The 56469-nt window shown below is 70.2% G+C and carries 55 protein-coding genes and 1 pseudogene (2 of these 56 only partly in view); 41 read left to right on the top strand and 15 right to left on the bottom strand.

Annotated features, from left to right (window positions below):
- Window positions 1-1543: the 5' portion of an RNA degradosome polyphosphate kinase gene (locus tag G6N49_RS13735; protein WP_179967756.1), read on the bottom strand. Its footprint begins 629 nt before the window's first position; 1543 of the gene's 2172 nt are visible here — the first part of the coding sequence; it begins with the start codon at window positions 1541-1543; its stop codon lies beyond the left edge, outside the window.
- Window positions 1544-1596: 53 nt separating this feature from the next.
- On the bottom strand, window positions 1597-2253 hold the full coding sequence (cofC, locus tag G6N49_RS13730; RefSeq protein WP_011855309.1) for a 2-phospho-L-lactate guanylyltransferase: 657 nt from the start codon (window positions 2251-2253) through the stop codon (window positions 1597-1599).
- A 75-nt stretch (window positions 2254-2328) separates the two neighbouring features.
- Between cofC and G6N49_RS13725 the strand changes: the two genes are divergently transcribed.
- The 3 genes from G6N49_RS13725 to G6N49_RS13715 are packed head-to-tail and all read left to right on the top strand — an operon-like array spanning window position 2329 to window position 5598.
- Window positions 2329-3327, top strand: coding sequence for an NAD(P)H-dependent glycerol-3-phosphate dehydrogenase (locus G6N49_RS13725; protein WP_011559327.1), 999 nt, complete (start codon window positions 2329-2331; stop codon window positions 3325-3327).
- Window positions 3328-3332: 5 nt separating this feature from the next.
- On the top strand, window positions 3333-4436 hold the full coding sequence (locus G6N49_RS13720; RefSeq protein ID WP_011855310.1) for a cystathionine gamma-lyase: 1104 nt from the start codon (window positions 3333-3335) through the stop codon (window positions 4434-4436).
- A 46-nt stretch (window positions 4437-4482) separates the two neighbouring features.
- Window positions 4483-5598, top strand: a complete 1116-nt coding sequence (locus G6N49_RS13715; RefSeq protein ID WP_011855311.1) for a D-alanine--D-alanine ligase family protein — start codon at window positions 4483-4485, stop codon at window positions 5596-5598.
- A gap of 4 nt (window positions 5599-5602) precedes the next feature.
- Here the strand turns inward: G6N49_RS13715 and G6N49_RS13710 are convergent, their stop codons facing one another.
- The gene (locus G6N49_RS13710) at window positions 5603-6136 is read right to left on the bottom strand and encodes a DUF3515 domain-containing protein (protein ID WP_011768181.1); all 534 of its coding nucleotides are present in this window, start codon (window positions 6134-6136) and stop codon (window positions 5603-5605) included.
- 64 nt (window positions 6137-6200) lie between these two features.
- Entirely contained in the window at window positions 6201-6443 is a 243-nt protein-coding gene (locus G6N49_RS13705) for an Lrp/AsnC ligand binding domain-containing protein (protein WP_085975385.1), read from the bottom strand.
- A 99-nt stretch (window positions 6444-6542) separates the two neighbouring features.
- Here G6N49_RS13705 and G6N49_RS13700 point away from each other — a divergent pair, with 99 nt between their 5' ends.
- Together G6N49_RS13700 and G6N49_RS13695 are read left to right on the top strand one after the other, a co-directional pair.
- On the top strand, window positions 6543-7499 hold the full coding sequence (locus tag G6N49_RS13700) for a thiamine-phosphate kinase (RefSeq protein ID WP_011559332.1): 957 nt from the start codon (window positions 6543-6545) through the stop codon (window positions 7497-7499).
- 28 nt (window positions 7500-7527) lie between these two features.
- The gene (locus tag G6N49_RS13695) at window positions 7528-8211 is read left to right on the top strand and encodes a uracil-DNA glycosylase (protein ID WP_011559333.1); all 684 of its coding nucleotides are present in this window, start codon (window positions 7528-7530) and stop codon (window positions 8209-8211) included.
- 12 nt (window positions 8212-8223) lie between these two features.
- Here the strand turns inward: G6N49_RS13695 and G6N49_RS13690 are convergent, their stop codons facing one another.
- Both G6N49_RS13690 and rpmB read right to left on the bottom strand, forming a co-directional pair.
- Entirely contained in the window at window positions 8224-8592 is a 369-nt protein-coding gene (locus tag G6N49_RS13690; protein WP_049771547.1) for a hypothetical protein, read from the bottom strand.
- A gap of 45 nt (window positions 8593-8637) precedes the next feature.
- Window positions 8638-8832 (bottom strand): 50S ribosomal protein L28, encoded by a 195-nt coding sequence (gene rpmB, locus G6N49_RS13685; protein ID WP_011559334.1) that lies wholly within the window; start codon window positions 8830-8832, stop codon window positions 8638-8640.
- Window positions 8833-9055: 223 nt separating this feature from the next.
- Here rpmB and G6N49_RS13680 point away from each other — a divergent pair, with 223 nt between their 5' ends.
- From G6N49_RS13680 to G6N49_RS13670, 3 genes are read left to right on the top strand one after another with little or no spacing between them, the layout of a single operon-like run.
- Window positions 9056-10699 (top strand): fatty acid kinase ATP-binding subunit FakA, encoded by a 1644-nt coding sequence (locus G6N49_RS13680; protein WP_011855312.1) that lies wholly within the window; start codon window positions 9056-9058, stop codon window positions 10697-10699.
- Between the two features lies 1 nt (window position 10700).
- The gene (recG, locus tag G6N49_RS13675; protein ID WP_011855313.1) at window positions 10701-12926 is read left to right on the top strand and encodes an ATP-dependent DNA helicase RecG; all 2226 of its coding nucleotides are present in this window, start codon (window positions 10701-10703) and stop codon (window positions 12924-12926) included.
- Window positions 12923-13633, top strand: a complete 711-nt coding sequence (locus tag G6N49_RS13670; protein ID WP_011855314.1) for an HNH endonuclease family protein — start codon at window positions 12923-12925, stop codon at window positions 13631-13633. Before recG ends, G6N49_RS13670 begins: the two co-directional genes overlap by 4 nt.
- Window positions 13634-13701: 68 nt before the next feature.
- Here the strand turns inward: G6N49_RS13670 and G6N49_RS13665 are convergent, their stop codons facing one another.
- Window positions 13702-14553 carry an aldo/keto reductase gene (locus tag G6N49_RS13665; protein WP_011855315.1) on the bottom strand — a complete coding sequence of 284 codons (852 nt, stop codon included), beginning with the start codon at window positions 14551-14553 and terminating at the stop codon, window positions 13702-13704.
- A gap of 5 nt (window positions 14554-14558) precedes the next feature.
- The gene (locus G6N49_RS13660; protein ID WP_011855316.1) at window positions 14559-15389 is read right to left on the bottom strand and encodes an aldo/keto reductase; all 831 of its coding nucleotides are present in this window, start codon (window positions 15387-15389) and stop codon (window positions 14559-14561) included.
- Here G6N49_RS13660 and G6N49_RS13655 point away from each other — a divergent pair.
- The 14 genes from G6N49_RS13655 to smc all read left to right on the top strand — a co-directional run bounded on the left by G6N49_RS13655 (window position 15388) and on the right by smc (window position 30537).
- Complete coding sequence (locus G6N49_RS13655; RefSeq protein WP_041925023.1) at window positions 15388-16515, top strand: alpha/beta hydrolase; 1128 nt, start codon at window positions 15388-15390, stop codon at window positions 16513-16515. The genes G6N49_RS13660 and G6N49_RS13655 overlap by 2 nt on opposite strands.
- Window positions 16516-16539: 24 nt before the next feature.
- Window positions 16540-17298: a DsbA family protein gene (locus tag G6N49_RS13650; protein WP_011559341.1), complete on the top strand. Its 759-nt coding sequence runs from the start codon at window positions 16540-16542 to the stop codon at window positions 17296-17298.
- Window positions 17295-17951, top strand: coding sequence for a vitamin K epoxide reductase family protein (locus G6N49_RS13645; RefSeq protein ID WP_011855318.1), 657 nt, complete (start codon window positions 17295-17297; stop codon window positions 17949-17951). Before G6N49_RS13650 ends, G6N49_RS13645 begins: the two co-directional genes overlap by 4 nt.
- 34 nt (window positions 17952-17985) lie before the next feature.
- On the top strand, window positions 17986-21372 hold the full coding sequence (locus tag G6N49_RS13640; protein WP_011855319.1) for a pyruvate carboxylase: 3387 nt from the start codon (window positions 17986-17988) through the stop codon (window positions 21370-21372).
- Complete coding sequence (rsmD, locus tag G6N49_RS13635; protein ID WP_083044620.1) at window positions 21369-21941, top strand: 16S rRNA (guanine(966)-N(2))-methyltransferase RsmD; 573 nt, start codon at window positions 21369-21371, stop codon at window positions 21939-21941. Before G6N49_RS13640 ends, rsmD begins: the two co-directional genes overlap by 4 nt.
- A 32-nt stretch (window positions 21942-21973) precedes the next feature.
- A complete protein-coding gene (gene coaD, locus G6N49_RS13630; protein WP_011768183.1) occupies window positions 21974-22450 on the top strand; it encodes a pantetheine-phosphate adenylyltransferase in 477 nt (158 codons plus the stop codon).
- Window positions 22451-22531: 81 nt separating this feature from the next.
- Complete coding sequence (locus G6N49_RS13625) at window positions 22532-23098, top strand: hemerythrin domain-containing protein (RefSeq protein WP_011855321.1); 567 nt, start codon at window positions 22532-22534, stop codon at window positions 23096-23098.
- Between the two features lie 146 nt (window positions 23099-23244).
- Window positions 23245-23982, top strand: a complete 738-nt coding sequence (sepIVA, locus tag G6N49_RS13620; RefSeq protein ID WP_011559347.1) for a cell division protein SepIVA — start codon at window positions 23245-23247, stop codon at window positions 23980-23982.
- A gap of 56 nt (window positions 23983-24038) precedes the next feature.
- Entirely contained in the window at window positions 24039-24608 is a 570-nt protein-coding gene (locus G6N49_RS13615; protein ID WP_011559348.1) for a YceD family protein, read from the top strand.
- On the top strand, window positions 24605-25309 hold the full coding sequence (gene rnc, locus G6N49_RS13610; RefSeq protein WP_011559349.1) for a ribonuclease III: 705 nt from the start codon (window positions 24605-24607) through the stop codon (window positions 25307-25309). Before G6N49_RS13615 ends, rnc begins: the two co-directional genes overlap by 4 nt.
- A gap of 6 nt (window positions 25310-25315) precedes the next feature.
- Window positions 25316-26173: a bifunctional DNA-formamidopyrimidine glycosylase/DNA-(apurinic or apyrimidinic site) lyase gene (gene mutM / locus G6N49_RS13605; protein WP_083044619.1), complete on the top strand. Its 858-nt coding sequence runs from the start codon at window positions 25316-25318 to the stop codon at window positions 26171-26173.
- Window positions 26174-26249: 76 nt separating this feature from the next.
- Window positions 26250-26666, top strand: a complete 417-nt coding sequence (locus tag G6N49_RS13600) for an OsmC family protein (protein ID WP_083044617.1) — start codon at window positions 26250-26252, stop codon at window positions 26664-26666.
- A complete protein-coding gene (locus tag G6N49_RS13595; RefSeq protein ID WP_011559352.1) occupies window positions 26650-26934 on the top strand; it encodes an acylphosphatase in 285 nt (94 codons plus the stop codon). Before G6N49_RS13600 ends, G6N49_RS13595 begins: the two co-directional genes overlap by 17 nt.
- Window positions 26935-26949: 15 nt before the next feature.
- Window positions 26950-30537, top strand: a complete 3588-nt coding sequence (gene smc / locus G6N49_RS13590; RefSeq protein ID WP_083044616.1) for a chromosome segregation protein SMC — start codon at window positions 26950-26952, stop codon at window positions 30535-30537.
- 69 nt (window positions 30538-30606) lie between these two features.
- Here the strand turns inward: smc and fni are convergent, their stop codons facing one another.
- Window positions 30607-31614, bottom strand: coding sequence for a type 2 isopentenyl-diphosphate Delta-isomerase (fni, locus tag G6N49_RS13585; protein ID WP_179967840.1), 1008 nt, complete (start codon window positions 31612-31614; stop codon window positions 30607-30609).
- 79 nt (window positions 31615-31693) lie between these two features.
- Here fni and ftsY point away from each other — a divergent pair, with 79 nt between their 5' ends.
- The 6 genes from ftsY to G6N49_RS13555 all read left to right on the top strand — a co-directional run bounded on the left by ftsY (window position 31694) and on the right by G6N49_RS13555 (window position 40294).
- Window positions 31694-33094: a signal recognition particle-docking protein FtsY gene (gene ftsY / locus G6N49_RS13580; RefSeq protein WP_083044614.1), complete on the top strand. Its 1401-nt coding sequence runs from the start codon at window positions 31694-31696 to the stop codon at window positions 33092-33094.
- A gap of 174 nt (window positions 33095-33268) precedes the next feature.
- Entirely contained in the window at window positions 33269-34609 is a 1341-nt protein-coding gene (locus G6N49_RS13575; RefSeq protein ID WP_011559356.1) for an ammonium transporter, read from the top strand.
- A gap of 33 nt (window positions 34610-34642) precedes the next feature.
- The gene (locus G6N49_RS13570) at window positions 34643-34981 is read left to right on the top strand and encodes a P-II family nitrogen regulator (RefSeq protein ID WP_011559357.1); all 339 of its coding nucleotides are present in this window, start codon (window positions 34643-34645) and stop codon (window positions 34979-34981) included.
- 67 nt (window positions 34982-35048) lie between these two features.
- Window positions 35049-37562 carry a [protein-PII] uridylyltransferase gene (locus G6N49_RS13565; protein ID WP_011855327.1) on the top strand — a complete coding sequence of 838 codons (2514 nt, stop codon included), beginning with the start codon at window positions 35049-35051 and terminating at the stop codon, window positions 37560-37562.
- A gap of 63 nt (window positions 37563-37625) precedes the next feature.
- On the top strand, window positions 37626-39188 hold the full coding sequence (gene ffh, locus G6N49_RS13560) for a signal recognition particle protein (protein WP_011559359.1): 1563 nt from the start codon (window positions 37626-37628) through the stop codon (window positions 39186-39188).
- Complete coding sequence (locus tag G6N49_RS13555; protein ID WP_011855328.1) at window positions 39188-40294, top strand: amidohydrolase family protein; 1107 nt, start codon at window positions 39188-39190, stop codon at window positions 40292-40294. The genes ffh and G6N49_RS13555 overlap by 1 nt, the downstream gene beginning before the upstream one ends.
- Here the strand turns inward: G6N49_RS13555 and G6N49_RS13550 are convergent.
- On the bottom strand, window positions 40291-41085 hold the full coding sequence (locus tag G6N49_RS13550) for a D-alanyl-D-alanine carboxypeptidase family protein (RefSeq protein WP_011855329.1): 795 nt from the start codon (window positions 41083-41085) through the stop codon (window positions 40291-40293). The genes G6N49_RS13555 and G6N49_RS13550 overlap by 4 nt on opposite strands.
- Window positions 41086-41227: 142 nt before the next feature.
- On the bottom strand, window positions 41228-42103 hold the full coding sequence (locus G6N49_RS13545; protein WP_011855330.1) for a D-alanyl-D-alanine carboxypeptidase family protein: 876 nt from the start codon (window positions 42101-42103) through the stop codon (window positions 41228-41230).
- 32 nt (window positions 42104-42135) lie between these two features.
- On the opposite strand from G6N49_RS13545, the gene G6N49_RS13540 reads away from it, so the two are divergent.
- Window positions 42136-42546 carry a nuclear transport factor 2 family protein gene (locus G6N49_RS13540; protein ID WP_011855331.1) on the top strand — a complete coding sequence of 137 codons (411 nt, stop codon included), beginning with the start codon at window positions 42136-42138 and terminating at the stop codon, window positions 42544-42546.
- A gap of 99 nt (window positions 42547-42645) precedes the next feature.
- Here the strand turns inward: G6N49_RS13540 and G6N49_RS13535 are convergent, their stop codons facing one another.
- The gene (locus G6N49_RS13535) at window positions 42646-43284 is read right to left on the bottom strand and encodes a class I SAM-dependent methyltransferase (protein ID WP_011559364.1); all 639 of its coding nucleotides are present in this window, start codon (window positions 43282-43284) and stop codon (window positions 42646-42648) included.
- Between the two features lie 180 nt (window positions 43285-43464).
- Between G6N49_RS13535 and rpsP the strand changes: the two genes are divergently transcribed.
- From rpsP to trmD, 4 genes are read left to right on the top strand one after another with little or no spacing between them, the layout of a single operon-like run.
- Window positions 43465-43971: a 30S ribosomal protein S16 gene (gene rpsP, locus G6N49_RS13530; RefSeq protein ID WP_011768184.1), complete on the top strand. Its 507-nt coding sequence runs from the start codon at window positions 43465-43467 to the stop codon at window positions 43969-43971.
- Between the two features lie 8 nt (window positions 43972-43979).
- On the top strand, window positions 43980-44222 hold the full coding sequence (locus tag G6N49_RS13525) for an RNA-binding protein (RefSeq protein WP_005148848.1): 243 nt from the start codon (window positions 43980-43982) through the stop codon (window positions 44220-44222).
- A 16-nt stretch (window positions 44223-44238) separates the two neighbouring features.
- Window positions 44239-44760 carry a ribosome maturation factor RimM gene (gene rimM / locus G6N49_RS13520; RefSeq protein WP_011559366.1) on the top strand — a complete coding sequence of 174 codons (522 nt, stop codon included), beginning with the start codon at window positions 44239-44241 and terminating at the stop codon, window positions 44758-44760.
- Between the two features lie 14 nt (window positions 44761-44774).
- Window positions 44775-45458, top strand: coding sequence for a tRNA (guanosine(37)-N1)-methyltransferase TrmD (trmD, locus tag G6N49_RS13515; protein WP_011855332.1), 684 nt, complete (start codon window positions 44775-44777; stop codon window positions 45456-45458).
- On the opposite strand, the gene G6N49_RS13510 is transcribed toward trmD, so the two are convergent.
- A complete protein-coding gene (locus G6N49_RS13510; RefSeq protein WP_083044613.1) occupies window positions 45455-46381 on the bottom strand; it encodes a serine hydrolase in 927 nt (308 codons plus the stop codon). The two genes, trmD and G6N49_RS13510, sit on opposite strands and share 4 nt — an antisense overlap.
- Before the next feature lie 319 nt (window positions 46382-46700).
- On the opposite strand from G6N49_RS13510, the gene rplS reads away from it, so the two are divergent.
- From rplS to G6N49_RS13490, 4 genes are all read left to right on the top strand, one after another.
- Window positions 46701-47042: a 50S ribosomal protein L19 gene (rplS, locus tag G6N49_RS13505; RefSeq protein WP_011559369.1), complete on the top strand. Its 342-nt coding sequence runs from the start codon at window positions 46701-46703 to the stop codon at window positions 47040-47042.
- A gap of 51 nt (window positions 47043-47093) precedes the next feature.
- Window positions 47094-47948 carry a signal peptidase I gene (gene lepB, locus G6N49_RS13500; RefSeq protein ID WP_011559370.1) on the top strand — a complete coding sequence of 285 codons (855 nt, stop codon included), beginning with the start codon at window positions 47094-47096 and terminating at the stop codon, window positions 47946-47948.
- Between the two features lie 45 nt (window positions 47949-47993).
- Entirely contained in the window at window positions 47994-48713 is a 720-nt protein-coding gene (locus tag G6N49_RS13495) for a ribonuclease HII (RefSeq protein WP_011855333.1), read from the top strand.
- Window positions 48714-48788: 75 nt separating this feature from the next.
- The gene (locus tag G6N49_RS13490) at window positions 48789-49094 is read left to right on the top strand and encodes a DUF2469 domain-containing protein (protein ID WP_011559372.1); all 306 of its coding nucleotides are present in this window, start codon (window positions 48789-48791) and stop codon (window positions 49092-49094) included.
- A 3-nt stretch (window positions 49095-49097) separates the two neighbouring features.
- On the opposite strand, the gene G6N49_RS13485 is transcribed toward G6N49_RS13490, so the two are convergent.
- The gene (locus G6N49_RS13485; RefSeq protein WP_011855334.1) at window positions 49098-50255 is read right to left on the bottom strand and encodes a serine hydrolase domain-containing protein; all 1158 of its coding nucleotides are present in this window, start codon (window positions 50253-50255) and stop codon (window positions 49098-49100) included.
- Window positions 50256-50321: 66 nt separating this feature from the next.
- Here G6N49_RS13485 and G6N49_RS13480 point away from each other — a divergent pair, with 66 nt between their 5' ends.
- The 4 genes and pseudogenes from G6N49_RS13480 to G6N49_RS13465 all read left to right on the top strand — a co-directional run bounded on the left by G6N49_RS13480 (window position 50322) and on the right by G6N49_RS13465 (window position 55321).
- Complete coding sequence (locus tag G6N49_RS13480; protein ID WP_011855335.1) at window positions 50322-51095, top strand: HAD-IIA family hydrolase; 774 nt, start codon at window positions 50322-50324, stop codon at window positions 51093-51095.
- Between the two features lie 5 nt (window positions 51096-51100).
- Window positions 51101-53265: pseudogene (locus G6N49_RS13475) on the top strand (thiamine pyrophosphate-dependent enzyme).
- Between the two features lie 20 nt (window positions 53266-53285).
- Window positions 53286-54506 (top strand): CoA transferase, encoded by a 1221-nt coding sequence (locus tag G6N49_RS13470; RefSeq protein ID WP_011855337.1) that lies wholly within the window; start codon window positions 53286-53288, stop codon window positions 54504-54506.
- Window positions 54503-55321: an acyl-CoA thioesterase gene (locus G6N49_RS13465; RefSeq protein WP_011559377.1), complete on the top strand. Its 819-nt coding sequence runs from the start codon at window positions 54503-54505 to the stop codon at window positions 55319-55321. Before G6N49_RS13470 ends, G6N49_RS13465 begins: the two co-directional genes overlap by 4 nt.
- Here the strand turns inward: G6N49_RS13465 and G6N49_RS13460 are convergent.
- Window positions 55287-56469: the 3' end of an AMP-binding protein gene (locus G6N49_RS13460; protein ID WP_083044612.1), read on the bottom strand. Its footprint extends 1310 nt past the window's final position; only the last 1183 of its 2493 coding nucleotides appear in the window; its start codon lies off the right edge, out of view; the stop codon is at window positions 55287-55289. The genes G6N49_RS13465 and G6N49_RS13460 overlap by 35 nt on opposite strands.

Raw genomic sequence — 56469 nt, 5'->3', positions numbered from 1 at the left:
GCAACCCGACGTCCTCGTAGAGGCGGGCGGTCTTCGGGTTGTAGTTTCCGGTCCCGATGTGGCAGTAGCGCCGGATCATCGACCCTTCGCGGCGCACGACGAGTGCGGTCTTGCAGTGGGTCTTGAGCCCGATCAACCCGTACACGACGTGGACGCCGGCCTGCTCGAGTGCGCGGGCCCACTTGATGTTGGCCTGTTCGTCGAACCGCGCCTTGATCTCGACGAGCGCCACCACCTGCTTACCGGCCTCGGCGGCATCGATGAGCGCGTTGACGATCGGGGAGTCACCCGAGGTGCGGTACAGCGTCTGCTTGATGGCGAGCACGTTCGGGTCGGCCGCGGCCTGTTCGATGAACCGTTGCACCGTCGTGGAGAACGAGTCGTAGGGATGGTGCACCAGCACGTCGCCGTCGCGCAGCGTGGAGAAGATGCTCTTGGGGGTCTCCCGCTCACCGAAAGCCGGTGGGGTGGCGGGGACGAACGGCCGGTCCTTGAGCGCCGGACGGTCGACGGCGTAGATCTGCCACAGCGCGGACAGGTCGAGCAGGCCGGGCACCTCGACCACATCGCCGGGATCGACGTCGAGTTCGCGCAGCAGCAGTTCGAGCATGCTCTCGGTCATGTCGTCGGAGACCTCGAGGCGCACCGGCGAACCGAACCGCCTGCGGGCGAGTTCGCGCTCGAGTGCCTGCAGCAGATCCTCGTCGCGGTCCTCCTCGACCTCGAAATCCGCGTTGCGGGTGATCCGGAACGCGTGGTGCTCGACGATCTCGAGGCCGGGGAACAGCACGGGCAGGAACGCGGCGATCAACTCCTCCATCGGGAGGAACCGCACGACCTCGCCGGTCTGACCGCGCACCCCGAGCCGGACGAACCGGTCGACGTTGTCGGGCACCTTGATTCGCGCGAAGTGCTGTCCGCCGTCGTCGGGGTGGCGCACGGTGATCGCCAGGTTCAGCGACAGCCCGCTGACGAACGGGAACGGGTGGGCGGGGTCGACCGCCAGGGGGGTCAGGACGGGGAAGACCTGTTCGTGGAAGTACGTCGACAGCTGCGCGCGTTCGGCCTCGTCGAGTTCGGACCAGGTGACGATGACGATGCCCTCGTCGGCAAGGGCGGGGCGCACCGCGTCGAGGAACACCCGCGCGTGGCGTGAGGCGATCTGCTGGGTGCGTTCGCTGATCCGGCGCAACTGCTCGCGCGGCGACAGCCCGTCGGCCGACCGCACCGACAGCCCCATCTCGTCGCGGCGTTTGAGGCCGGCCACGCGCACCATGTAGAACTCGTCGAGGTTGGACGCGAAGATGGCGAGGAACTTCGCGCGTTCGAGAAGGGGCAGGCTCGGATCGGCGGCCAGCGCCAGCACCCGGGCATTGAAATCGAGCCAGCTGAGTTCGCGGTTGAGGTAGCGATCCTCGGGCAGGGCGTTGTCGATCGCGGGGGAGGTCGCCGCGGGCGGTGCCTCCGGGGTCGAATCTCCCGGCGTCCGCTCGGTGCTCTCGGCGGTGCCCTCCGCGCGGATCGCGGCCTCGGCTTCGGTCATGGCCCGATCCTCCCCCATGGCGGCGTCGTCCTGCCACCGCGTGTGCGAGATGTTCATCTTTCGGCGCCGACGGCACGCGCGGTCTGCGTGCCGACGCCGAGGCGGCGGGCCGCCAGCAGATCGTCGGGGGTGTCGATGTCGTAGCGCAGACCGGGCCACGAGCCGGTCAGCTCGACCGCACCCGAACGCCGGTGCCGCTCCGCGGAATCGGGACCGAACCGCGGGTCCAGCGGGACGCCGAACGCGAACAGTGCAGAGGTGCCGGTGCCGTGCCGGTCGCCGACGAAGCTGCGGGGCCGTGTCCGCGCGGCGGCGATCGCCTCACTCAACTCCTGTGCCTGCAGCGCGGGAAGATCGCCTTGCAGCGCAACGACATTCGGGACGGTCGCGCGCACAGCGGCCTCGGCGGCGCGCAGCGCGTTGTTGAGCGGGTCGGGGTGGCCGGCCGGCGTCGGATCGTCGAGCACCTGTGCGCCCAGCGCGCGGGCGGCCTCGGCCGCGGCGGGATCTGGGGTGACGACGGTGACCGACGCGACCGCGGCGGCCGCCGCGACGGTGTCGACGAGCATCGCCAGCACCACCGTCTCCCGGTCGTGCGGGGCGAAGATCGGCGCCAGCCTGGTCTTGGCGTCGGCGAGGCGTTTGACGGCGATGACCACCGCCACGCCGGTGCCGGACGGGGCGGCGCCGTTGCTTGTCGTGCCGCGCATGGCGCCATCCTGCCAGCACCGCGGATGTTCGGCCGACGCCGTCGGACCCCGCCGGCTGCGCGCTAGGGTGAACGCGTGGTGAAGGCGGCGGTGATGGGTTCCGGTGCGTGGGGCACGGCGCTGGCCAAAGTTCTCGCTGACGCGGGGAACTCGGTGACCCTGTGGGCGAGGCGACCCGAGGTCGCGGCGGAGATCAACGACACCCATCGCAACAGCGGCTACCTCGACGAGGTGGACCTGCCCAAGACGATCCACGCCACCGCCGACGCCGCCGAGGCGCTCGCCGGGGCGTGCACGGTGGTGTTCGCGGTGCCGGCGCAGAGCCTGCGGAGCAACCTCGAGCAGTGGAAGGGTCTGATCGCCGACGACGCCACGCTGGTGAGCCTGGCCAAGGGCATCGAACTGGACACGCTGATGCGGATGAGCCAGGTGATCGTCCAGGTCACCGGCGCGGACCCGGCGCGGGTCGCGGTGGTGACCGGACCGAATCTCGCCAGCGAGATCGCCGACGAACAGCCCGCCGCCACCGTCGTCGCGTGCAGTGACAGCGGGCGCGCCGTCGCCCTGCAACGCGCACTGGCCACGGGGTACCTGCGGCCCTACACCAACGCCGACGTGGTCGGCGCCGAGATCGGCGGTGCGTGCAAGAACGTGATCGCACTGGCATGCGGGATGGCCGTCGGCGTGGGGCTGGGGGAGAACACGGTCGCGGCGATCATCACCCGCGGGCTGGCCGAGATCATGCGGCTGGGCATCGCGCTGGGCGCCAAACCGGCGACGCTGGCCGGGCTGGCCGGCGTCGGTGACCTCGTCGCGACCTGCACCTCGGTGCAGTCGCGCAACCGGACCTTCGGTGAGCGGTTGGGCCGGGGCGGCACCATGGAGTCGGCACTGCGCGCCGCGGGCGGACACGTGGCAGAGGGCGTCACCTCCTGCCGGTCGGTGCTGGCGCTGGCCGCCAGCTACGACGTGGAGATGCCGCTCACCGACGCGGTGAACCGGGTCTGCCACAAGGGTCTTTCCGTCGACGAAGCCGTCGTGCTGCTGCTCGGCCGCAGCACCAAACCGGAATGACACCGATGGAAGGCGCGTACGGCGACTCCACTCGAAGCGTCAAAGCTGTTGGTGCCGAAGCCGTTGCCGGACAACCCGTGGCCACCCCGCCGGTCCCGGTCTCGGCCTACCACCTGTCACCGGACGAGGCACAGCCGCTGGACACCTACGGCCGCAGCTCCAATCCGACCTGGCGGCGGCTGGAGGCGGCGCTGGCCGAACTCGAAGGGGCCTCTGCCGCACTGGCCTTCGGATCGGGCATGGCGGCCATCACCTCCGCGCTTCGGGTGCTGACCGGTCCGGGCGAACGGCTCGTCGTGCCCGCGGACGGCTACTATCAGGTGCGCCGCTACGCCGCGGAATACCTTGCGCCGCAAGGTGTCACGGTGCTCGAAGTGGCGACCGCCGAGATGTGCGAGGCGGCGGCGGACGCCGATGTGGTGCTGGCGGAGACACCCGCGAACCCGGGGCTCGAGGTGGTGGATCTGCACCGGCTGGCGATGACGTGCCGGCGGCGCGGCGCCACCCTGATCGTCGACAACACCACCGCCACACCACTCGGCCAGCAGCCGCTGTCGCTGGGCGCCAACCTGGTGGTGGCCAGCGCCACCAAGGCACTCTCGGGACACAGCGATCTGATCGCCGGCTACGTCGCGGGCAGCCACCCCGAGATGATGGCCGCGCTGGAGACCGACCGTCTGCTGGCCGGCCCGATCCTCGGGCCGTTCGAGGCGTGGCTGGTGCTGCGCAGCCTCGGCAGCGCCGGGCTGCGGTTCGAACGGCAGTGTCAGAACGCGCTGGCCGTCGCGATGCTGCTGCGCAACCATCCCGCCGTGCGCGGCGTGCGCTATCCCGGACTGCCCGAGGATCCCGCGCACGAGGTGGCGGCGCGGCAGATGCGGCGGTTCGGCGGGCTGGTGTCGGTGGAACTGGCCGACGCGTCGGCCGTGCACGCGCTCGTCGAGCGCAGCGCCCTGCTGGTCGCCTCGACCAGCTTCGGCGGCATCCACACCTCCATCGACCGGCGGGCCCGCTGGGGCGACCCGGTGCCCGACGGCTTCGTCCGGCTGTCCATGGGTATCGAGGACACCGACGACCTGATCGCCGACCTCGGCGCCGCGCTCGGCTGATATCGAATCGTGCTCGGCGCGGCCGGGACGGTAGCCTCTGCAGACTGTGATCGCCCGCAACCAGCGCACCCGCGTTGCCGTCGTCTACGGCGGGCGCAGTTCCGAACACGCCATCTCCTGCGTTTCCGCAGGCAGCATCCTGCGCAACCTCGACCCCGAACGCTTCGACGTGGTCGCCGTCGGGATCACTCCCGACGGGTCCTGGGTGCTCACCGACGGCCGGCCGGAGACGCTGGCCATCACCGACGGCCGGCTCCCCGAGGTGAGCGCCGAGTCCGGTACCGCCCTGGCGCTGCCCGCCGACCCGGGCCGCCGCGGTGAGCTGGTGTCGCTGAGCCCGGCGCCGGCAGGGGAGGTGCTCGCCGCGGTCGACGTGGTGTTCCCGGTGCTGCACGGCCCCTACGGCGAGGACGGCACGATCCAGGGTCTGCTGGAACTGGCCGGGGTGCCCTACGTCGGGGCGGGCGTACTGGCCAGCGCCGCGGGCATGGACAAGGAGTTCACGAAGAAGCTGCTGGTCGCCGAGGGCCTGCCGGTCGGCGATCACGTGGTGCTGCGTCCCGGACGCGCGAACGTGACGCTCGACGAACGCGAACGCCTCGGCCTGCCGGTGTTCGTCAAACCCGCGCGCGGGGGCTCCTCGATCGGGGTCAGCCGGGTGTCGGACTGGGCGGAACTGCCCGCCGCGATCGAGGCGGCCCGCAGACACGATCCCAAGGTCATAGTCGAGGCCGGCATCGCGGGTCGCGAACTCGAATGCGGCGTGCTGGAGTATCCGGACGGCCGCGTCGACGCCAGCACCATCGGCGAGATCCGGGTGGCCGGGGTGCGGGGCCGCGAGGACGGTTTCTACGACTTCGCCACCAAGTACCTCGACGACGGCGCCGAACTCGACGTGCCCGCCAAGGTCGAGGACGACGTGGCCGACGAGATCCGCCGCCTCGCCATCCGGGCGTTTCGGGCGATCGACTGCCAGGGGCTGGCGCGGGTCGACTTCTTCCTCACCGACGACGGACCGGTGGTCAACGAGATCAACACCATGCCGGGTTTCACCACGATCTCGATGTATCCGCGGATGTGGGCGGCCAGCGGAGTGGACTATCCGACGCTGCTCGCGGCGATGGTCGACACAGCGGTGGCCCGCGGAACGGGTCTGCGCTAGCCGTCTAGCGTGGCGGCCCCGGGGTGATCGGCGTGGCCGGCATGGCGCCGGTCAGCACCCGGGAGATGAGCTGAATGGGTGTCGGGCCGGAATCCTGCGGCAGCGTGAGCGCCACGTACACCGGACGGTCCACGGCATACCAGGTGCTGCGGGTCTGCTGGCTCTCCGGCCTGCTGCCCGGCGCGGCCTCTTCGCCGACCCTGAACCACTGCACGGCGTCGACCACCTGGATCGGGACGCCGACGACGAAATCGACCGGACGGTCCAGGCCGCAGCGCAAGATGATCGCCTCGGTGTCGGGGCCCGCCTGCCAGGCCGCGGTGCCGACCGGCGTCGGTTCGGCCGTCGGCGCGCGGCGGAAATCCCCGAGCACCTCGGGCAGGGCGCCCATGAGGGCCTGGCATTCCGGGCTGTCGGCGCGCGGCGCGGGCACCGCCGCGATCGCCACCGGCCGCTGTTCGGGACGCCCTTGACGCACCGCGGCGATACCGAGCACCACCACGAGTGCTGCAACGGCCACCACGATCGCCGCGATCATCAGGGCGCGGGGTGGGCCGTCACGGGGTGCTCGTGGCGGATCTTCGGAGCTCACCCCGACAAGCCTATGGGTGCGCGCCGTTCGCGATCGGGCAGGTCAGTGTCCGGGTGATGCCGTCGACCCGCTGCACGCTCGGGACGACGCCCGAACGGAGCTCCTCGAGGTTGTCGGCGCCGACGCGGACCACGACGTCGTAGGGTCCGGTGACGTATTCCGCGGTCCGCACACCGGGCAGTTCGGCCAACCGTGCCGCGACGACTTCAGCGCGGCCGACCTCGGTCTGGATCAGCATGAAAGCCTCGACCACCCGTGTTCGCCTCCGTCCCGCCCCATAGACTCCGGGGACCAAACGTACCGCAGGTGGAGCCGGTGCTGCGCGTCGTGACGGCCGCCGGGTGGAGGTGACATGGCACCGTTGGACCCGACCGCGAGCATGGCGGACGTCGGTGAGTTCGCGGTGATCGACGCGCTGGTGCGGGGGCGGCGGCTGCCGCCGTCGGTCACGCTGGGACCCGGTGACGACGCCGCCCTGGTGTCGTTCGCCGACGGCCGGACGGTGGTCTCGACCGACATGTTGGTCGAGGACAGGCACTTTCGGCTCGACTGGTCGACACCGCACGACGTCGGGCGCAAGGCGATCGCGCAGAACGCCGCCGACGCCGAGGCGATGGGTGCCGCGGCGACCGCGTTCGTCGTCGCGTTCGGCGCGCCCGCGGACACCCCGGCCGCGTCGGCGCTGCGCCTGTCCGACGGTATGTGGGACGAGGCGGCCGCGATGGGTGCGGGCATCGCCGGTGGCGATCTGGTCCGCGCGCCGCAGTGGGTGATCTCGGTGACCGTGCTGGGCGACCTGGCCGGCCGGACACCGGTGCGAAGGGACGGCGCCCGCCCGGGCGATGTCGTCGCCGTCGCGGGGGAGCTCGGTCGATCGGCAGCCGGATACGGGTTGTGGCACAACGGAATCGAGGAGTTCGAAGAGTTGCGCCGCCGGCACCTGGTCCCGGCGCCGCCCTACGGTCAGGGCCGTGTCGCGGCCGACGCCGGTGCGACGGCGATGACCGACGTCTCCGACGGCCTGCTGGCCGATCTCGGGCACATCGCGGACGCATCGGGCTGCCGGATCGACGTGGACCGCGCGGCGTTGCGCGCCGACCACGACGCGGTGGTGGGGGCGGCGGCCGCCGTCGGCGCCGACCCGTGGGAGCTCGTACTCGCCGGCGGGGAGGACCATGCGCTGGCCGCGACCTTCCCGGGTGCGCCGCCGGACGGGTGGCGGACGATCGGACGGGTGCTCGCGGGCCCGGCCGACGTGCTGGTCGACGGGGACGCGTGGACCGGAAACCGGGGATGGCAGTCGTTCTGACGAACGCCGCACGCTAGGTTGGCTTTTCGTGACTGCACGTGCGCTCTCCGAACTCGTCGACCAGGGCTGGGCGCAGGCGCTCGAACCCGTGCGTGAGCAGGTGGCCCAGATGGGGGAGTTCCTGCGGGCCGAACTCGCCGCCGGTCACCGCTACCTGCCCGCGGGCGCGAACGTGCTGCGGGCCTTCTCGTTTCCGTTCGACCAGGTCCGCGTGCTGATCGTGGGTCAGGATCCGTATCCGACGCCCGGGCACGCCGTCGGCCTGAGCTTCTCGGTGGATCCGGAGGTCCGACCGCTGCCGCGCAGCCTGGCTAACATCTTCACCGAGTACACCGCCGACCTCGGCTACCCGCAACCGAGCAACGGCGACCTCAGTCCGTGGGCGCAGCGCGGTGTGCTGCTGCTCAACAGGGTGCTGACGGTGCGCCCCGGCACCCCCGCGTCACACCGCGGCAAGGGCTGGGAGGCGGTGACCGAATGCGCGATCCGGGCGCTCGTCGCCAGGGACACCCCGATGGTGGCCGTGCTGTGGGGCCGCGACGCCGCGACCCTCAAACCGATGCTGACGGGCAGCGCGTGCGTGGCGATCGAGTCACCGCACCCGTCGCCGCTGTCGGCGTCGCGCGGGTTCTTCGGGTCGCGTCCGTTCAGCCGGGCCAATGAGTTGCTGACCCAGATGGGCGCCGAACCGATCGACTGGCGGCTGCCCTGACCGGCGAACCGATCAGGGGATCGCGGGAATCGGCGGCGGTGCGGGGATCGCCGGCGGCGACGGGATGGCCGGCGGCGCGGGGATGGCAGGCGGCGAGGGGACCGCGGGCGGCGCCGGGATCTCGACGGTGCCGTCACCATCGGTGGCGGGCGGAACCTCCGGTGCCGAAGTGCCCGTCGCGGGCGGTGCCGTCTCGACCGAGGTGGTGACCGTCACCGACGTCGTCTCGGTCGTGGATGAGGTCGTGGACGAGGTGGTGGTGGACGACGAGGTCTCACCGCCGTCGCTGGAGTCGTCGCCGCATGCGGTGGCGAACCCACCGACGACGGCGAGCGCCGCGGTGGCGAACAGGACAGACCTACTCTTCTCGCGCAAGGACATGCCGCGGGGCTACCCGGACAGCGCCGGGCTCAACCGTGGGCCGGGTCAGCCGCGAGCGACCTTGCCCGCCTTGAGGCAGGAGGTGCAGACGTTGACGCGCTTCTTGTTGCCGCCCGGATGGGAGACGGCGCGCACGGTCTGGATGTTCGGATTCCACCGACGGCTGGTCCGGCGATGGGAGTGCGACACCGACTTGCCGAAGCCGGGGCCCTTTCCGCAGACATCGCACACGGCAGCCATATCTAGAACTCCTTGGATCAGTACGTGGGGGTTCGGGTCCCTGGGCCGCGGCGAGCGCGGATTGACCCGACAACCTGATCAGGATACCGGCCGGGTGGGTGATCGCCAAAACCGGCCGCGACGGCCTCCACAGGGACCGTCCACAGTCTGCCTCGGCGCGGCAGCGGTGTCCGGGGAGGTCGATAGGCTGGCGCGCACGACCGGGATGCGGGCAGGAGGTGAGATGGCGGCTGGGCGACTCGACGCGACGGTTCTGCGCGACTGGGCCCACTCGGCGGTCGAGGACCTGATATCGCACACCGACGAGATCAACGGCCTCAACGTCTTCCCGGTCCCCGATGCCGATACCGGTACGAACATGCTGTTCACCATGCGTTCGGCCTGGTCACGGGCCCAGGACTGCGCCGGTGACGTCGCCGAGGTGTCCGCCGCGCTCGCCGCGGGTGCGCTGCACGGGGCCCGCGGCAACTCCGGTGTCATCCTGTCGCAGATCCTGCGCGGTTTCGCCGAGGTCACCGCAGGCGCCGCGGCCCGCAGGGGCGGGACGCTGCCCGAGGTCGACGGTGCACTGTTCGCCGCCGCCCTGCGTCACGCCGTCGACCTCGTCGAGGCCGCGCTGGACACCCAACCGGGCACCATCGTGTCGGTGCTGGGGGCCGCGGCCCACGCCGCCGACGCCCAGGCTTCGGGCACCGCGGCGTCCGGGTTACCCGGGGTCGTGGTCGCGGCGGCCGACGCCGCGGCCATCGCCCTGGACGAGACACCCGGGCAATTGGACGTCCTCGCCGACGCCGGAGTCGTCGACGCCGGCGGGCGCGGGCTGCTCGTCCTGCTCGACGCCCTGACCCGCACCCTGGGCGGCCATGCCGCTCGGCGCCCGAGCTACCGGCCGGCGGCGCCACCCGCCCGCAGGGCCGCAGGTGCCGCCCCGCAGTTCGAGGTCATGTACCTGCTCGGGGGGTGCGACGCCGACGGGGTCGAGGTGCTGCGGCGCCGGCTCGAGGGTCTCGGTGACTCCATCGTGATCGCGGCGGCGGGCGGTTCGGGCATTCCCGGGCAGTACTCGGTGCACGTCCACTCCGACGATGCCGGCGGCGCCGTCGAAGCCGGTCTGGCCGTCGGCGTACCCACCCGGATCCAGATCACCGCGCTGGCGGCCACGGCCACCACCCGCCCGCAGGGCAGCTGGAGCCGCGAACGCGCCGTGCTCGCCGTCGTCGACGGCCCCGGCGCGGCGGAGTTGTTCGCCGGTGAGGGCGCCCACGTCCTGCTGGCCGAAACCGATGCGCCCGTCACCGCCAAGCAGCTGCTGCGCGGCCTCGTCGACACCGGGGCCGGGCAGGTGATGGTGCTGCCGAACGGTTATGTGGCCGCGGAGGAACTCGTCGCCGGGTGCACCGCCGCGACGGGCTGGGGCATCGACGTCGTACCCGTCCCGGCCGGGTCGATGGTGCAGGGGCTGGCGGCGCTGGCCGTCCACGATCCCGCGCGTCACGCCGTCGACGACGGCTACACCATGGCCCGCGCCGCGGCGGCCGCACGGCACGGCGCCGTCCGGGTCGCGACCGAAGAGGCGCTCACCTGGGCGGGCGCCTGCCGCCCCGGCGACGGACTGGGCATCTCGGGCGACGAGGTGCTCATCGTCGGCCCGGACGTGACCGCCGCGGCGTCCGGGTTGATCGACCTGCTGCTGCTGTCCGGCGGCGAACTGGTCACCGTGCTCACCGGGCACGGAGCCGACGGTGCGGTCGGCACCGACATCGGCGCGGCCCTGCGCGAGCACGTGCACCACCGTCACCTGGGCACCGAACTGGTCACCTACCACACCGGCCACCGCGGCGACGTGCTGCTGATCGGGGTCGAGTGACATGGTCGCCCTGACCGATCGCCTCGACTTCGTCATCGGCGGCAAGTCCGCGGCGTTGCTCGAAGAGCACTTCGGCATCTGCACCGTCAACGATCTGCTGCGCCACTATCCGCGCAAGTACAGCGACGGGATGAGCGTGCGGGGTGAGGGGGAGAGCCTCGACCTCGAGGAGGGTGAGCACGTCACGTTCGTCGACGTCATCACCAAAGCCGAGCCGGGACAGATGAAGCCGATACCGGGTAAGCGGCCGCGGAAGTATCTGCGCGTCACGCTCGGCAGGCGCAATCCGGTGGTCACCGCGACGTTCTTCAACGCGGACTGGATGATCGACAAGCTGCCCGTCGGCACCCGGCTCATGCTCTCCGGTGAGGTGAAGTACTTCCGCAACACCCTGCAGTTGAGCCATCCGGCGTTCCTCGTCCTCGAATCGTCGGCGACCAGGAAGATCGGCACCAAATCGCTCAAGACCATCGCGGCGTCGTCGGGCGCCACGGGCGACGAGCTGCTCGCCGCGTTCGAACGCGACTTCTTCCCGATCTACCCGGCCAGCGCGAAAGTGCAGAGCTGGGACATCTACGCCTGTGTGCGCCAGGTTCTCGACGTGCTGGACCCGGTCCCCGAACCGCTACCGGAAAGCGTTGTGCGCGAACGCGGTCTGATCTCCGAGGACGCCGCGCTACGCGGGATCCACCTCGCGGAGAACGAGCGCGACCGCGACCGGGCGCGGGAGAGGCTGACGTTCGACGAGGCGGTCGGCCTGCAGTGGGGCCTGGTGTCGCGGCGTTACGGCGAGCTGACCGAGGCCGGCCCGCCGGCGCCGCTGCGGGAGGACGGGCTGGTCGCCGGGATGCGGGAGCGGCTGCCCTTCGAGCTCACCAACGGTCAGCGCGAGGTGCTCGAAGTGCTGTCGGGCGAACTGGCCGGTACCCGCCCGATGAACCGCATGCTGCAGGGTGAGGTGGGATCGGGCAAGACGGTCATCGCCGTGTTGGCCATGTTGCAGATGGTCGACGCCGGCTACCAGTGCGCCATGCTCGCGCCCACCGAAGTGCTTGCCGCACAACATGATCGCTCGATCCGGCAGATCCTGGGTCCGTTGGCGATGGCCGGTCAGCTCGGCGGGGCGGAGTCCGCGACCCGGGTCGCGCTGCTGACCGGATCGATGACCCCGCAGCAGAAGCGGCAGGTGCGCGACGAGGTGGCCACCGGGCAGGCCGGGATCGTCATCGGCACGCACGCGCTGCTGCAGGACTCCGTCGAATTCGACAACCTCGGCATGGTCGTGGTCGACGAACAACACCGGTTCGGTGTCGAACAGCGGGATCGGTTGCGCGCCAAGGCCCGTGGGGGCATCACACCGCACCTGCTGGTGATGACCGCGACACCGATACCGCGGACGGTGGCGTTGACCGTCTACGGCGATCTGGAGACCTCGACGCTGCGCGAGCTGCCCCGCGGCCGTCAGCCCATCACCAGCAACACGATCTTCGTGACCCAGCACCCGAAATGGCTGGACCGCGCGTGGGCCCGCATCGTGGAGGAGGTCCGCGACGGCAGGCAGGCGTACGTGGTGGCGTCCCGCATCGACGAGAGCGACAAACCGCAGAAGGAGGAGCAGGGGCCGCCGCCGGTGACCGTCGTCGCGCTGTACGACATCCTCAAGAGCGGTCCGCTGGCCGGCTTACGCCTCGGGCTGATGCACGGCCGGCTCTCCGGTGACGAGAAGGACGCGGTGATGACGGCCTTCCGGGCCGGTGAGATCGACGTGCTGGTGTGCACGACGGTCATCGAGGTCGGGGTGGACGTGCCCAACGCCACGGTGATGGTGGTGATGGACGCCGACCGGTTCGGCATCAGCCAGCTGCACCAACTGCGGGGCCGCATCGGCCGCGGCAGCCACCCCAGCCTGTGTCTGCTGGCCACCCGCCTGCCGGAGACCTCGAAGGCGGGCGCGCGGCTCAAGGCGGTGGCAGGCACGCTCGACGGATTCGCCCTCGCCGACCTCGACCTGAGGGAACGCAGAGAGGGTGACGTGCTCGGGATGCACCAGTCCGGACGCCTGAACTCGCTGCACTTCCTGTCGCTGTCCGACCACCTCGATGTCATCCTCGCGGCACGGGAGCTGTGCGAAACGCTCTACGAGAACGAGCCGGACCACCCGGGGATGGCGATGCTCGCCGCGCCGTTCATCGACACCGATCGGGTCGAGTACCTGGAGAAGTCGTGAACCGCTCGCGGTCGGTGTGGGTGGTGCTCGCCGCGGTGCTCGCGGTGCTCGTCGCGTATCAGACCGTGTCCTCGACGGCCGAGCGGTCGGCGCAGTTCATCGCCGACGCCGACGTGCCCACCGTCGCGCCGGGAGTCGACGTCCTCGCCGGTGTGGCGACGGTGCCGGCCCGGATCCGCGGCCACGACTACCGGCGGGCCGCGTTCGGCGACGCGTGGACCGACGACAACAGCGCGCTGGGCGGCCACAACGGCTGCGACACCCGCAACGACATCCTCGACCGCGATCTCGTGGACAAGACCTACGTCTCGATCAGCCGGTGTCCCACAGCGGTCGCGACCGGGGTCCTGCACGACCCGTACACCAACATCGTCATCCCGTTCACCCGCGGCAACCAGACCGGGGCGGCCGTCCAGATCGAGCACATCGTCCCGCTCGCCTACGCCTGGGACCAGGGTGCGCGCGCCTGGACCGACGAGATGCGGGTGCGGTTCGCCAACGATCCGGCCAATCTGCTTGCCGTGCAGGGGGAGGCGAACCAGGACAAGGGGGATCAGGAGCCGGCGTTGTGGATGCCGCCCAACACGGCCTTCCACTGCCAGTACGCGATGCAGTTCATCGCGGTGCTGCGCGGCTACGGACTACCCGTCGACGCACCGTCGGTACCCGCGCTGCGGCGGGCGGCGGACTCCTGCCCGAGAGGCTGACCCCGCACAGGCGAAACAGAATCGGCCGGCGCAGGGCGCCGGCCGATTCACGAGAAGAGTGCTGAGCCCTACGGCCCGGTGTAGGTCTCCGGGTCGGGGCGGAAGCGGGTGCCCTCGTCGAGGCCGTTGAGGGTGGCCATCTCATCGTCGGTCAACTCGAAGTCGAACACCTCGAGATTGGACGTGATCCGGTCCGGGTTGGCCGAGCGTGCGATCACCACGTTGCCCAGCTGGATGCTCCAGCGCAGCAGCACCTGCGCCGGCGTCTTGTCGTGGGCCTGGGCCACACCGGTCACCGCCGCGTGATCGAGCAGCCGGCCCACACCCAGCGGGCCGTACGCCTCGGTCACGATGCCGTAGCCGGCGTTGACCTCACGCAGTTCGGCCTGATTGAGCAGCGGATGCAACTCGATCTGGTTGATGGCCGGGGTGAAGAACGACAGATCGATGATGTTCGACAGGTGCTCGGCGTTGAAGTTGCAGACACCGATCGAGCGGGCGACGCCATCCTGTTTCGCCTTCATCAGCCCGCCCCAGCTGTCGATGTACTTGCCGTGGTCGCCGGCGGGCCAGTGGATGAGGTACAGGTCGACGTAGTCGAGGCCGAGGCGTTCGAGGCTGGCGCGTGCGGCGTCCTGCGAGGTCCCGAAACCCTGATCCGCGACGGCCAGCTTGGTCGTCACGTAGATCTCCTCGCGCGGGATGCCCGAGGCGTTGACCGCCCGGCCCACCGCGGCCTCGTTGCCGTAGACCGCGGCCGTGTCGATCAGCCGGTAACCCGCCTCGAGCGCGGCGGCCACCGACCGTTCTGCCTCGGACTCGGAGAGCTCACCGACGCCGAGTCCGAGGACCGGGATCGAGTGTCCGTCGTTGAGGGAGACGGAGGGGATGCCGGCTGCCTCACCGCGCGTTGACGTCATGTCACCTACCCTGTGAAGTTGAATGTTTTGGGGTCGGGACCCAGGCGGGAGGCGTCCTCGAGAGACGAGATGGACGCCATGTCCTGCTCGCTCAACTCGAAGTCGAACACGTCGAAGTTGCTCTCAATCCGTTGTGGGTTCACCGACTTGGGGATGACGATATTACCGAGTTGCATATGCCACCTAATCAGTGCCTGTGCTGCGGTTTTTCCGTGCGACTCGGCGACACCGGTCACCGTGGGGTGCGCCAGCAGCGACCCCTGGCCCAGCGGGCTCCACGCCTCGGTGGCGATTCCCAACTGCGCGTGCAGCTCTCGCAGTTCCCGCTGAGGCAGTAGCGGATGCAACTCGATCTGGTTGACCGCGGGCACGATGCCGGTCGAGTCGATCAGGACCCGCAGGTGTTCGGGTTCGAAGTTGCTCACACCGATGGACCGGATGCGACCGTCCTCACGTAGCCGGGCGAACGCTCTGAAGGTGTCGACGAAGAGGTTCTTCTCGGGGACCGGCCAGTGGATCAGGTACAGGTCGAGGTAGTCGACCCCGAGGCGGTCCACACTCGCCTCGAAGGCCGCCAGCGTCGCGTCATAGCCCTGTTCGGAGTTCCACAGCTTGGTGACCAGGTACACCTGCGAACGGTCCAGTCCGGACTGGGCGATCGCCCGGCCGGTCTGCTCCTCGTTGCCGTACGCTGCGGCCGTATCGACGTGTCGATAGCCGGCGGCGAGCGCCGCCGCGACCGCGCGTTCGGTGTCTTCGGGTGGTGTCTGCCAAACCCCCAGGCCGACCTGAGGAATCGAATTGCCGTCGTTCAACGCGACCAGAGGAGCTCCCATGCCGCCGAGTCTGCCAGCCTCCGCCCCGCCCGTCCGCGGCAAGGATCCGGCGCCCCGGGGCAAGAACCGGACGCGTGATGCGGTCGTCAACGCGGCGACGCGGATGACGCTGCGGACCCTGCCGGTGCTGCCCGACCGCGTCAAGCGCGCGCTGCTGGGCTTCCGGTCGGTCACCGTCGACGGCAACACCCTCGACACCACCCTGCAGCTGTTGCTCGCCGCCCAGCGCGCCGCCGGGATCAACGGCCTGGTCGCCAGCGACGACGTCGTGGTCGCGCGGCGCCAACTGCGTCTCACCGCCGCGATGTTCCCCGCCGACATCGTGGCCGACGTGACCGAACTCTCCATCCCCGGTCCGGCCGGCGCCATCCCCGCGCGGCTGTACCGCCCCACCTCGACGGACCCCGACGGACCCCTGCTCGTCTTCTACCACGGCGGCGGGTTCGTGATCGGCGATCTCGACACCCACGACGACCTGTGCCGGGTGATCTGCCGTGACGGCGGGATCACCGTGCTCTCGGTGGACTACCGGCTCGCGCCCGAACACAAGGCGCCGGCCGCGGCCGACGACGCCTACGCCGCGTTCCGCTGGGCGTCCGAGCACGCCGCCGAACTCGGTGTCGCCGCCGACCGCATCGCCGTCGGCGGCGACAGCGCCGGGGGCAACCTCGCCGCCGTCGTCTGTCAGCGGGCCCGCAACGCCGCAGCGCCCCTGCCTGCGCTGCAACTGCTGATCTATCCCGTCGTCGACGTGGGTAGCGAGACCCGGTCCAAGACGCTGTTCGCCGACGGCTACTTCCTCACCGCCCGTGACATCGCCTGGTTCATGGACCTCTACCTCGAGGGCGCCTCCGTCGACCGGACCGATCCCGACGTGTCCCCGCTGCTGGCCGACGACCTGTCGGGACTGCCCCCGGCGCTCGTGCTCACCGGCGGTTTCGACCCGCTGCGCGACGAGGGCAACCGCTACGCCGAGGCGCTGCGGGCCGCCGGTGTGCCGGTGGACCTGCGGGAGGAGCGCTCCCTGATCCACGCGTTCGCGAACTTCTTCCCGCTCGGCGGCGACAGCGCGACCGCCACCGCGGCGATGATCTCGGCGCTGCGCGCCCACCTCAGCCGCGGCTAGATCCGCCGCCGGTACTCTTGTCGCGTGGCCACGAAACCGAAGAAGACGCCCCGCTACGACCTGAAGGCGGCCGATCGCAAGCGCAATCTGTTCGTCCAGATCGGTCTGACCGCGGTTGTCGTGGTGTTCGCCGTCGCACTCGTCCTCTACATCGTGATGTCGGCGGAGGACAAGCCGGGCTCCGGTGAGGCGACCGCGGTGCGGGTGGCCGCCGAGAACGTCGTGACCCAGGAGGGCACCAGCGAGCCCAAGGCCGTGCTGTCGCTCTACGAGGATTTCCTGTGCCCGGCCTGCGGCAACTTCGAGCGCCAGTTCGGCCCGACCATCAACAAGCTGATCGACACCGGAGCGGTCGCCGCGGACTATTACATGGTCTCGATCCTCGACGCCCAGGGTGATGGCTACTCGTCACGGGCCGGCAGCGCCGCGTACTGCGTCGCCGACGAGAACAAGGACGCCTTCCGCCGGTTCCACGCCGCGCTCTACACCGAGGGCATCCAGCCCGCCGAGGGCGGCGGCACCTACCCCGGCGACGAGCAGCTGACCGAACTGGCCCGCCAGGCCGGTGCGGGCGGCACCGTGCCCGAGTGCATCAAGAAGGGCCGCTACGTCGACATGGTCAAGGGGATGGCCTCGGCCACCGAGATCCGCGCCACCCCGACCGTGCGCATCAACGGTGAGGACTACGACCCGTCGACCCCCGACGCGCTCGTGGCCAAGATCAAGGAGATCGTCGGCGACGTGCCCGGCCTCGACGGTGCGGCGCCGGCACCCACGTCATGACCGCCACCGCACCCGACACCGTCTCGTCGACCGCCTCGCCGGCCGGCCGGACGGCCGGGCTCGCGGTGCCGAAACCGAGTGCGGTGTGGGTGCTCATCGCCGGTGTGGTCGGCTTCGTCGCCGCGGCGACGCTGACGATCGAGAAGATCGAGCTGCTGATCGATCCGTCCTACACCCCGTCGTGCTCGCTGAATCCGGTGCTGTCCTGCGGATCGGTGATGGTGACGCCGCAGGCCGCGCTGTTCGGGTTCCCGAACCCGCTGATCGGCATCGCCGCCTTCACCGTCGTCACGGTGACCGGGGTGCTGGCCGTGGCCGGCGTGCGGTTGCCGCGCTGGTACTGGTCGGGTCTGGCCGTCGGCACGCTGCTCGGCACGGTGTTCGTGCACTGGCTGATCTTCCAGAGCCTCTACCGCATCGGGGCGCTGTGCCCCTACTGCATGGTCGTCTGGGCCGTGACGGTCCCGCTGCTGGTGGTGGTGTCGTCGATCGCCCTGCGGCCGGCCCCTGCGAGCGGGGAAGATGCCCACTCCGGCAACGCCGTGGCGCGGGTCCTGCACCAATGGCGCTGGTCGCTCACGGCGCTGTGGTTCACCGCGGTGATTCTGCTGATTCTGGTCCGCTTCTGGGACTACTGGTCCACGCTCGTGTAACACTCCGGAAACAACGTGGCGGTTAGGTAAACGCGTGATCTCCAAAGTCCTGGTTGCCAATCGTGGAGAAATCGCGATCCGCGCGTTCCGTGCGGCCTATGAGATGGGTATCGCGACCGTTGCGGTGTACCCGTACGAGGACCGCAACTCGCTGCACCGGCTGAAGGCCGACGAGTCCTATCAGATCGGCGAGATGGGCCATCCGGTGCGGGCGTATCTGTCGGTCGACGAGATCATCCGGGTCGCCAAGCACGCCGGCGCCGATGCGGTGTATCCCGGCTACGGATTCCTGTCGGAGAACCCGGAGTTGGCGGCCGCGTGCGCGGAGGCCGGCATCACGTTCATCGGCCCGCGGGCCGAACTGCTGGAGCTGACCGGCAACAAGTCGCGGGCCATCGAGGCCGCCCGCGCCGCCGGCCTGCCGGTGCTGCGATCGTCGGCGCCGTCGTCATCGGTCGACGAACTCGTCGCGGCGGCCGCCGACATGGAGTTCCCGGTGTTCGTCAAGGCCGTCTCCGGCGGCGGGGGCCGCGGTATGCGGCGGGTCACCGACCCCGACGCGCTGGCCGAGGCGATCGAGGCGGCCAGCCGGGAGGCGGAGTCGGCGTTCGGCGATCCGATGGTCTACCTGGAGCAGGCGGTCGTCAATCCCCGCCACATCGAGGTACAGATCCTCGCCGATCGGCAGGGCGACATCATGCACCTGTTCGAACGCGACTGCAGCGTGCAGCGGCGCCACCAGAAGGTCATCGAGCTGGCGCCCGCGCCGAACCTGGATCCCGAACTGCGGAGGCGGATCTGCGCCGACGCGGTGGCCTTTGCGCGCGAGATCGGCTACAGCTACGCAGGCACGGTCGAGTTCCTGCTCGACGAACGCGGCAGGCACGTCTTCATCGAGATGAACCCGCGCATCCAGGTCGAGCACACGGTGACCGAGGAGATCACCGACGTGGACCTGGTGGCGTCGCAGATGCGGATCGCCGACGGCGAGACGCTGGCCGACCTCGGACTGAGCCAGGAGAAGTTGGCGGCGCCACGGGGTTTCGCCATGCAGTGCCGGATCACCACCGAGGACCCGGCCAACGGCTTCCGCCCCGACACCGGACGCATCACCGGCTACCGCTCACCCGGCGGTGCGGGGATCCGCCTGGACGGCGGCACCGTGCTCGGCGCGGAGATCAGCGCCCACTTCGACTCCATGCTGGTCAAGCTGACCTGCCGGGGCCGGGACTTCTCCACCGCGGTGTCGCGGGCCCGGCGCGCTCTCGCCGAGTTCCGGGTGCGCGGGGTGTCGACGAACATCCCGTTCCTGCAGGCCGTCGTCAACGATCCGGATTTCCGCGCGGGCCGCGTCACCACGTCGTTCATCGACGAACGGCCCTACCTGCTGACCTCCCGCACACCCGCGGACCGGGGCACCAAGATCCTCAACTACCTGGCCGACGTGACCGTCAACCAGCCGCACGGCCCGCGGCCGTCGACGGTGTATCCGCAGGACAAGCTCCCGCAGATCGACCACACCGCACCACCGCCGGCCGGCAGCAAGCAGAAGCTCGTCGAGCTCGGGCCCGAAGGCTTCGCCCGCTGGATGCGGGATTCACCGGCGGTCGGGTTGACCGACACCACGTTCCGGGACGCCCACCAGTCGCTGCTGGCCACCCGCATCCGCACGACCGGTCTGCTGATGGTCGCACCGCACATCGCCCGGATGACACCGGAGTTGCTGTCGCTCGAATGCTGGGGTGGGGCGACCTACGATGTGGCGCTGCGCTTCCTGAAGGAAGACCCGTGGGAGCGGCTGGCCGCCCTGCGCGAGGCGGTGCCGAACATCTGCCTGCAGATGCTGCTGCGCGGCCGGAACACGGTGGGCTACACGCCCTATCCGGAGACGGTGACCACGGCGTTCGTCGAGGAGGCGACCGCAACCGGTATCGACATCTACCGCATCTTCGACGCACTCAACAACGTCGAGTCGATGCGTCCGGCGATCGATGCCGTGCGCCAAACCGGTACGGCCGTCGCCGAAGTCGCGATGTCCTACACCGGTGACCTGTCGAACCCGGCGGAGAACCTCTACACCCTGGACTACTACCTGCGGCTGGCCGAACAGATCGTCGAGGCCGGCGCCCATGTGCTGGCGATCAAGGACATGGCGGGGCTGCTGCGCCCGCAGGCCGCGGCGAAACTGGTCGGGGCGCTGCGCTCGCGCTTCGACCTGCCGGTGCACGTGCACACCCACGACACCCCGGGTGGTCAACTGGCCACCTATCTGGCCGCGTGGCAGGCGGGTGCGTCCGCGGTCGACGGCGCCGCGGCCCCGCTGGCGGGCACCACCAGCCAGCCGGCGTTGAGTTCGATCGTCGCCGCTGCGGCGCACACCGAATACGACACCGGAGTGTCGCTGGAAGCCGTGTGCGAACTGGAGCCGTACTGGGAAGCGCTGCGAAAGGTATACGCCCCCTTCGAATCTGGGTTGCCGGCGCCCACCGGTCGGGTCTACCGACACGAGATCCCGGGCGGTCAGCTGAGCAACCTGCGCCAGCAGGCGATCGCACTGGGGCTGGGGGACCGCTTCGAGGAGATCGAGGAGGCCTACGCCGCCGCCGACCGCATCCTGGGCCGGCTGGTGAAGGTGACCCCGTCGAGCAAGGTGGTCGGCGACCTCGCGCTGGCGCTGGTCGGTGCGGGTATCACCGCCGACGAATTCGCCGAGGACCCCGCCCGGTTCGACATCCCCGACAGCGTGATCGGTTTCCTGCGAGGCGAACTCGGTGACCCGCCCGGAGGATGGCCGGAACCGCTGCGCAGCAAGGCGCTGGCCGGACGCGCCCCGGCCAAACCCGTCGAGGAACTGTCCGCCGAGGACGAGGCGGTGCTGGCCCAGCCCGGCGTCAAACGCCAGGCGGCGCTCAACCGCCTGCTGTTCCCCGGGCCCACCAAGGAATTCGAGGCGCACCGCGAAACCTACGGGGACACTTCGCGGTTGAGCGCCAACCAGTTCTTCTACGGCCTGCGCCACGGTGACGAGCACCGCGTCGTGCTCGAACGCGGTGTGGAACTGCTGATCGGACTCGAGGCGGTCTCCGATCCGGACGAACGCGGCATGCGCACGGTGATGTGCATCCTCAACGGGCAGCTGCGCCCCGTACTGGTGCGCGACCACAGCGTCGCGAGCGACGTGCCGACCGCCGAGAAGGCCGACCGCGCCAATCCCGACCACATCGCCGCCCCGTTCGCCGGGGTGGTCACCGTCGGCGTCGAGGTCGGTGACACCGTGAGCGCCGGGGAGACCATCGCGACCATCGAGGCGATGAAGATGGAGGCCGCGATCACCGCACCGAAGGCCGGCACCGTCGAGCGGGTCGCGGTCTCGGCCACCGCCCAGGTCGAGGGCGGCGACCTGCTGGTGGTCGTCAGCTGACCCGGATCATCGCCGGGACACTCGGGGGCCGCCGGATCTCGGTGCCGCCCAAGGGAACCCGCCCGACATCGGACCGGGTGCGCGAGGCGCTGTTCAACGTGCTCGACGCCCGGCTGGACTTCCACGGTCTCGCGGTGCTCGACCTCTATGCCGGATCGGGAGCCCTTGGCCTGGAAGCGCTTTCGCGGGGTGCGTCGCGGGCGGTGTTCGTCGAGCAGGATCATCGGGCGGCGGCGACGATCAGCCGCAACATCGCCGAACTCGGTGTCGGCGCCGCCGCCGAGGTACGGCGCGCGCCGGTGGCGACGGTGCTGGCCGGCGGTGCGGACCGGCCCGTCGACCTGGTGCTGGCCGATCCGCCCTACGACGCGCCGGACAGCGAGGTGGAATCGCTGCTCGCCGTGCTCGATGCGCGCGGATGGGCACACGACGGCACGATCGCGGTCATCGAGCGGCGGGCGTCGGGCGTCGAGCTGACCTGGCCGCCCGGGTGGTCGCGATGGCCCTCGCGCCGCTACGGCGACACCCGCCTGGACATCGCCGAATGGGAGCAACCTCCGGCGCCGTGACGCCCGACCTTGATCGGGTACGGTCGTCACCCATGAGCGGCGCGGTGTGTCCTGGATCGTTCGACCCGGTGACCCTCGGCCACGTCGACATCTTCGAGCGGGCCGCGGCCCAATTCGACGAGGTCGTCGTCGCGGTGCTGGTGAACCCGAACAAGAAGGGCATGTTCACCCTCGACGAGCGCATGGAGATGATCGCGGAGTCCTGCGCGCACCTGCCGAACCTGCGGGTCGAATCGGGTCAGGGCCTGGTCGTGGACTTCGTCCGGGCGCGGGGATACTCCGCGATCGTCAAGGGACTGCGCAGCAGCACCGACTTCGAGTACGAACTCCAGATGGCGCAGATGAACAAGCACGTCGCGGGCGTCGACACGTTCTTCATCGCATCCGCCCCGTCGTACTCCTTCGTCTCCTCGTCGCTGGCCAAGGAAGTCGCCACCCTCGGCGGGGACGTCTCCGCGCTGCTGCCCGACGCGGTGAACGTGCGGTTACAGGCCAAACTGCGGGGTTGAGCCGGCTCCGGCGGGGTAGGGGTAGATCGGCGGCGGCGCACAGCCCAGAGCGTCGCCTCAGCCCATCCGGAGGTTCTCGCCATGGTTGAAACATTCGTCCAGTCGACCGACGACGTCGTCAGGTTCCTCAAAGATCAGCACAACCTGATCAAGGACATGTTCGAGGAGGTGTTCGCGGCCTCGTCGGACGAGGCGCGGGCGAAGGCCTTCACCGAACTGCGCCAACTGCTCGCGGTGCACGAGACCGCCGAGGAGATGGTGGTCCACCCGCGGGCGCGCCAGGAGGTCAGCGGGGGAGACGAGGTCGTCGACGCCCGGCTGGCCGAGGAGCACGACGCCAAGGAGCAGCTGTCGAGGCTGGAGGGCATGGACTTCGGCTCGCCGGAGTTCCTCGAGGAGCTCGCGGTGTTCCGCGACGCCGTCGTCCAGCACGCCGAACTCGAGGAGTCGGAGGAGTTCGACAAACTGCAGCGCGAACTCGACGCCGACGACCTCAAACGGCTGGCGTCGGCCGTGCGGGCGGCCGAGGCGATCGCCCCGACCCGACCGCATCCGGGGGTCGAATCGGCCAAGCTCAACTTCGCCGTCGGACCGTTCGCGTCGATGATCGACCGGGCCCGCGACGTGATCGGTGCGGCACTGCGCTGAGCCGCCGGGCCGGCACTTGACATAATCTCGGGGAACACCGAGCCAGACGTGCCTGGCCGCGGCGACACACCGGCGCGAGAAGCCGAGTCACAGGCGTAACACCAGGCACACTGGTAACCAACAAACTACGCCTGGAGGGTGTTGCCGTGTACCGAGTTTTTGAAGCGCTCGACGAACTGGGCGCGATCGTCGAAGAAGCCCGCGGCGTGCCGATGACGGCAGGGTGTGTCGTCCCTCGCGGTGACGTCCTGGAGTTGATCGACGACATCAAGGACGCCATCCCCGGCGAACTCGACGACGCCCAGGACGTGCTCGACGCCCGCGACTCCATGCTGCGCGACGCCAAGGAGCACTCGGAGTCGATGGTGACCAACGCGCGCGCCGAGGCAGAGTCGATGGTCAACCACGCCCGCGCCGAAGCCGACCGCCTGCTGGCCGACGCCAAGGCCCAGGCCGACCGGATGGTCGGCGAGGCCCGTCAGCACAGCGAACGCATGGTGGGCGAGGCACGCGAAGAGGCCTCGCGGGTGATGGCCACCGCCAAGCGCGAATACGACGCCAGCACCGGACGGGCCAAGTCCGAGGCCGACCGCCTGATCGAGAGCGGCAACCTGGCCTACGAGAAGGCCGTCCAGGAGGGCATCAAGGAGCAGCAGCGCCTGGTGTCGCAGACGGAGATCGTCTCCACCGCCACCGCCGAGGCCACCCGGCTCATCGACACCGCCCACGCCGAGGCGGACCGGCTGCGCGGCGAATGCGACATCTACGTCGACAGCAAACTCGCCGAGTTCGAGGACTTCCTCAACGGCACGCTGCGCTCGGTGGGCCGCGGCCGCCACCAGCTCCGCACCGCCGCCGGCACGCACGACTACGCGGCGCGCTGAGCCCGACCACCCCGGTACGGCGCAGGCCACGCAGGCCTGCGCCGTAGGATCGAGACATGGCGACGCACGGCAGAGCAACACGATCGCCGCTGGTGCTCGATATCTCGCGACTGGGCCGGCGACCCGGCTCGATGATGACGTTCCAGGAGACCGTTCCGAGTCCGTTGCGGATCGGCCTTGACCTGATCGGCATCGCCGAAGGCGCCCCGCTGACGATGGACCTGCGCGTTCAGGCGGTGTCGGAGGGCGCGCTGGTGACCGGCACGGTGGCCGCGCCGACCACCGGTGAATGCGCGCGATGCCTGACGCAGGTGACCGGTGAGGTCGAGATCGAGCTCACCGAGCTGTACGCGTACCCCGACAGCACCACCGAAGCCACCACCGACGAGGACGAGGTGGGCCGCGTCGGCGCCAACGGCGTGCCCGACACCGTCGACCTCGAACAGCCGATCATCGACGCGGTGGGGCTGGCGCTGCCGTTCGTCCCGCTGTGCACCCCCGACTGTGCGGGGCTGTGCGCCGAATGCGGGGTCGCGCTGGCCACCGCCGAACCCGGCCACCACCACGACACGATCGACCCACGCTGGGCGAAACTCGCCGGGCTGCTGGATCGAGACGAGAAGTGACGCTGGACCGTTCCCCGCTGCTGGCGGCGCTCGGCGTGACGCTGCCCGACGATCTGCTCACCATCGCGCTCACCCATCGCAGCTACTCCTACGAGCACGGCGGACTGCCCACCAACGAACGGCTGGAATTCCTCGGCGACTCGGTGCTCGGGCTGACCATCACCGAAGAGCTGTTCCACCGCCACCCCGACCGCTCGGAAGGGGACCTGGCCAAACTGCGGGCCAGCATCGTCAACACCGGGGCGCTGGCCGACGTCGGGCGCAAACTGAGCGACGACGGCCTCGGCTCCTACCTGCTGCTCGGTAAGGGCGAGGAGAGCTCCGGGGGAGCCGACAAATCCAGCATCCTGGCCGACGGGGTCGAATCCCTGCTCGGCGCAATCTATGTCCAGCATGGGCTCACGGTCACCCGCGAGGTCATCCTGCGGTTGTTCGCCGGTCTGCTCGACACCGCTCCCACGCTGGGCGCCGGTCTGGACTGGAAGAGCAGCCTGCAGGAACTCACCGCCGCGCGCGGGCTCGGCGCTCCGCACTACGTCGTCACCTCGACCGGTCCGGACCACGACAAGGAGTTCACCGCCACGGTGCTCGTCACCGACATCGAATACGGCAGGGGCGTCGGGCGCACCAAGAAGGAAGCCGAACTGAAGGCGGCCGCGGCGGCGTGGACGGCGCTGTCCGCCACGGACGTCGACGCCTGAGCCTCGATGCCAGAACTCCCCGAGGTCGAGGTCGTCCGGCGCGGTCTGGACGCCCACGTCACCGGTAAGGCGATCACCGCCGTGCGGGTGCACCATCCGCGGGCGGTGCGTCGCCACGAAGCCGGGCCCGCCGATCTGACGGCGCGGCTGCTCGGTATGCGGATCACCGGCACCGGCAGGCGCGGCAAGTATCTGTGGTTGACGCTGGACGACGGGTCGGCGCTGGTGGTGCACCTCGGGATGAGCGGGCAGATGCTGCTCGGGCCCATCCCGAAAGAGGACCACCTGCGCATCGCCGCGCTGCTCGACGACGGGACCGCGCTGAGCTTCGTCGACCAGCGGACCTTCGGCGGCTGGCTGCTCGCAGACATGGTGACCGTCGACGGCACCGACGTCCCGGTCCCGGTCGCGCACGTCGCCCGCGACCCGCTGGATCCGCGGTTCGACCGCGATGCGGTGGTAAAGGTGTTGCGCGGCAAGCATTCCGAGATCAAACGCCAGTTGCTCGACCAGACCGTCGTATCGGGGATCGGCAACATCTACGCCGACGAGGCGCTGTGGCGGGCCAAGGTCAACGGGGCCCGGCTGGCCGAGTCGCTGACCAAGCCCAAGCTCGCCGAGATCCTCGACCACGCGGCCGACGTCATGCGCGACGCGCTCGGACAAGGCGGCACGTCGTTCGACTCGCTCTACGTCAACGTCAACGGCGAATCCGGATACTTCGACCGGTCGCTGGACGCCTACGGCCGCGAGGGTGAGCCGTGCCGGCGCTGCGGGGCGATCATGCGCCGCGAGAAGTTCATGAACCGCTCGTCGTTCTACTGCCCGCGCTGCCAGCCCCGCCCGCGGGTGCGCCGCGCCTGACTCGCCGAGACTGCTGGGAGATCACCGAAATCGCCCGATTCATGATCTCTGAGCAGTTTCGGCGAAGATGGGAGCCATGACGGATCTGTGGGTGGAGCGCACGGGGGTGCGCCGCTATACCGGGCGCAGCTCACGCGGCGCGGAGGTGTTGGTCGGCTCGGAAGACGTCGAAGGGGTGTTCACCCCCGGCGAGCTGATGAAGATCGCCCTGGCCGCCTGTAGCGGTATGAGCAGCGACCAACCGCTGCGCCGCCGGCTGGGCGACGACTATCCCGCGACGATCCGCGTGGCCGGGCCCGCCGACCGCGAGCAGGAACGCTATCCGTTGCTCGAAGAATCCCTCGAGGTCGACCTCACCGGCCTGTCCGACGCCGAGGTGGTCCGCCTGCTGACCGTCGTCGAACGCGCCATCGACCAGGTGTGCACCGTCGGACGCACGCTCAAATCGGGTACCAAGGTCACGTTCGAGGTCAAGAATGTCGGCCGAGCCTGAGGTCCGCCTGACCGCCTGGGTGCACGGCCGCGTCCAGGGCGTCGGTTTCCGCTGGTGGACGCGTTCGCGGGCGCTCGAGCTCGGGCTGACCGGATTCGCCGCCAACAAGCCGGACGGCCGGGTCCAGGTCGTCGCCCAGGGGTCGCGCGAAGACTGTGAGCGCCTGCTCGGCCTGCTCGAGGGCGGTGACACGCCGGGCCGGGTCGACAAGGTCATCGCCGACTGGTCCGACGCGCGCGAGCAGATCACCGGATTCCACGAGCGCTAGGTAGTCTGGCACGTCATGCATCTGAAGAGTCTGACGCTCAAGGGCTTCAAGTCCTTCGCGGCGCCGACGACTCTGCGGTTCGAACCGGGCATCACCTGTGTGGTCGGCCCCAACGGGTCGGGTAAGTCGAACGTCGTCGACGCGCTGACCTGGGTGATGGGCGAACACAGCGCCAAGACGCTGCGCGGCGGCAAGATGGAGGACGTCATCTTCGCGGGGACGTCCTCGCGCGCCCCGCTGGGCCGCGCCGAGGTCACGGTCACCATCGACAACTCCGACAACGCGCTGCCGATCGAGTACTCCGAGGTGTCCATCACCCGCCGGATGTTCCGCGACGGCGGCAGCGAGTACGAGATCAACGGCAGCCACTGCCGCCTGATGGACGTCCAGGAACTGCTCAGCGACTCCGGGATCGGCCGGGAGATGCACGTCATCGTCGGGCAGGGCAAACTCTCGGAGATCCTCGAATCCCGCCCGGAGGACCGCCGCGCGTTCATCGAAGAGGCCGCGGGTGTCCTCAAACACCGCAAACGCAAAGAGAAGGCGGTCCGCAAGCTCGATTCGATGCAGGCCAACCTGGCCCGGCTGACCGACCTCACCACCGAACTGCGCCGACAGCTCAAACCGCTGGGCCGCCAGGCCGAGATGGCGCGGCGCGCCCAGACCATCCAGGCCGATCTGCGCGACGCCCGGCTGCGGCTGGCCGCCGACGATCTGGTGACCCGGCGCTCGGAGTTCGACAGCACCCACCAGACCGAGACGATGCTGCGCCGCGAGCACGACGAGATCACCACCCGTCTCGAAGCCGCAACCGCCGAACTCGACGGCCACGAGGTCGCCGTCGCCGAACTGTCCGAACACGCCGAGGCGGCGCAGCGGACCTGGTTCCGGCTCTCGGCGCTGGCCGAACGGGTCAACGCGACCGTGCGGATCGCCGACGAGCGCACCCAGCTGCTCGACACCGAACCGGAGCCGTCGACCGGCCGTGATCCCGACGAGCTGGAGGCCGAGGCCGACCACATGGCGGCCCACGAAGCCGAACTGCTCGCCGAGCTCGCCGAGTCCCGCGCAGTCCTGGAGGCCACACGCGACGAGCTGGCCGAACGCGAGCGGGTCGCCGCCGAGGCCGAACGTGCGCACATGGCCGCCGCCCGCGCCGAGGCGGACCGCCGCGAGGGCCTGGCCCGGCTGGCCGGTCAGGTCGACACCATGCGGACCCGCGTGGAGTCGATCGACGAGACCGTGGCGCGGTTGACGGTCGGCATCGAGGAGGCCGCCGCCAAGGCCGAGGCCGCCCAGGCCGAGTTCGAGACCGTGCAGTCGCGCGTCGGCGAACTCGACGAGGGCGAGGTCGGGCTCGACGAGCACCACGACCGCACGGTGGCGGCGCTGCGCCAGGCCGACGAGCGGGTGGCCGAACTACAGACCGCCGAGCGGGCCGCCGAACGACAGGTCGCCTCGCTGCGGGCGCGCATCGACGCGCTCGCGGTCGGCCTCGATCGCCGCGACGGGGCGGCGTGGCTGCAGCAGAACCGCGGGGGCGCAGGTCTTTTCGGCTCGATCGCCGAACTGGTCAAGGTGCGGCCCGGCCATGAGGTGGCAGTGGCGGCGGTGCTCGGGGCCGCCGCGGACGCGCTCGCCGCGGAGGACTCCGGCGCTGCGCGTGCCGCGGTCGCCGCGCTCAAGGAGTCCGACGGCGGGCGGGCCGCACTCGTGCTGGGCGACTGGCCGGAGACCCCCGTCGACGACCCACCGGCGCTCCCCGCCGGTGCGGTGTGGGCCGTCGACGTGGTCGACATCCCGCCGCGGTTGCGCGGCGCGGTGACCGCGATGCTGTCCGACGTCGCGATCGTCGGGGACCTGGCCTCCGCGCTGGACGTGGTGACCGGCCGGCCCGGGCTGCGGGCGGCGACCGCCGACGGCGACCTGGTGGGGGCGGGCTGGATCAGCGGCGGGTCGGACCGCAAACCCAGCACGCTGGAGATCGCCTCGGAGATCGAAAAAGCCCGCACCGACCTCGAGGCCGCCGAGAAACAGGTCGGTGAACTGGCTGCCGTGCTGTCCGGTGCGCAGGCCGAACAGCGTGCCCGCCAGGACGCCGCCGAACACGCACTGGCCGCGCTCAACGAATCAGACGCCGCCATCTCGTCGATCTACGAACAGCTCGGCCGGCTCGGTCAGGACGCCCGCGCGGCCGCCGAGGAGTATCAGCGGCTGATCCGCCAACGCGACGAACTCGAGGCCGGCCGTACCCGCACCGTCGAGGAACTCACCGAACTCGAGAACCGGCTGCACAATGCGCAGCAGGCGCCCATGTTCGAGGCCGAACCGGTGGACCGGCAGGCCTCGATGGCCGCCGCCGAAGCCGCCCGCGCCGCCGAGGTCGAGGCCCGGTTGTCCGTGCGCACCGCCGAGGAACGCGCCAATGCCGTTCGCGGACGGGCGGATTCACTGCGCCGTGCGGCCGCCGCCGAACGTGAGGCGCGGGTGCGCGCGCAGCGTGCCAAGCAGGCCCGCGAACACGCCGCCGCGGTCGCCGGTGCGGTCGCCGAATCCGGCCGACAGGTCGCGGTGCGGCTGAGCGCGGTCGTCGCCGCCGCATCGCGCAACCGCGACACGCTGGCCGCCGAACGCAGGCAACGGGCGGAGGCGCTGAGCAAGGCGCGCGAGGAGGTCAACGAACTCGGCACCCGACTCACCGCGCTGACCGACTCCCTGCACCGCGACGAGGTGGCCAAGGCCCAGGCTGCGCTGCGCATCGAACAGCTCGAGGCCACCGTGCTCGAACAGTTCGGGATGGCGCCCGCCGACCTGATCGCCGAGTACGGCCCGCACATCGCGCTGCCGCCGACGGACCTGGAGATGGCCGAGTACGAACAGGCCAAGGAACGCGGTGAGCAGGTCGTCGCACCGGCGCCCATGCCGTACGACCGCGGCACCCAGGAGCGCCGCGCCAAACTGGCGGAAAAGGAACTCAAGGAACTCGGCAGGGTGAATCCCCTGGCGCTGGAAGAGTTCGCGGCCCTGGAGGAGCGGTACAACTTCCTGTCCACCCAGCTCGAGGACGTCAAGGCCGCGCGCAAGGACCTGCTCGACGTGATCGCCGACGTCGACGACCGCATCCTTCAGGTGTTCACCGAGGCCTACGCGGACGTCGAGCGTGAATTCACCCAGGTCTTCGCCACGCTGTTCCCCGGCGGCGAGGGCAGGCTGTTGCTGACCGACCCCGACGACATGCTGACCACCGGGATCGAGGTCGAGGCGCGGCCGCCGGGCAAGAAGATCAAACGGCTCTCGCTGCTGTCGGGCGGGGAGAAGTCGCTGACCGCGGTCGCCATGCTCGTGGCGATCTTCCGGGCCCGGCCGTCGCCGTTCTACGTGATGGACGAGGTGGAGGCCGCGCTCGACGATGTCAACCTGCGCCGGCTGATCAGCCTGTTCGAGCAGCTGCGCGAACGGTCGCAGCTCATCGTCATCACCCACCAGAAGGCCACGATGGAGGTCGCCGACGCGCTCTACGGCGTCACCATGCAGGGCGACGGCATCACCCAGGTGATCTCGCAGCGCCTGCGCGGCCAGGAACTGGTCGGCACGCAGTCCTAGGCTTCGCCGAGCGTGCGCTGAGTGCGAAGAATCGGCGGAGATCTCGCAGTGGCCGCACGTTCGACGGCCTCAGGCGGGCAGGACGCCGCCGCGTCGCAGCGCGGGCAGATCCGCCGCCCCGCAGCCGTGCAGGCACACCCGCAGTTCGTCGATGAACCCCCGCAGCCACTCCACGACCGCGTCGGCCGATTCGATGGCGGGGGCGAGCAGCGGACGGGCGACGGCGACCACATCGGCGCCCATCGCCAGTGCCTTCGCCGCGTCCATCCCGGTGCGGATCCCGCCGGAGGCCACCACCGCCACGTCCGGCAGGGTGCCGCGCACCTCGAGCAACGCCTGTGCGGTGGGGATACCCCACTCGGCCAGCGCGGGGGAGCGGATCTCGCCGTAGCGGACGAGCTGTTCGACCCGCGCCCACGAGGTGCCGCCGGCCCCGGCGACGTCGACGGCGGCCAGCGCGCTGCCCGCCAGTTCGGCGGCGGCGGCCGCGCCGATCCCGTGCCCGACCTCCTTGAGCATCACCGGCTGCCGCAGGGTGGCGGCGAGCGTGCGCAGCCGGTCGATCGACCCGGTGAAGTCGGTGTCCCCGTCGCGCTGCATGGCCTCCTGCAGGGGGTTGGTGTGCACCGCGAGCGCGTCGGCGCCCACCCGTTCGAGCGCCCGCTCCAGCGCGGGCATCACGGGTTCGGACAACTGCGCGAGGCCCACATTGCCGATCAGCAACACATCCGGGGCGATGTCGCGGACCGCGAAGCTCGACGCCACCGCGTCGTTGTCGAACATGATCCGCTGGGAGCCGAGCATCATGCCCACACCGAGTCGCTGTGCGGCGGCGGCGAGGTTGCGGTTGATGACGCCGGACAACTCGGCGCCCCCCGTCATCGCGCCGATCAGCACAGGTGCCGACAGCGGCTTACCGAGGAACCGGGTGTCGAGCCGCACACGGCTCAGCGACGTCTGGGTCAGCGCGTTGTACGGCAACCGGAAGCGTTCCAGCCCGGTGGTGACGGTCTGGTACTCCACCGGCCCGCCCAGGCACACGTCGATGTGGCGGCGTTTGCGGGTCTCCATCCCCATACCGCTGCCACTTCGGGTGGTGTGAGGCCGCAATGTCACCGGTTACCCACCCTGAGACCCACCCTGGAACAATGGCCGGGTGACCCTGGATCTCTCGCTGGCTGTGTGGATCGCAATCGCGGTCATCGCCGTTCTTCTCGTCGTCGCGCTCGTCGTCGGCCTCGTCCGGTACCGGCGGCGGCGCATCAGGCTGTCGAAAACCGACACTGCCACACCGGTCGACCGCTCCGGCGGATACACGGCCAGTTCCGGGATCACGTTCACACAATCGTCAGCGACTGCGACCCCGCCGGCGGCGCCACCGGTCCGGCCGAAGGATCGCATCGACACCACCGGATTGCCCGCGGTCGGCGACGACGCCACGATCCCGCGCGATGCGCCCAAGCGCCCGATCGCCGACGTCCGGCTGCCCGAACCGCCCACCGAGACCGCCCCACCGCGGGCACCCGAGAAACCGGTCGCCGAACCGGAACCGGCCCCCGAACCGGAACCGGCCCCCGAACCCGAGCCGACACCCGAACCGGAGCCCGCGCCCGAACCCGAGCCGGCCGAGGTCATCGCCCCCACGCACGGGCGGCTGGACCGGCTGCGCGGCCGGCTGGCGAAATCGCAGAACGCGCTCGGCCGCAGCATGCTCGGCCTGCTCGGCGGCGGCGACCTCGACGAGGAGTCGTGGGAGGAGATCGAGGACACCCTGCTCATCGCCGACCTCGGACCGGTGGTCACCGAATCGGTGGTCGCTGCGCTGCGCACCCGGATGGCCAGTGACGCGGTGCGCACCGAGGCCGACGCCCGCGCGGTGCTGCGCGACGTCCTCATCTCCGAACTCCACCCCGAGATGGACCGGTCCATTCGCGCTCTGCCGCATGCCGACAAACCGTCGGTGCTGCTGGTCGTCGGCGTCAACGGCACCGGTAAGACCACCACGGTCGGCAAACTCGCCCGCGTCCTGGTCGCCGACGGGCGCCGCGTCGTCCTGGGCGCCGCCGACACCTTCCGCGCCGCGGCGGCCGACCAGTTGCAGACGTGGGCCTCACGGGTCGGCGCCGAGGTGGTGCGCGGACCGGAGGGCGCCGATCCCGCATCGGTGGCCTTCGACGCGGTCTCCAAGGGCATCGAGAACGGCGCCGACGTCGTCGCCATCGACACCGCGGGCCGGTTGCACACCAAGACCGGGCTGATGGACGAACTGGGCAAGGTCAAGCGGGTGGTGGAGAAGCGCGCCGCGGTGGACGAGGTGCTGCTGGTCCTCGACGCGACGATCGGCCAGAACAGCCTGCCGCAGGCGCGGGTCTTCGCCGAGGTGGTGAAGATCACCGGGGTCGTGCTGACCAAACTCGACGGCACCGCCAAGGGCGGCATCGTCTTCCGCGTGCAACAGGAACTCGGCGTCCCCGTCAAACTCGTCGGCCTCGGGGAGGGCCCCGACGATCTCGCACCGTTCGAACCCGGCGCCTTCGTCGACGCGCTGCTCGGCTGAGACCCGGTACGCGCCGAATCAACCGGGATGTGCCGGCCGGAAACATGAGCGTAACCAGGCGGGTCGCTGCGTTCACATTTCAGAAACGCCCACGCATCACCAGCGAAACGCGGGCAAAAGAGTCTTCTCGGGAGGCCGATCCGTCGGCGCACTTCCCAAGGAGGTTCACACAAAGTGGTCTTAGCCTTACCGGACGACGCGTACGCCGCGTTCAACAGCGGCGACACCGCCTGGGTGCTCGCCAGCGCCGCAATGGTGCTGTTGATGACGCCCGCTCTAGCGTTCTTCTACGGCGGCCTGTCCCGCCAGAAGTCCGTCCTCAACATGATGATGATGTCCTTCGGGGCTCTGGGCGTCGTGAGCGTGATCTACGTGCTCTGGGGTTACTCGATGTCGTTCGCGTCGGCGCACACCGGCGAGAGCGACATCCTGGGCATCTTCGACAACCCGTTCTCGCTGTTCGGGTTGAGCCCGCTGTTGGAGTCGCGCGAGATCGGCGGTGAGGAGCTGTACCCGATCGGTGGTTTCGGTTCGGTTCCCGCGATCGTCTGGGTCGCCTTCCAGTTGACCTTCGCCGTGATCACCGTCGCGCTGATCAGCGGCGCGGTGGCCGAGCGGATGAAGTTCGCCACCTGGCTGGTGTTCGGCGGCATCTGGGTGACGTTGGTGTACTTCCCGCTGTCCCACATGGTTTGGGGTGGCGGTCTGCTCTCGGGTGCCGAGAACGGTTTCGCCTCATGGCTGTTCGGCTACAACGCCGACGAGGGCGCGGCCAACGTCCCGCCGATCGACTTCGCCGGCGGCACGGTGGTCCACATCAACGCCGGTATGGCCGCGCTGGTGCTGGCGCTGCTGATCGGTAAGCGGACCGGGTTCGGCCGCACGCCGTTCCGTCCGCACAACATCCCGTTCGTGATGCTCGGCGCTGCGCTGCTGTGGTTCGGCTGGTTCGGCTTCAACGTCGGGTCCGAAGGCGCCGCCGATGCGCTCGCGGGTCTGGTGTGGGTGAACACCACCGCCGCCACCGCCGCCGCGATGCTGGGCTGGCTCGCGGTCGAGCGCATCCGTGACGGACACGCCACCAGCGTCGGCGCCGCCTCGGGCATCGTGGCCGGCCTGGTCGCGATCACCCCGGCCTGTGGCTCGCTCTCGCCGATCGGGTCGCTCATCCTCGGTGTCATCGCCGGCGTCCTGTCGGCTCTGGCCATCGGCCTGAAGTACAAGTTCGGCTACGACGATTCGCTCGACGTGGTCGGTGTGCACCTGGTCGCGGGCCTGTGGGGCACCGTGGGCATCGGCTTCCTCGCCACCGAGACCGGCCTCTTCTACGGCGGCGGGTTCCAGCAACTGGTGGTGCAGATCGTGATCGCTCTGGTAGCAGTGGTGTTTACGGGAGTGATGACCGTGATCATCGCTTTCATCGTCAAGCCGATGGGCTGGCGTGTGACAAGGGAAGACGAGGACACCGGCATCGATGAGACCGAGCATGCGGAAACGGCTTATGAACTCGTCTGATCGGCAACAATTTTCTTGGAAGGGACCGACGAAATGAAGCTGATCACTGCGATCGTCAAGCCGTTCACGCTCGAGGACGTCAAGACCGGGCTCGAGCAGACGGGCATCCTCGGGATGACCGTCAGCGAGGTCCAGGGTTACGGCCGGCAGAAGGGCCACACCGAGGTGTACCGCGGGGCCGAGTACTCGGTCGATTTCGTACCCAAGGTGCGGGTCGAGGTGATCGTCGACGATTCGGCCGTCGACAAGGTCGTGGACGTCATCGTGCAGGCAGCCCGCACCGGCAAGATCGGTGACGGCAAGGTCTGGGTGAGTCCCGTCGACACCGTCGTGCGCGTGCGCACCGGCGAGCGGGGAGCAGACGCCCTCTGACCGACGAGGGGGTCGTCTCCCGGCTCAACACCGTAAGCGTTCACTGGTCCGGGGGAGGACTTCCGATATGACACAACAACAACCGGGTAGCAGACCGGACCCGGCTGCCGGCGCCCCCAGATGGACGGCGCCGGCAGCGGGTTCGGCCCGCCCCGCCACCGATCTCGTCAAGGCGACACAGCAACTGCTGAACGGCGGGCCGCGTCCACTCGACACCGCGGCGCTGCGGGACGCGCTGTTGGATCTGTACGAATTCTGGCTCGGCACAAAGGCGAACGAGATCGGGATCACCGCCACCAGCGGGTTCGCGATCGTCGCCACGGGCGGGCTCGGCCGCGGCGAGATGTTGCCCTACTCCGATCTCGACCTCATGCTGCTGCACGACAACATGCCCGCCGACGTGGTGAGTCAGGTCGCCGAACTGCTGTGGTATCCGTTGTGGGACGCCAACATTCGGCTCGACCACAGCGTGCGGACGGTGCCCGAGGCGCTCAAGGTCGCCGGCGACGACATCTCGGCCGGGTTGGCGATGCTCGAGGTGCGTCACATCGCCGGGGACGCGGACCTGTCGAACCTGCTCGTCGGTGGGGCCCGCAGGCAGTGGCGCACCGGGATCGCCCCGCGCTTCGGCGAACTCGTCGAGCACACCCAGGCGCGCTGGAACCGCAGCGGTGAGATCGCCCACCGCGCCGAACCCGACCTCAAATCCGGCCGCGGCGGCCTGCGCGACGTACAACTGCTCAACGCGCTGGCCATCGCGCAGCTGGCCGACGTGTATCCCAGCCCGGCGCTGGCGTCGCCGACGGGCACGCTCGGTGGCGCGCACCTGGCGCTGCTCAACGTGCGCACCGAACTGCACCGGGTCTCGGGCCGCGGCCGCGATCTGCTGTTGGCGCAGTACGCCGACGAGATCGGCGCGGCGCTACGCATCGGGGACCGATTCGATCTGGCCCGCATGCTCTCCGACGCGGCCCGGACCATCAGCTACTACGTCGACGCCGGGCTGCGCACGGCCTCCAACGCGCTGCCGCGGCGCGGGTTCGCCGCGTTGCGCCGGCCGGTGCGCCGGCCCCTGGACGAGGGCGTCGTCGAGTACGCGGGCGAGGTCATCCTGGCCCGCGACGCCCGTCCGGAGCGGGACCCCGGGCTGATCCTGCGGGTGGCGGCGGCCTCGGCCACCACCGGGCTGCCGATGGCGGTGTCGACGCTGAGCCGGCTCGCCGAGACCGCACCCGAACTGCGCACACCGTGGCCGCGTGAGGCGCTCAAGGATCTGCTCGTGATGCTGGGTGCCGGTCCGGCGGTGGTGTCCACCATCGAGGCGCTCGACCGCACCGGGTTGTGGGGACGGCTCTTCCCCGAATGGGGTGCGGTGCGCGACCTGCCGCCGCGTGACGTCGTGCACATCTGGACCGTCGACCGTCATTCCGTCGAAACCGTCTCGCGGGCAAGCGCATTCACCACCCGTGTCGCACGCCCGGACCTGTTGGTGCTCGGGGCGCTGTGTCATGACATCGGCAAGGGTCGCGGCGGGGACCACAGCGTGATCGGCGCCGAACTCGCCGAGCAGATCGGCACCCGGCTGGGATTGTGGCCCTCGGACATCGACCTGCTGTCGAAGATGGTCCGCTACCACCTCCTGCTCCCGGACACCGCGACGCGGCGGGACCTGCAGGATGCCAAGACCATCGACGGGGTGGTCGACAAACTCGGCGGGGATCTGGTCCTGCTGGAACTGATGCACGCGCTGGCCGAGGCGGATTCGCTGGCCACCGGCCCGGGCGTGTGGGGTGACTGGAAGGCCTCGCTGATCGGGGACCTGGTGCGGCGGTGCCGGCTGGTGATGGCGGGCGAACCGCTGCCGCATCCGGATCCGATCGACCCACGGCACCTGGAGCTGGCTGCCGAGGTGGGCGTCCACGTCGAGCTCACCCCGTCCGACAGCCCCCACATCCACCAGGTGACGATGATCGCCCCGGACCGGCGCGGACTGCTGTCCAAGGCCGCGGGCGTGCTGGCCCTGAACTCGCTGCGCGTGCACTCCGCATCGGTGAACAGCCATCAGGGTTCGGCCATCAACACCTTCGTGGTGTCGCCGCACTTCGGTGCGCCGCCCGCGGCCGGCCTGCTGCGCCAGCAGTTCATGCTCGCCCTCGACGGGGAACTCGACGTGCTCGCGGCGGTGGAGCGTCGCGAACGCGAGGCCGCCCAGTACGGCACGTCGCGGGCCGGGGAGATCCTGGCCGCGGTCCCGGCGAACCACGTCCCGGCCCCGCCCCGGGTCCTGTGGTCGTCGGGTCCCTCACCGAGCGAGGTCGTCGTGCAGATCCGCACCATCGACCGCGTCGGACTGCTCGCGCGGCTGACCGCGGTGTTCGAACGCGACGGGGTGGACATCGCGTGGGCGAAGGTCACCACGCTGGGATCGTCGGTGGTCGACGTCTTCGGTATCGCCGTGCCCGCGCTGGCCACCGGCACCGACGCCGACCGTCAGAGCATCCGGGCCGAACTCGAACGTGACCTCTACGCGGTGCTGCCCACCCCGCCGCCGCCCCCCAAGCCGGCCGAACAGGCGAGCTGAGCGGGCCGGGCGGCCGAGCGCCGCCCGGGTGGGAAGTGGAGCTCGACCGTTAAGGTGGACACCGTGTTCGAATCCTTGTCCGACCGGTTGACCGGTGCCCTGCAGGGGCTGCGCAACAAAGGCCGGTTGACCGACGCCGACATCGACGCGACTGCCCGGGAGATCCGGCTGGCGCTGCTGGAGGCCGACGTCTCCCTGCCCGTGGTGCGTGCGTTCGTCGCGCGCATCAAGGAACGCGCCAAGGGCGCCGAGGTCTCGGCCGCGCTGAACCCCGCCCAGCAGGTCGTCAAGATCGTCAACGAGGAGCTCATCGGCATCCTCGGCGGGGAGACCCGCCCGCTGGTGTTCGCCAAGACCCCGCCGACGGTCATCATGCTCGCCGGCCTGCAGGGTTCCGGTAAGACGACGCTGGCCGGAAAGCTCGCGAAGTGGCTGCGCGGTCAGGGCCACACCCCGCTGCTGGTGGCCTGCGACCTGCAGCGTCCCGGTGCGGTGAACCAGCTTCAGATCGTCGGCGAGCGCGCGGGTGTGTCGGTGTTCGCACCGCACCCCGGCACCGCGCCCGGCGCACCGGAGGTGAAGGGCACCGCCGACCCGGTCGCGGTCGCCGCGGCGGGCCTCGCCGAAGCGAAGGCCAAACACTTCGACGTCGTCGTCGTCGACACGGCGGGCCGCCTGGGCATCGACGAGGAGCTGATGAATCAGGCGGCCGCGATCCGCGACGCCGTCGACCCCGACGAGGTGCTGTTCGTCCTCGACGCGATGATCGGCCAGGACGCGGTCACCACCGCCGAGGCGTTCCGCGAGGGTGTCGGGTTCACCGGCGTCGTGCTGACCAAACTCGACGGTGACGCCCGTGGCGGTGCCGCGCTGTCGGTCCGCGAGGTCACCGGCGTGCCGATCCTGTTCGCGTCCAGCGGTGAGAAGCTCGAGGACTTCGACGTCTTCCACCCCGACCGGATGGCCAGCCGCATCCTCGGCATGGGCGACGTGCTGTCGCTCATCGAGGCGGCCGAGCAGCACTTCGACGCCGAGCAGGCCGAGGCGACCGCGGCCAAGATCGGCAGCGGCGAGCTCACCCTCGAGGACTTCCTCGAGCAGATGCTGGCCATCCGCAAGATGGGCCCCATCGGCAACCTGCTGGGCATGCTCCCCGGCGCGGGCCAGATGAAGGACGCCCTCGCCGCCGTCGACGACAGCCAACTCGACCGGGTGCAGGCGATCATCCGCGGTATGACACCGGCCGAACGCGCCGATCCGAAGATCATCAACGCCTCCCGGCGGTTGCGGATCGCCAACGGTTCGGGCGTGAGCGTGTCGGAGGTCAACCAGCTCGTCGACCGGTTCTTCGAGGCCCGCAAGATGATGTCGCAGATGGCGGGCCAGATGGGCATGCCGTTCGGGCGTGGCAAGAACACCCGCAAGAACGCCAAGGGCAAGGGCAAGAAGGGGAAGAAGGCCGGACGGGGCCCGACGCCGCCGAAGAACCGCAACCCGCTCGGTGCGGGTATGCCGGGCATGCCCGCCGGGTTCCCCGACCTGTCCAACATGCCGAAGGGGCTCGACGAGCTCCCACCCGGGCTGGCCGATTTCGACCTGAGCAAGCTGAAGTTCCCCAAGAACTGATGCCCGCACTGCACGTGCGCGGCCGCGGTCTGCCCGACGGGCAGCCGGTCGAGTGGTGGGTGGTCGATGAGGGCTCGGCCGAAGACGGTAGGTCCCGCGGGGTGCTGCGGTCCGAACCGGTGCGCGGCGCCGAGACGGTCTGGGACGGTGGTTGGATCGTGCCCGGCCTGGTCGACGCGCACTGCCATGTCGGGCTCGGACCGGTGCCCGGGGGTGCGGTCGGCATCGACGAGGCGGCCGCGCAGGCCGAGACCGAACGGGCCGTCGGCGCGTTGCTGCTGCGTGACTGCGGGTCGCCCACCGACACCCGCAGCCTCGACGACCGCGACGACCTGCCGCGGATCATCCGCGCCGGCCGGCACGTGGCCAAGCCCAAGCGTTACCTCGCCGGCTACGCGGTCGACGTCGAGGACGAATCGCAGCTCCCCGGCATCGTCGCCGAGCAGGCCCGCCGCGGTGACGGCTGGGTGAAGCTGGTCGGCGACTGGATCGACCGGTCGATCGGCGACCTGGCGCCGCTGTGGGACGACGAGATTCTCGAACAGGCCATCGCGGCCGCCCATGCCAACGGCGCCCGGGTGACCGCGCACGTCTTCGGCGAGGACGCGCTGCCCGGTCTGATCAACGCCGGGATCGATTGCATCGAGCACGGCACCGGCCTGACCGACGACACGATCGAGTTGATGGTCGAGCGTGGGACCGCGCTGGTGCCGACGCTGATCAACCTCGAGAACTTTCCCGGGATCGCCGACCAGGCGGCCAAGTACCCGACCTACGCCGCCCACATGCGCGACCTCTACCAGCGCAGCTATGCGCGCGTGGCGGCCGCGCGGGAGGCCGGTGTGCCGATCTACGCCGGCACCGACGCCGGCAGCACGATCGCCCACGGGCGCATCGGCGACGAGATCGACGCGCTGCGGGGCATCGGGATGAGCGCGACGGATGCGTTGGGCGCGGCGTGCTGGGATGCGCGCACCTGGCTGGGCCGGCCGGGGCTGGTCGACGGCGCCCCCGCCGATCTGGTGTGTTACGACGAGGATCCGCGCCTCGGCTCCGCGGTGGTCAACGAGCCGGGGCTGGTCATCCTGCGGGGCCGGGTCTTCTAGGGCTGGCTGAAGCCGTAGTCGAACAACCCGATGGCCTGACCGTAGAGGTCGCCGGTGCCGTACATCTGCACGACCGCGAGGCGGCGGTTGCCGCGTTGCGCCGCACCGACATAGGTCTTGCGGGCCAGGTTCGTGAAGCCGGTCTTACCGGCGATGTCGCCCGGGTAGCGGCTCAGGAGTTCGTTCTGGTTCGTGAGGGTCTTGCCGGGGAACGGCGCCGTCGGTGACCGCATGATCTGCGCGATCAGCGGATAGTTCAGCGCTGCCCGCAACATCACGGCCAGATCGTGCGGGGTGGTGATCGACTCCCAGCCGGGCCCGTCGAGGCCCGACGGTGACGATGCCCTGGTCGACTTGGCGCCGACGAGGGCGGCCTTGCGGTTCATCGCCGCGACCGCGGCGCGCTGGCCGCCCAGCATGTCGGCGAGCATGTTGGCGGCGTCGTTGCCCGACACCATGAGCAGCGCCGAGAGCAGCTGGCGGGTGGTGTAGGGCTGGCCCGGGGTGAGCCCGACGCAGGAACACTCGACCTCGGTGTGGGATCTGTTGGCTCTGGCGAAGTTGTCGGGGGAGAGGTGGTCGAGCACCACCATGGCGAGCAGCACCTTGATCGTGCTCGCGGGGGCGTGGGGTTCATAGGGGTTGCGGCTGGCCAGGACTCGGCCCGAATCGAGGTCGGCGAGCAGCCACGCCTGCGCCGGTCCCTCGGGCAGCGCGACGGCGCCCGCCGGTTGCGGTTGGGCGAGCGCGGCAGGCGTTCGCGTCACCACGCCGACCGACGACATGGTCATCGCGAGCGCGCATCCCGCGATGAACGTCCGCGACCACCGACGCGAACGCGAACAGGCCACGGCGCCAGAGCCTAACGGCGCTTACGCCTCGGATCGGTCTCGAAACCGTTGCAGCTCAATGACACTCTGTTTGTGTCAGGCGCTACAGGGTTCCGACGCTCGCGCCGCGGTCGAGCCCGAAGCCCCAGTCGAGCAGGCCGGCCGCCTGATCCCAGTAGGTGGGGCCGCCCTCTTTGACCAGCCCGTGCATCAGCACGACCACCAACCGTCGGCCGTCGCGCTGCGCCGCGCCGACGAAGGTCTTGCGGGCGATGTCGGTGAACCCCGTCTTGCCGCCGATGGCGCCGGGGTAGCGGTGCAGCAGCTCGTTCTGGTTGACCAGGACGGCCTCCCCGGCCTTGGTCGGGAAGACCGTCGACGGCATCGCGGTGATCTGCACGAACACCGGGTTGGCCATCGCCGCCCGGAAGATCACCGCCAGATCGTGGGCGGTGGACCAGAACGGCATCCCGGGTCCGTCCAGGCCGGACGGAGTCACCACGTTGGTGCCGTGGGCGCCCAGTTGGGCGGCCTTGGCGTTCATCTTCGCCACGGCGGAGTCCATGCCGCCGAGCATGCGAGCCAGGGTGTTGGCGGCGTCATTGCCCGACACCAGCAGCAGCGCCTCGAGCAGTTGGCGGGCCGTGTAGACGTGGCCGGGCGCCACCCCGGCGCAGTTGCACTCCACCCTGGTGTCGGCCTCCTCGGCGGCGATCGTCGTGTCCAGCGGCACCTCGTCGAGCACCACCTGCGCCAGCAGTGTCTTGATCGTGCTCGCGGGGGCGTAACGCGTGGTGTCGTTGCGGCCGGCCAGCACCTGACCGGTGTCCATGTCCGCCACGATCCACGCCTCCGCCGGACCGGCGGGGATCGGTACCGACCCCACCGGCTGGATGTCGATGTCGGCGGCGGCGACGGGCGCGGCGACGACGCCGAGTGCGGCCAGGACGATTGCGAACAGACTGACGAGCCTCCCCATGGCGGGTGAGCCTAATCGTGTTCAATCGAGCCATGTTGAGCCTGGCGGAAATCTCGGACCGGCTGGAGATCCAGCAGCTGATGGTCGACTACTCCTCGGCCATCGACCAGCGCCGGTTCGACGACCTCGACCGGGTGTTCACCCCGGACGCCTATATCGACTACCGGGCCACCGGCGGGGTGGACGGTTCCTACCCCGAGGTGAAGAAGTGGCTGGCCGAGGTGTTGCCCAACTTCCCGGCCTACTCCCACCTGGTGGGCAATTTCGACGTCCGGGTGTCCGGTGACACCGCGACGTCGCGTGCGATCTGCTTCAACCCGATGGTGATGGGTGAGCAGGTCTACTTCGTCGGCATCTGGTACGTCGACGAGTTCGTCCGCACCGCCGAGGGCTGGCGGATGACGCGGCGCGTCGAGGAGAAGTGCTTCGACAAGCTGGTGTGAGCCACGCCCACCGCGTCGAGTGTGACGTCACGGCGAGATTCGGCGCTGAATGCCGCCCTCAGCTCACACTCGGCGCCGTGAGGGCACACTCGAAATCGCTCACGCCCCGCGCTGGGCGGTGATCGTGTGGCGGGGGAGGCGGCCGTCGGCGCGGCTCTCCACGGTGACCGTCAACCCGGCCCGTTCCAGCGCGGCGACGATGTCGGCGACCGGACGCAGCCGGAAGCCGTACGGCGTCACGGGCAGCCGGCGCATCGCCTCCGGATCGCCCACGCCGATGGCGGCCCGGCCGCCGGGGCGCAGTGTCCGCGCGAGTTCGGTGCACACCGCGTCCAGATCGTCGACGAAGTACACGGTGTTGACGGTGATCACCGCGTCGAGGGTGGCGTCGCCGAACGGCATCGCGGTCAGCGAACCCTGTGCCAGTCGGAGCCGGCCGCTGTCGATGTCGCTGCGGAACTGTCGCCGCGCCCGGTCCAGCATGTCGTCGGAGACCTCGACACCGTGCACCGTGCCGCCGGTGCCGACGGCGTCGACGAGCAGGCGCAGGCCCGCGCCGCCCCCGAAGCCGACATCGGCGGCGACCCCGCCGGCAGGCACCTGCGCGGCGGCCACCGCCGTCGCGATCGCCTGGCCGTTACCTCGGTTCAGGGCTCCGGCGACGACGCCGCCGAGGCGCCCGTGCGGGTGGCCGAGCTGTCCGGCCACGGTGGTGAGGAGTCGCTGACGTATAGACATGGCACCAGTGTGCCGGGCCGAGCGATTTCCGAGCGGACCCGCTGGTCTGGCACAATGGACCGCTGTCCGCCCGCGACTCCGGCCGCGCGGTGGTCACACACGCGAGGCAAAACCGGATCGGGCAATCCGCCCGCTCGCCGAATTGCAGCGTGGCAACCCCTGAGGAGAATCGCAACACCCATGGCTGTCAAGATCAAGCTGACCCGTTTGGGCAAGATCCGCAACCCCCAGTACCGCATCGTCGTCGCCGACGCGCGCACCCGCCGCGATGGTCGCTCGATCGAGGTCATCGGCCGTTACCACCCGAAGGAAGAGCCGAGCCTGATCGAGCTCAACTCGGAGCGGGCCCAGTACTGGCTCGGTGTCGGCGCCCAGCCCACCGAACCCGTCCTCCAGCTGCTCAAGATCACCGGCGACTGGCAGAAGTTCAAGGGTCTGCCCGGCGCGGAGGGCACGCTGAAGGTCAAGGAGCCCAAGCCCAGCAAGCTCGACCTGTTCAACGCAGCGCTGGCCGAGGCCGAGGGCGGGCCCAGCAATGAGGCCACCCAGCCCAAGAAGAAGAAGGCCCCCGCCAAGAAGGCGGCTTCCGACATCGAGGCGACCGCTGATCCCGCGGGCAACGCGGACAAGTCCGAGCCCGCCGCTGAGGGCGAAGACGCCACGGTCGCCGGCGCCACTGAAGGCTGAGCGTCACCGTGAGCTCAGTCGTCGTCGACGCAGTCGAACACCTCGTCCGCGGAATCGTGGACAATCCCGACGATGTGCGGGTGGACATGGTGACCAACCGGCGCGGGCGGACAGTCGAGGTGCATGTGCATCCCGAGGATCTCGGCAAGGTCATCGGTCGCGGCGGTCGCACTGCGACGGCGCTGCGCACCCTGGTCGCCGGTATCGGCGGTCGGGGTATCCGCGTCGACGTGGTGGACACCGACCAGTAGCGGACGAACACCGTTCATGGACCTCGTAATCGGGCGGGTCGCCAAGGCGCACGGCGTCACCGGTGAACTGGTCGTCGAGGTCCGCACCGACGACCCCGACGCCCGGTTCGTGCCGGGCGCGCGGTTGCGCGGCCGGGCCCCCAGGGGTGGCGCCGAACGTGCGTTCGTCGTCGAATCCGTTCGCCCGCACGGCGGTCGGTTGCTGCTGCGCCTCGACGGGGTGGCCGACCGGACCGCCGCCGACGCCCTGCGCGGGACGGTGTTCCTCGTCGACAGCGCGGATCTGCCGCCCATCGAGGAGCCCGACGAGTATTACGACCACCAACTCGAAGGGCTGCTCGTGCGGACCGTCGACGGGGTGGACGTCGGCACGGTGGCCGAGGTGCTGCACACCGCGGCCGGCGAACTGCTGTCGGTGAAGACGCCCGAGGGCGCCGAGATTCTCGTGCCGTTCGTCACCGCGATCGTGCCGCGGGTGTCACTGGCCGACGGCCTGGTGGAGATCGATCCGCCCGAGGGTCTGCTGGACCTGGAGTGACGGGATGCGCGCCTGTGCGAATTGACGTCATCACGATCTTCCCGCGCTACCTCGATCCGCTTCGAGAATCGTTGCCCGGCAAGGCGATCGAGTCCGGCCGCATCCAACTCGGGGTCCACGACCTGCGCGCGTGGACCCACGATGTGCACCGTTCGGTCGACGATGCGCCCTACGGCGGCGGGCCGGGGATGGTGATGAAGGCGCCGGTGTGGGGTGCCGCACTCGACGACGTCTGCACCGACGACACGCTGCTGGTGGTGCCGACCCCGGCGGGGCGGCTCTTCGATCAGGCCACCGCTGCGCGGTGGAGCACCGAACGGCATCTGGTGTTCGCCTGCGGGCGCTACGAGGGCATCGATCAGCGGGTCGTCGACGACGCCGCCCGGCGGATGCGTGTGGCGGAGGTCTCGATCGGCGATTACGTGCTCAACGGCGGCGAATCCGCGACGCTGGTGATGGTCGAGGCGGTCGTGCGGTTGCTGCCGGAGGTGCTCGGCAACCCCGCCTCACACGCCGACGACTCGCACTCCGCGGGCCTGCTCGAGGGGCCGAGTTACACGCGGCCGCCGAGTTGGCGCGGGCTGGACGTACCCGCCGTGCTGCTGTCCGGTGATCACGCGAAGGTCGCGGCCTGGCGGCACGAGCAGGCGCTCACCCGGACCCGGGACAGGCGCCCGGACCTGTTGGGCGACAACTAGATCCGGCCGCCCGGGAACAACGTCTTGACCGCCTGGGTGATGGTGGCGCGGGCTTCGGCGGCCCCGGCCGGCTGGTCGGAGCCGATCACCACGATGTAGCGGCGGTCCGCACCGATGACGCCGGTCGACAGGTGCATCCAGTCCGAGCCGACGCAGCACATCCAGCCCTGTTTGACCGCCACCGGCACCGCGTACAGGCCCTCGGGGATGCCGAAGCGCTGCGGGTACACCCCGCCGGGTTGGGTGCCGTCGATGCCGTCGGGCGTCGATGCGGCGAGGTTGGCGATGATCATGCCGGCCTTGTCGCGGGGCAGACCGCCGGCGCCGGACAGCAGCATGTCGTAGTAGCGGACCAGGTCCGCCGCCGTGCTGATGGTGTTCCACCACCGGCCGTCGCCGGGCGGACGCGTGCCGCTCAGTCCGTAGCGCTGCGCGACGCGGGTGACGATGTCACTGCCCCCGCCGCGGTTCCAGAAGACCTCGGCCGCACTGTCGTCGGACGACCGCAGCATCGACTGGAAGTTCTTGACGTCCTCCGGGGACAACGGTTCACCGCTGAGCAACAGGTCGTCGGCGATGAACAGTTTCACCACCGAGGCGATCGCGATCCCACGGTTGTTGCCGTTGGACACGATCTGGCCGGTGTTGCGGTCCTCGACCACCAAGGTGATGTCGGCACCCGCCTCGGCGGCCTCCTCGGTGGCCATCCGCGCCCGGTCGTCGAGCCCGGTGAACGCCGCGGGGGGCTGATCTGGCGGAGCCTCCGGAAGCGGCGCCAAGGCCCCCTGAGGTGCGACGACGGTGAGGTGCGGGCCGTCGGGCGCGGGCGGCGTGCCGTACACGCGCGCCTCACACCCCGAGACGACGACTGCCGCGACAACGCTCGCGGCGGTGGCCGTCAACAGCACCGACGGCCGTCGCATGGCTCTCCTTTTCGATAGCTGGGGGGCGCCTGTGGCGGGAACTGATCCGCGCACCGGGTGCGGGAAACAAGTAACCCCAGCCTAACGTGTACCCGGTGGCGACGCTGATCAGCGCCCACCGGGGGAAGAGCGCCGCGAGGCGGCGATTTCACTGGACCGGTGCCCGTCTGGCACAATTGAGCAGTTGTCCGCGCAGGACGTGGGGTGCGTCCCCGCGGTCCGCTGCGAGATACGCCCCGAAAGCGTCCGTACCCACCGGCCCGGCGCGCGCTGTCCCGCACAGCCCGCCCATGCCGCAAGCAACAAGGAAGTGTCACCGATGAACACGCTGGACTTCGTCGATCAGTCGTCGCTGCGCGACGACATCCCGGCTTTCGGCCCGGGCGACACCGTCAACGTTCACGTGAAGGTGATCGAGGGCTCGAAGGAGCGCATCCAGGTCTTCAAGGGTGTCGTCATCCGCCGCCAGGGCGGTGGCATCCGCGAGACCTTCACGGTCCGCAAGGAGAGCTACGGCGTCGGCGTGGAGCGCACGTTCCCCGTGCATTCGCCCAACATCGACCACATCGACGTCGTCACCCGCGGTGACGTCCGCCGCGCCAAGCTGTACTACCTGCGTGAGCTCCGCGGTAAGAAGGCGAAGATCAAGGAGAAGCGCTGACCCGCCACGGCGCTGACGGGCGACGGTCCGTGCGCTGGCTAGTCTGAAGCCGTGACCGATCGCCCCGAGTCGTCGTCCGAGGACGCCGTCGGCAGTGTTGACCCCGGCCTCGAACAGGACGCCGAACCGCACGCCGACGATCAGGACGAGACCCCCGGCCGAAAACACTCCGCGCTGCGCGAGTTGGCCATTCTGGTCACCATCGCGATCGTCTTGTACTACGTGATGCTCACGTTCGTCGCGCGGCCGTATCTGATTCCGTCGGAGTCGATGGAACCCACGCTGCACGGATGCCCGGGCTGCGTCGGCGACCGGATCATGGTCGACAAGGTGACCTACCGGTTCTCCGAACCCGAACCCGGCGACGTCATCGTGTTCAAGGGCCCACCGAACTGGAACATCGGCTACAAGTCGATCCGGTCGGACAACCCCGCCATCCGCCTCCTGCAGAACACGCTCTCCGTCGTGGGATTCGTCCCGCCCGACGAGAACGACTTGGTCAAACGGGTGATCGCGGTGGGCGGTCAGACCGTCGAGTGCCGCGCGGCCACCGGCCTGACCGTCGACGGCAAACGGCTCGAGGAGCCGTATCTGGATCCCAAGACGATGATGGCCGACCCCGCCGTCTACCCCTGTCTGGGCAACGAGTTCGGGCCCGTCACCGTCCCCGAGGACAAGCTGTGGGTGATGGGCGACAACCGCACGCACTCCGCCGACTCGCGGGCGCACTGCACGAACCTGCCCGGCGACGCCCAGCGCGGTCTGCTGTGCACCGGTGACCCTGAAGCGGGCACCATTCCGGTGGAGAATGTGATCGGAAAGGCGCGGTTCATCGCCTGGCCGCCGGGGAGATGGGGCGGGGTGGGATCGGTGAACCCGCAGACCGCCGCCGACCCGAACCAGTAGGAACCGTAGGAGATCCGCGATGAGCCACGAACCGGGGTCCTGAGCTTGCCGGCGTCATGGCCGCCCCGCACGGTGATCCGCAAGGCCTCCGGCCTGCGAACCCTCGAGTCCGCGCTGTACCGCAACGGGCTCGGACCGGTGGCCGGGGTGGACGAGGTGGGCCGCGGGGCCTGCGCGGGCCCGCTGGTGGTCGCGGCGTGCGTCCTCGGCCCGAACCGGTTGGAGAGCCTCGCCGCGCTCGACGATTCGAAGAAGCTCGGTGAGAAAGAGCGTGAGCGGCTGTTCCCGGTGATCCGTCGCTATGCGCTGGCCTATCACGTGGTGTTCATCCCTTCCGGAGAGGTGGACCGCCGCGGTGTGCACGTCGCCAACATCGAGGGCATGCGGCGGGCGGTGGCCGGTCTGTCGGTGCGGCCGGGTTACGTGCTGTCCGACGGGTTCCGGGTTCCGGGGCTGCCGATGCCGTCGTTGCCGGTCGTCGGGGGTGACGCCGCGGCCGCCTGCATCGCGGCGGCCAGCGTGCTGGCCAAGGTGAGCCGCGACCGGTTGATGGTGGCGATGGAGCGCGAGCATCCCGGCTACGGTTTCGCCGAGCACAAGGGGTACAGCACACCGGCGCACACCGCCGCGCTGGCCGAACTCGGCCCGTGCGCCCAGCACCGTTACTCGTTCATCAACGTGCGCCGGTTGGTCACCGCGGGTACCCCGCAGATCAGCGGGGGGCTGACCGACGCCGAACCCGGGCAGTGCTGTGAACTCGGATAGGGGGAGGATTGCGATGGGCCGCATGAGTGAACAGCCACCGGCCGTGCCATACCGACATGAAGGACAGCAGCACTGATGAGCGCCGAGGATCTCGAGAAGTACGAAACCGAGATGGAGCTCTCGCTGTACCGGGAGTACAAGGACATCGTCGGGCAGTTCAGCTACGTGGTGGAGACCGAGCGCCGGTTCTACCTGGCCAACAGCGTCGAGATGGTGCCCCGCAACGCCAACGGCGAGGTGTATTTCGAGCTGCGGCTGGCCGACGCGTGGGTGTGGGACATGTACCGGCCCGCCCGCTTCGTCAAACAGGTCCGGGTGATCACGTTCAAGGACGTCAACATCGAAGAGGTCGAGAAACCCGAACTGCGGCTGCCGGAATAGCGCTCACCTGAAAGAGGTGGCGACGGCGTCGAACGCCGCGATCGTGGCCATGAGCTTGTCGTCCTCTTCGGGCAGCGCCCAGCTCGACAGTTTGGCGGCGACCACCCCCGCGGGCCGGTTCACGTAGATCATCTGCCCGTGGATGCCGAGGCACAGCAGCACATCGTCGCCGGGGTACGGCAGCCAGCACTTGTTGCGGTACATCCCGCCGGGGAAGCGGGCGGCGTCGCGGCCCGCCGCGAAGGCCGCACGCGAATCGGCACCGCCGGCCAGCGTGTCGGCGATCCAGGCCGCCGGTACGACCTGGTGGCCGGTCAGCGACACCCCCTCGTTGAGGAACAGGGAGCCGACCCGGACCAGATCGCGCAGGCAGGCGTTGATGCCACCGTCGAACATGCCGGTGCCTTCGCGGTCCACGCCGATGACCGCATCGGTCTGCGCGCCGATGCGACTCCACAGCAGCTCCGACATGAGTGCCGGCATGCGGGTGCCCGCGGCGGCCTCGCAGATCCAGCCCAGCACGTCGGTCTCACACGAGCGGTAGTCGAACGGGCCGCCGTGTGGGCCTCTCTGGCGCAGCGTCAGCAGGAAGCCATACATGGTGTCGGGGAGGTCGGCCACGGTGCGCGGCGCCCAGCCGATCGCCTGCTCGAGCAACCGCACCTCGGCGAGCGGGTCGAGGTACTCCTCGGAGAACGCGATGCCCGACCGCATGTCGAGCAGGTGGCGTACGGTCGCGCCGGCGTAGCCGGACCGCGCAAGCGCCGGGACGTAGCGGGTCAGTTGCGCATCGGGGCTCAGCGCGCCCCGGCCGACCAGCGCGCCCGCCACGGTGGCGACGAGGGTCTTGCTGACCGACATCAGCAGATGCGGGGTGTCGGCGAGCATGCCGCTCGGATACCGCTCCTCGAGGATCTCGCCGTTGCGGGTGACGATCCACCCGTCGGTCGCGGTCGTATCCAGCACTTCGCCGACGGTGGTGGCGCCGCCCGGCACCGCGATGTCCGACACCGCGGCGGCCCGGCCGGGTAGCTCCGCGACCGGCCCGGTGCCACGGGAGATCCGCGCGGTGGGCAGGAATTCGGCGAGGTGCTGGAACGCCCAGTGCAGATGGGGGACCGTCTGCCAGTTGTCCAGGGTCAGATCGGGCGGGACGCTCACGTTGCAGACCTTATCGGTGGCGCCCGAATGACCGGGTGTGCCGCCGGGCAATGTCAGACTGAACGCGTGCGCTCCAACACCCGATGCTGGCTCACCGACATGGACGGCGTGCTCGTCCGCGAAGAGCACGCCCTGCCCGGTGCCGCCGAGTTCCTCGCCCGGCTCGTCGAACGCGAGCGGCCGTTCCTGGTCCTGACGAACAACTCGATCTTCACCCCGCGTGACCTGGCCGCCCGGCTCGCGCGGTCCGGGCTCATCGTGCCGGAGGAGGCGATCTGGACCTCGGCGCTGGCCACCGCGACCTTCCTCGGCGACCAGTTGCCGGGCGGATCGGCCTACGTCATCGGCGAGGCGGGCCTGACCACCGCGCTGCACGAGGCCGGGTACACGCTGACCGACGTCGGCCCGGACTTCGTGGTGCTCGGGGAGACCCGCACCTACTCGTTCGAGGCGATCACCAAGGCCGTCCGGCTGATCCTCGGCGGTGCCCGGTTCATCGCCACCAACCCGGACGTGACCGGTCCGTCCGCGGAGGGTCCACTGCCCGCCACCGGATCGGTGGCCGCCATGATCACCAAGGCCACTGGGCGCGAACCCTACTTCGTGGGGAAACCGAATCCGATGATGTTCCGCAGCGCCCTCAACCGCATCGAGGCGCATTCGGAGGGCACGGTGATGGTGGGCGACCGGATGGACACCGACGTCGTGGCGGGTATCGAGGCGGGGCTGGAGACCATCCTCGTGCTGACCGGGTCGACGACCATCGAGGACGTCGAGCGGTATCCGTTCCGGCCCAGCCGGGTACTGCCGTCCATCGCCGAAGCCATCGACCTGGTGTGACCTCGGTGGCTGACACCTCCCGCGAGGGCGTCGACGAACACTTCACGACATCGATCTCGCAACTGACCGCGATCTCGTCGCGGGCCTCCGGGCCGGGAGATCGAGAGTTGTTGGCGCTGTTCGACGTTGCGCTGGCCAGCCGCCACCTCGACCTGGCCGCGCGGTGGTTGCGCGCGCAGGGCCGCGGTTACTACACGATCGGATCGTCCGGTCACGAGGGCAACGCCGCGGTGGCCGCGGCGCTGCGACCCACCGACCCGGCGCTGCTGCACTACCGCTCGGGCGGGTTCTTCCTGGCGCGCGCCCAGCAGGTCGACGGCGGGCTGGCGCGCGGGATCCGGGACGTGCTGCTCGGGCTGGTCGCGGCGACCGACGAGCCGATCTCCGGTGGTCGGCACAAGGTGTTCGGCCGCGCCGACCTGAACATCATCCCGCAGACCAGCACGATCGCCTCGCACCTTCCGCGGGCGGTCGGGGTGGCGTTCTCGACGGCCCGCGCCGGCAAACTCGGCGTGCCCTGCCGCTGGCCGGAGGACGCGGTCACGGTGTGCAGTTTCGGCGATGCCTCGGTCAACCACTCGACGGCGGTCGGTGCGCTCAACACCGCCATGCACACCGCCTACCAGGGCATGCCGATGCCGCTGCTGTTCGTGTGCGAGGACAACGGGATCGGCATCTCCACCAGGACGCCGCGGGGCTGGGTTGCGCGCACATACTCGCAGCGTGAGGGGCTGCAGTACTTCGCCGCCGACGGAACCGACCTGGCGGCGACCATCGAAACCACGAGGGCTGCAGCCGAATTCGTGCGGACACACCGTCGTCCCGCCTTTCTGCATCTGAGCACGGTGCGGCTGATGGGTCACGCCGGATCCGATTACGAACCGGGTTACCGCCGCCCCGACGAGATCGTCGCCGACTTTGATCGCGACCCCGTGCTGTGTGCCGCGAAAGCACTTGTCGCGCAGGGCATCCTGTCGCCGGTGGAAGTTCTCGAGCGCTACGAGGCCACCCGCCGCCAAGTGCTCGACATGGCCGCCGAGGTCATGGACGCCCCGCAGTTGGACAGTGCGGCCGCCGTCGAACGGCCACTGCGCGAGACCCTCGCCGAGGCGGTCGCCGCGTCGAGCGCCCCGCCGCCGGGTGGGTCGTCAGCGGCGTCGGTGACGGTGGCCCAAGCCGTCAACCGCGCACTGGCCGATGCGTTGGCCCACCACCCCGAGGCGCTGGTCTTCGGTGAGGATGTGGCGCGCAAGGGCGGCGTGTACGGCGTCACCCGCGGACTGCAGCAGAAGGCCGGCCCGGCCCGGGTGTTCGACACCCTGCTCGACGAACAGGCCATCCTCGGCCTCGCCCTCGGCGCGGGGGTGTCCGGCCTGCTGCCGATCCCCGAGATCCAGTACCTGGCGTATTTCCACAACGCCGCCGACCAGATCCGCGGCGAGGCCGCCACGCTGCAGTTCTTCGCCGACCGGCAGTACCGCAACCCCATGGTCGTGCGGGTCGCCGGCTACGGCTACCAGAAGGGTTTCGGCGGGCACTTCCACAACGACAACTCGATCGCGGCGATGCGCGACATCCCCGGCGTGGTGATCGCCTCCCCGGCGCGCCCGGACGACGCCGCCGCGATGATGCACGCATGCGTGGCCGCGGCGAAGACGGCGGGGGCGGTCTGCCTCTACCTCGAGCCGATCGCGCTGTACCACACCAAGGATCTGTACGCCGACGGCGACGGCCAGTGGCTGGCGCCGCTGACCGGGACACCCGCCCCGATCGGCCGGGCGCGCATCCACGGCGACGGTGCCGATCTGACGATCCTCACCTTCGGCAATGGACTGTGGATGAGCCTGCGGGTGGCGCGGCGGCTCGAACGCCTGCACATCGGTGCTCGCATCGTCGATCTGCGCTGGCTCGCGCCGCTGCCCGTCGAGGACATGCTCCGCGAAGCCCAAGCCACCGGCCGGGTGCTCATCGTCGACGAGACCCGCGAGACCGGCGGGTGGGCGAAGGCATCCTCGCCGCACTGCTCGCCCACGGATACACCGGGCCGGTCGAGCGGGTGGCCGGCCGCGACAGCTTCATTCCGCTCGGTGACGCCGCACTCGCGGTACTGCTGAGCGAGGACACCATCGAGGCGGCGGCCATCAAGCTGGCCCGCACTGCCGGCAGTTGAGCGCTTGCTAACTTGAGCGGATGCCTGCAACGGATCCGGTCCGGCCGCTCGCCGGGGTGCGCATCGTCGAGATCTCCAGCTTCGTGGCGGTACCGCTGGCGGGGATGACGTTGACGCAGCTGGGTGCCGAGGTCATCCGCGTCGACCCGGTGGGGGGCGCGGCCGACTACCGGCGCTGGCCGGTCACCGACGCCGGGGACAGCATCTACTGGGCGGGGCTCAACAAGGGCAAGCGTTCGGTCGCCGTGGACATGCGGACCGCCGAAGGTCAGGAACTGGCGACCCGCCTGATCGTCGACGCCGGCATCCTGATCACCAATGTCGCCGGACGGCAATGGCATTCGTACGACACCTTGGCCGCGCAGCGCCCGGATCTCATCCACGTCGAGGTCTCGGGTCGCGCCGACGGCGGCACCGCGGTCGACTACACCGTCAACGCCGCCACCGGATTCCCCCTGGTGACCGGACCGCCCGAACTCGCCACCCCGGTCAACCACGTGCTCCCGGCGTGGGACGTGTCCTGCGGGCTGTACGCCGCGCTGGCGGTCACCACCGCCCTGCGCCACCGCGACGCCAGCGGCGACGGCGCCCGGATCAGCATCCCCCTGGAGAACGTGGCGCTGGCCACCGCGGGCAATCTCGCGTTCCTCACCGAGGCGATGGTCACCGGCGAATCCCGCCCCCGCGTGGGCAACTCGCTCTACGGAACGTACGGGCAGAACTTCGTCAGCTGCGACGGCGCAGCGTTCATGGTGGTGGCCCTGACCAACCGGCACTTCCGTGACCTCACCGAACTGACCGGCACCGCCAAGGCCGTCGCCGCACTGGGCGACGCGCTCGGCGCCGATTTCACCGACGAAGGGGAACGTTACCGTCACCGCGACGCGCTGACCGGGTTGTTCACCGTCTGGTTCAGCGCGCACACCGCCGACGAGGTGGCGTCCGCGCTGTCGGGCACCTCGGTGCTGTGGGAGCGCTACCGCAGCTTCGCCGAAGTGGCAGGCGACGACCGCGTCACGACCAATCCACTGTTCACCGAGCTCGACCAACCGCGCGTCGGCCGCTATCTGGCACCCGGTCTGCCGATCGCGATCGACGGCACCTACCCGCCCGCCGTGGCCGCACCCGCACTGGGCGACGACACCGCGGCCGTACTCGCCGAATGGCTCGGCATGCCCGCCGACGAGATCGCGCACCTCGCCGAATCCGGTTCCGTCGCAACAGGATCAGGCGGAGCGTGAGTCACCTGCTCGAGCTCCTGGACGTGGCCGCGGGGGAGCGCGCGGACACCTGGATCGGGGCGCCGAGCGGACCCGCGGGCAAACGGGCCTACGGCGGGCAGTTCGCCGCACAGAGCCTGGCCGCGGCCGCGCGCACCGTGGACGGCGACCGGCCCCCGACCAACATGCATCTGCAGTTCCTGCGCGGGGGCGAGGCGGGCGACCCGGTCGACTACGACGTCACCGCCGTCTACGACGGCCGCACGACGGCTTCCCGGCGCGTCGAATCGCGCCAGGCCGGCCGGCTGCTGACCACCGCCACGGTGTCGTTCGCCGCGCCGATGGCCGGTCCCGAACACGGTCACCACCGGCTTCCCGCAACCGGACCCGACGCCCTCGAGCCCACCGGACCGCCCGGCCCGGCACCGTCGGTACCGCTCGACGAACTCGACATCCGCATCGCCGACGACGGCTCCGGCGAGGGTTTCGTGCGGCGGTTGTGGTGGCGAGTCACGGTCGACCTGCCCGACGACGCGCTCCTGCACACCCTGATCGCGGTATACGTCACCGACCTCTACATGATCGACCCCGCGCTGCAGGTGCACGGACACTCGATGCGGGCGCGGACCCACCGCAGCGGCACCACCGATTCGTCGGTGTGGTTTCACCAACCGGTGCGCGCCGACGAGTGGAACCTGCTCGAGTCCACCTCACCGGCCGCCGCCCGCGGCCGCGGCATGATCACCGCGAGCCTGGTCCGCGCGGACGGCGTCATCGCCGCGACCCTCGCGCAGGAGGGGCTCATCGCCGAGCGGGAACCGCCGTCGCCGCACTGACGCTCGGCCGGCGGTCGCGCAACCGCCGGCGCAGCAGGGTGAGCGCCTGGGTGAGCAGCACACCCACCGCGATCGACGCGGCGACGCCGAGCGCGGGACGCCCCTCGAACAATGCGTACACCTGGAAGTGCGTGAGGTAGGTGTACAGCGACGCCTCGGCGACGACGCCCGCGATGACCGTCAACCCGGGCGGGCAGCGCAGCGCGGGCAGCCAGATCAGCAGCAGGAAGCCGGCGAGCACCAGGATCTCGCGGTTGGTGTTCCCGAAGTACCCGTACAAACTGACCACGAGGGCCGTCGTGACCGCCACCCGCTGCCACGGTGCCGTGGCCTTCGCCGCGGCCCATCCGGCCGCGAAGAACCAGAAGGTCAGCATCGTGAACCACGCGTCGCGGCCCAGGTCGAGCCCGAGGATGTCGTAGCGCAACGCCAGGCCGGCGGCCAGGAACACCACGGCGAACAGGAACGGCCACCGCCGCTCGGCCCGGTCGGCGGCGGGCACCGCCATCAGCACCGCCAGCGCGACGAGGGTCCACACCAGCACCTCGACGAACCACAGCCGCCCGGCGGTCATACTGTCGTGCGGACCGAGGAACTTGTTGGCCAGCAACAGGTTCGACAGGTGGTAGTCGTCGGTGACCAGTAGCGCGATCACCACCCACACCACCGACGGGACCGCGATCCAGGCGATCGTCGTGCGCAGGTGCCGGACCCGCTGCGCGCGGGGAGCGGGGGTCAGACAGAACCGGCCGAAGTTGTACCCCGCGATGCCCAGCAGCACATGCGCCCCGCCCCACAGTTCGAAGAGCGTGGCATGCGACCCGACGATCAGCACGATCGCGACCGCGCGCAGCGCGACGCTGGTCTCGAGGGTGGCCGTCCAGCGCCGGCGCGGCGGTACCGCGCGGGTCTGCAGATCGCGCAGCGGCACGCGCTGCCAGTCGGCGGGCAGGCGGCCCAGTGCCCGTTCCAGCCGGACCGACATCGCCACGTAGGTCAGCGAGTTGCCGCCGAGGTCGACGAAGCTGGCGTCCGGGTCGATGCCGTCCCTGTCGAGGTGCAGCACCTCGGCGAACACGGTCGTCAGATCCGTGGTCGGCGGTGCGTCGTCGACCGGCGCCGCCAGTGCCCGCACCGCGGGGTAGTCC

This window comes from Mycolicibacterium monacense (assembly GCF_010731575.1).
Taxonomy (GTDB): Bacteria; Actinomycetota; Actinomycetes; order Mycobacteriales; family Mycobacteriaceae; genus Mycobacterium; species Mycobacterium monacense.
Note: the sequence above shows the minus strand (reverse complement) of the source record. Positions and strands in the feature narration are given on the sequence as shown.

What these genes read in the sequence shown, in the direction of transcription:
- cofC (WP_011855309.1), bottom strand. Translation starts at nt 2,253, where the DNA reads ATGCGCGGCACGACAAGCAACGGCGCCGCCCCGTCCGGCACCGGCGTG.
- G6N49_RS13720 (WP_011855310.1), top strand. Translation starts at nt 3,333, where the DNA reads ATGGAAGGCGCGTACGGCGACTCCACTCGAAGCGTCAAAGCTGTTGGT.
- G6N49_RS13710 (WP_011768181.1), bottom strand. Translation starts at nt 6,136, where the DNA reads ATGATCGCGGCGATCGTGGTGGCCGTTGCAGCACTCGTGGTGGTGCTC.
- G6N49_RS13700 (WP_011559332.1), top strand. Translation starts at nt 6,543, where the DNA reads ATGGCACCGTTGGACCCGACCGCGAGCATGGCGGACGTCGGTGAGTTC.
- G6N49_RS13690 (WP_049771547.1), bottom strand. Translation starts at nt 8,592, where the DNA reads ATGTCCTTGCGCGAGAAGAGTAGGTCTGTCCTGTTCGCCACCGCGGCG.
- rpmB (WP_011559334.1), bottom strand. Translation starts at nt 8,832, where the DNA reads ATGGCTGCCGTGTGCGATGTCTGCGGAAAGGGCCCCGGCTTCGGCAAG.
- G6N49_RS13680 (WP_011855312.1), top strand. Translation starts at nt 9,056, where the DNA reads ATGGCGGCTGGGCGACTCGACGCGACGGTTCTGCGCGACTGGGCCCAC.
- recG (WP_011855313.1), top strand. Translation starts at nt 10,701, where the DNA reads ATGGTCGCCCTGACCGATCGCCTCGACTTCGTCATCGGCGGCAAGTCC.
- G6N49_RS13665 (WP_011855315.1), bottom strand. Translation starts at nt 14,553, where the DNA reads ATGACGTCAACGCGCGGTGAGGCAGCCGGCATCCCCTCCGTCTCCCTC.
- G6N49_RS13655 (WP_041925023.1), top strand. Translation starts at nt 15,388, where the DNA reads ATGCCGCCGAGTCTGCCAGCCTCCGCCCCGCCCGTCCGCGGCAAGGAT.
- G6N49_RS13660 (WP_011855316.1), bottom strand. Translation starts at nt 15,389, where the DNA reads ATGGGAGCTCCTCTGGTCGCGTTGAACGACGGCAATTCGATTCCTCAG.
- G6N49_RS13645 (WP_011855318.1), top strand. Translation starts at nt 17,295, where the DNA reads ATGACCGCCACCGCACCCGACACCGTCTCGTCGACCGCCTCGCCGGCC.
- coaD (WP_011768183.1), top strand. Translation starts at nt 21,974, where the DNA reads ATGAGCGGCGCGGTGTGTCCTGGATCGTTCGACCCGGTGACCCTCGGC.
- G6N49_RS13625 (WP_011855321.1), top strand. Translation starts at nt 22,532, where the DNA reads ATGGTTGAAACATTCGTCCAGTCGACCGACGACGTCGTCAGGTTCCTC.
- G6N49_RS13615 (WP_011559348.1), top strand. Translation starts at nt 24,039, where the DNA reads ATGGCGACGCACGGCAGAGCAACACGATCGCCGCTGGTGCTCGATATC.
- mutM (WP_083044619.1), top strand. Translation starts at nt 25,316, where the DNA reads ATGCCAGAACTCCCCGAGGTCGAGGTCGTCCGGCGCGGTCTGGACGCC.
- G6N49_RS13600 (WP_083044617.1), top strand. Translation starts at nt 26,250, where the DNA reads ATGACGGATCTGTGGGTGGAGCGCACGGGGGTGCGCCGCTATACCGGG.
- G6N49_RS13595 (WP_011559352.1), top strand. Translation starts at nt 26,650, where the DNA reads ATGTCGGCCGAGCCTGAGGTCCGCCTGACCGCCTGGGTGCACGGCCGC.
- smc (WP_083044616.1), top strand. Translation starts at nt 26,950, where the DNA reads ATGCATCTGAAGAGTCTGACGCTCAAGGGCTTCAAGTCCTTCGCGGCG.
- fni (WP_179967840.1), bottom strand. Translation starts at nt 31,614, where the DNA reads ATGGGGATGGAGACCCGCAAACGCCGCCACATCGACGTGTGCCTGGGC.
- G6N49_RS13570 (WP_011559357.1), top strand. Translation starts at nt 34,643, where the DNA reads ATGAAGCTGATCACTGCGATCGTCAAGCCGTTCACGCTCGAGGACGTC.
- G6N49_RS13565 (WP_011855327.1), top strand. Translation starts at nt 35,049, where the DNA reads ATGACACAACAACAACCGGGTAGCAGACCGGACCCGGCTGCCGGCGCC.
- G6N49_RS13555 (WP_011855328.1), top strand. Translation starts at nt 39,188, where the DNA reads ATGCCCGCACTGCACGTGCGCGGCCGCGGTCTGCCCGACGGGCAGCCG.
- G6N49_RS13550 (WP_011855329.1), bottom strand. Translation starts at nt 41,085, where the DNA reads ATGACCATGTCGTCGGTCGGCGTGGTGACGCGAACGCCTGCCGCGCTC.
- G6N49_RS13545 (WP_011855330.1), bottom strand. Translation starts at nt 42,103, where the DNA reads ATGGGGAGGCTCGTCAGTCTGTTCGCAATCGTCCTGGCCGCACTCGGC.
- G6N49_RS13540 (WP_011855331.1), top strand. Translation starts at nt 42,136, where the DNA reads ATGTTGAGCCTGGCGGAAATCTCGGACCGGCTGGAGATCCAGCAGCTG.
- G6N49_RS13535 (WP_011559364.1), bottom strand. Translation starts at nt 43,284, where the DNA reads ATGTCTATACGTCAGCGACTCCTCACCACCGTGGCCGGACAGCTCGGC.
- rpsP (WP_011768184.1), top strand. Translation starts at nt 43,465, where the DNA reads ATGGCTGTCAAGATCAAGCTGACCCGTTTGGGCAAGATCCGCAACCCC.
- rimM (WP_011559366.1), top strand. Translation starts at nt 44,239, where the DNA reads ATGGACCTCGTAATCGGGCGGGTCGCCAAGGCGCACGGCGTCACCGGT.
- G6N49_RS13510 (WP_083044613.1), bottom strand. Translation starts at nt 46,381, where the DNA reads ATGCGACGGCCGTCGGTGCTGTTGACGGCCACCGCCGCGAGCGTTGTC.
- rplS (WP_011559369.1), top strand. Translation starts at nt 46,701, where the DNA reads ATGAACACGCTGGACTTCGTCGATCAGTCGTCGCTGCGCGACGACATC.
- G6N49_RS13490 (WP_011559372.1), top strand. Translation starts at nt 48,789, where the DNA reads ATGAGCGCCGAGGATCTCGAGAAGTACGAAACCGAGATGGAGCTCTCG.
- G6N49_RS13470 (WP_011855337.1), top strand. Translation starts at nt 53,286, where the DNA reads ATGCCTGCAACGGATCCGGTCCGGCCGCTCGCCGGGGTGCGCATCGTC.